The organism is Steroidobacter cummioxidans (genome assembly GCF_003104955.1).
This window is the reverse complement of the sequence record NZ_LSRW01000035.1, coordinates 1-57,671: the sequence shown is the minus strand read 5'-3', so window position 1 is coordinate 57,671 and position 57,671 is coordinate 1. Positions and strand designations below refer to the sequence as shown.

At 61.2% G+C, this 57,671-nt stretch carries 42 protein-coding genes (1 of these 42 running past the window's edge); 16 read left to right on the top strand and 26 right to left on the bottom strand.

The window, feature by feature from the left end; translation table 11 throughout:
• On the bottom strand, positions 1 to 134 hold the 5' portion of the coding sequence (locus tag D0550_RS17810; protein WP_116810539.1) for an autotransporter outer membrane beta-barrel domain-containing protein. 8,788 nt of this gene lie to the left of the window's left edge; only the first 134 of its 8,922 coding nucleotides appear in the window; its start codon is at positions 132 to 134; the stop codon falls past the left edge of the window.
• Positions 135 to 298: 164 nt separating this feature from the next.
• Here D0550_RS17810 and D0550_RS17805 point away from each other — a divergent pair, with 164 nt between their 5' ends.
• Positions 299 to 931 (top strand): response regulator, encoded by a 633-nt coding sequence (locus tag D0550_RS17805; protein WP_116810605.1) that lies wholly within the window; start codon positions 299 to 301, stop codon positions 929 to 931.
• Here the strand turns inward: D0550_RS17805 and D0550_RS17800 are convergent.
• The 3 genes from D0550_RS17800 to D0550_RS17790 form a co-directional block, all read right to left on the bottom strand.
• Positions 928 to 2,682, bottom strand: a complete 1,755-nt coding sequence (locus tag D0550_RS17800) for an ATP-binding response regulator (protein WP_116810538.1) — start codon at positions 2,680 to 2,682, stop codon at positions 928 to 930. The genes D0550_RS17805 and D0550_RS17800 overlap by 4 nt on opposite strands.
• A 104-nt stretch (positions 2,683 to 2,786) precedes the next feature.
• On the bottom strand, positions 2,787 to 5,858 hold the full coding sequence (locus tag D0550_RS17795) for a DUF748 domain-containing protein (RefSeq protein ID WP_161965901.1): 3,072 nt from the start codon (positions 5,856 to 5,858) through the stop codon (positions 2,787 to 2,789).
• 107 nt (positions 5,859 to 5,965) lie between these two features.
• On the bottom strand, positions 5,966 to 7,276 hold the full coding sequence (locus D0550_RS17790; RefSeq protein WP_116810536.1) for a gluconate:H+ symporter: 1,311 nt from the start codon (positions 7,274 to 7,276) through the stop codon (positions 5,966 to 5,968).
• 219 nt (positions 7,277 to 7,495) lie between these two features.
• On the opposite strand from D0550_RS17790, the gene D0550_RS17785 reads away from it, so the two are divergent.
• Both D0550_RS17785 and D0550_RS17780 read left to right on the top strand, forming a co-directional pair.
• Positions 7,496 to 9,376, top strand: coding sequence for an endo-1,4-beta-xylanase (locus tag D0550_RS17785; protein ID WP_161965900.1), 1,881 nt, complete (start codon positions 7,496 to 7,498; stop codon positions 9,374 to 9,376).
• A gap of 58 nt (positions 9,377 to 9,434) precedes the next feature.
• On the top strand, positions 9,435 to 9,875 hold the full coding sequence (locus D0550_RS17780; RefSeq protein WP_206606372.1) for a cupin domain-containing protein: 441 nt from the start codon (positions 9,435 to 9,437) through the stop codon (positions 9,873 to 9,875).
• Positions 9,876 to 9,879: 4 nt separating this feature from the next.
• Here D0550_RS17780 and D0550_RS17775 read toward each other — a convergent pair whose 3' ends face one another.
• Positions 9,880 to 10,350, bottom strand: coding sequence for a nuclear transport factor 2 family protein (locus D0550_RS17775; protein WP_116810533.1), 471 nt, complete (start codon positions 10,348 to 10,350; stop codon positions 9,880 to 9,882).
• A gap of 196 nt (positions 10,351 to 10,546) precedes the next feature.
• On the opposite strand from D0550_RS17775, the gene D0550_RS17770 reads away from it, so the two are divergent.
• The 3 genes from D0550_RS17770 to D0550_RS17760 are packed head-to-tail and all read left to right on the top strand — an operon-like array spanning position 10,547 to position 13,856.
• A complete protein-coding gene (locus D0550_RS17770) occupies positions 10,547 to 11,707 on the top strand; it encodes a glycoside hydrolase family 88/105 protein (RefSeq protein ID WP_206606371.1) in 1,161 nt (386 codons plus the stop codon).
• Positions 11,704 to 12,966, top strand: a complete 1,263-nt coding sequence (locus tag D0550_RS35285; RefSeq protein ID WP_116810532.1) for a DUF4861 family protein — start codon at positions 11,704 to 11,706, stop codon at positions 12,964 to 12,966. Before D0550_RS17770 ends, D0550_RS35285 begins: the two co-directional genes overlap by 4 nt.
• Positions 12,963 to 13,856, top strand: coding sequence for an endonuclease/exonuclease/phosphatase family protein (locus D0550_RS17760; protein ID WP_174842501.1), 894 nt, complete (start codon positions 12,963 to 12,965; stop codon positions 13,854 to 13,856). Before D0550_RS35285 ends, D0550_RS17760 begins: the two co-directional genes overlap by 4 nt.
• Here D0550_RS17760 and D0550_RS17755 read toward each other — a convergent pair.
• Entirely contained in the window at positions 13,741 to 14,370 is a 630-nt protein-coding gene (locus D0550_RS17755; protein ID WP_161965899.1) for a FecR domain-containing protein, read from the bottom strand. The two genes, D0550_RS17760 and D0550_RS17755, sit on opposite strands and share 116 nt — an antisense overlap.
• 195 nt (positions 14,371 to 14,565) lie before the next feature.
• On the opposite strand from D0550_RS17755, the gene D0550_RS34930 reads away from it, so the two are divergent.
• Positions 14,566 to 14,739 carry a hypothetical protein gene (locus D0550_RS34930; RefSeq protein ID WP_161965898.1) on the top strand — a complete coding sequence of 58 codons (174 nt, stop codon included), beginning with the start codon at positions 14,566 to 14,568 and terminating at the stop codon, positions 14,737 to 14,739.
• On the opposite strand, the gene D0550_RS17750 is transcribed toward D0550_RS34930, so the two are convergent.
• Positions 14,695 to 17,520, bottom strand: coding sequence for a TonB-dependent receptor domain-containing protein (locus D0550_RS17750; protein WP_116810529.1), 2,826 nt, complete (start codon positions 17,518 to 17,520; stop codon positions 14,695 to 14,697). The genes D0550_RS34930 and D0550_RS17750 overlap by 45 nt on opposite strands.
• 238 nt (positions 17,521 to 17,758) lie before the next feature.
• On the opposite strand from D0550_RS17750, the gene D0550_RS17745 reads away from it, so the two are divergent.
• The gene (locus D0550_RS17745) at positions 17,759 to 18,409 is read left to right on the top strand and encodes a GntR family transcriptional regulator (protein WP_116810528.1); all 651 of its coding nucleotides are present in this window, start codon (positions 17,759 to 17,761) and stop codon (positions 18,407 to 18,409) included.
• Positions 18,410 to 18,418: 9 nt separating this feature from the next.
• Here D0550_RS17745 and D0550_RS17740 read toward each other — a convergent pair whose 3' ends face one another.
• The gene (locus tag D0550_RS17740; RefSeq protein WP_206606370.1) at positions 18,419 to 21,397 is read right to left on the bottom strand and encodes a TonB-dependent receptor domain-containing protein; all 2,979 of its coding nucleotides are present in this window, start codon (positions 21,395 to 21,397) and stop codon (positions 18,419 to 18,421) included.
• 417 nt (positions 21,398 to 21,814) lie between these two features.
• On the bottom strand, positions 21,815 to 22,714 hold the full coding sequence (locus D0550_RS17735) for a dihydrodipicolinate synthase family protein (protein ID WP_116810527.1): 900 nt from the start codon (positions 22,712 to 22,714) through the stop codon (positions 21,815 to 21,817).
• 175 nt (positions 22,715 to 22,889) lie between these two features.
• Here D0550_RS17735 and D0550_RS17730 point away from each other — a divergent pair, with 175 nt between their 5' ends.
• The gene (locus D0550_RS17730; RefSeq protein WP_116810526.1) at positions 22,890 to 25,298 is read left to right on the top strand and encodes a glycoside hydrolase family 127 protein; all 2,409 of its coding nucleotides are present in this window, start codon (positions 22,890 to 22,892) and stop codon (positions 25,296 to 25,298) included.
• On the opposite strand, the gene D0550_RS17725 is transcribed toward D0550_RS17730, so the two are convergent.
• The 6 genes from D0550_RS17725 to D0550_RS17700 form a co-directional block, all read right to left on the bottom strand.
• Positions 25,261 to 27,957, bottom strand: a complete 2,697-nt coding sequence (locus D0550_RS17725) for a DUF5695 domain-containing protein (RefSeq protein WP_206606369.1) — start codon at positions 27,955 to 27,957, stop codon at positions 25,261 to 25,263. The two genes, D0550_RS17730 and D0550_RS17725, sit on opposite strands and share 38 nt — an antisense overlap.
• 15 nt (positions 27,958 to 27,972) lie before the next feature.
• A complete protein-coding gene (locus tag D0550_RS17720) occupies positions 27,973 to 28,926 on the bottom strand; it encodes a proline racemase family protein (protein WP_241520833.1) in 954 nt (317 codons plus the stop codon).
• A gap of 78 nt (positions 28,927 to 29,004) precedes the next feature.
• Positions 29,005 to 29,994, bottom strand: a complete 990-nt coding sequence (gene bla / locus D0550_RS17715) for a class A beta-lactamase (RefSeq protein WP_116810523.1) — start codon at positions 29,992 to 29,994, stop codon at positions 29,005 to 29,007.
• Between the two features lie 12 nt (positions 29,995 to 30,006).
• On the bottom strand, positions 30,007 to 31,728 hold the full coding sequence (locus D0550_RS17710) for a serine hydrolase domain-containing protein (RefSeq protein WP_161965897.1): 1,722 nt from the start codon (positions 31,726 to 31,728) through the stop codon (positions 30,007 to 30,009).
• Positions 31,729 to 31,738: 10 nt separating this feature from the next.
• Positions 31,739 to 33,889 (bottom strand): S9 family peptidase, encoded by a 2,151-nt coding sequence (locus tag D0550_RS17705; protein ID WP_116810521.1) that lies wholly within the window; start codon positions 33,887 to 33,889, stop codon positions 31,739 to 31,741.
• A 160-nt stretch (positions 33,890 to 34,049) separates the two neighbouring features.
• Positions 34,050 to 34,790, bottom strand: coding sequence for a helix-turn-helix domain-containing protein (locus D0550_RS17700; protein WP_116810602.1), 741 nt, complete (start codon positions 34,788 to 34,790; stop codon positions 34,050 to 34,052).
• Between the two features lie 65 nt (positions 34,791 to 34,855).
• Between D0550_RS17700 and D0550_RS17695 the strand changes: the two genes are divergently transcribed.
• Positions 34,856 to 35,929: a branched-chain amino acid aminotransferase gene (locus D0550_RS17695; RefSeq protein ID WP_116810520.1), complete on the top strand. Its 1,074-nt coding sequence runs from the start codon at positions 34,856 to 34,858 to the stop codon at positions 35,927 to 35,929.
• Here D0550_RS17695 and D0550_RS17690 read toward each other — a convergent pair.
• Together D0550_RS17690 and D0550_RS17685 are read right to left on the bottom strand one after the other, a co-directional pair.
• Complete coding sequence (locus D0550_RS17690; protein WP_116810519.1) at positions 35,903 to 36,697, bottom strand: hypothetical protein; 795 nt, start codon at positions 36,695 to 36,697, stop codon at positions 35,903 to 35,905. The genes D0550_RS17695 and D0550_RS17690 overlap by 27 nt on opposite strands.
• A gap of 42 nt (positions 36,698 to 36,739) precedes the next feature.
• Entirely contained in the window at positions 36,740 to 37,783 is a 1,044-nt protein-coding gene (locus tag D0550_RS17685; protein ID WP_116810518.1) for an MBL fold metallo-hydrolase, read from the bottom strand.
• Between the two features lie 188 nt (positions 37,784 to 37,971).
• Here D0550_RS17685 and D0550_RS17680 point away from each other — a divergent pair, with 188 nt between their 5' ends.
• From D0550_RS17680 to D0550_RS17670, 3 genes are all read left to right on the top strand, one after another.
• On the top strand, positions 37,972 to 40,338 hold the full coding sequence (locus tag D0550_RS17680) for an arylsulfatase (protein WP_116810517.1): 2,367 nt from the start codon (positions 37,972 to 37,974) through the stop codon (positions 40,336 to 40,338).
• Positions 40,339 to 40,355: 17 nt separating this feature from the next.
• On the top strand, positions 40,356 to 42,758 hold the full coding sequence (locus D0550_RS17675) for an arylsulfatase (RefSeq protein ID WP_116810516.1): 2,403 nt from the start codon (positions 40,356 to 40,358) through the stop codon (positions 42,756 to 42,758).
• A 74-nt stretch (positions 42,759 to 42,832) separates the two neighbouring features.
• Positions 42,833 to 43,081 (top strand): hypothetical protein, encoded by a 249-nt coding sequence (locus tag D0550_RS17670; protein ID WP_116810515.1) that lies wholly within the window; start codon positions 42,833 to 42,835, stop codon positions 43,079 to 43,081.
• A 24-nt stretch (positions 43,082 to 43,105) separates the two neighbouring features.
• Here D0550_RS17670 and D0550_RS17665 read toward each other — a convergent pair whose 3' ends face one another.
• Positions 43,106 to 43,633, bottom strand: a complete 528-nt coding sequence (locus tag D0550_RS17665; protein ID WP_116810514.1) for a GNAT family N-acetyltransferase — start codon at positions 43,631 to 43,633, stop codon at positions 43,106 to 43,108.
• A 473-nt stretch (positions 43,634 to 44,106) separates the two neighbouring features.
• Here D0550_RS17665 and D0550_RS17660 point away from each other — a divergent pair, with 473 nt between their 5' ends.
• The 3 genes from D0550_RS17660 (at position 44,107) to D0550_RS17650 (ending at position 46,445) form a co-directional block, all read left to right on the top strand.
• A complete protein-coding gene (locus D0550_RS17660) occupies positions 44,107 to 44,844 on the top strand; it encodes an alpha/beta fold hydrolase (protein WP_161965896.1) in 738 nt (245 codons plus the stop codon).
• 408 nt (positions 44,845 to 45,252) lie between these two features.
• Positions 45,253 to 45,792 (top strand): DUF2939 domain-containing protein, encoded by a 540-nt coding sequence (locus D0550_RS17655; protein WP_116810512.1) that lies wholly within the window; start codon positions 45,253 to 45,255, stop codon positions 45,790 to 45,792.
• Between the two features lie 275 nt (positions 45,793 to 46,067).
• On the top strand, positions 46,068 to 46,445 hold the full coding sequence (locus tag D0550_RS17650) for a hypothetical protein (RefSeq protein ID WP_153067216.1): 378 nt from the start codon (positions 46,068 to 46,070) through the stop codon (positions 46,443 to 46,445).
• 390 nt (positions 46,446 to 46,835) lie between these two features.
• Here the strand turns inward: D0550_RS17650 and D0550_RS17640 are convergent, their stop codons facing one another.
• The 8 genes from D0550_RS17640 to D0550_RS36885 all read right to left on the bottom strand — a co-directional run bounded on the left by D0550_RS17640 (position 46,836) and on the right by D0550_RS36885 (position 57,607).
• Entirely contained in the window at positions 46,836 to 49,397 is a 2,562-nt protein-coding gene (locus D0550_RS17640; RefSeq protein WP_161965895.1) for a CHAT domain-containing protein, read from the bottom strand.
• A gap of 15 nt (positions 49,398 to 49,412) precedes the next feature.
• Positions 49,413 to 50,801 (bottom strand): alpha/beta hydrolase, encoded by a 1,389-nt coding sequence (locus D0550_RS17635; RefSeq protein WP_161965894.1) that lies wholly within the window; start codon positions 50,799 to 50,801, stop codon positions 49,413 to 49,415.
• 1,214 nt (positions 50,802 to 52,015) lie between these two features.
• Positions 52,016 to 52,903, bottom strand: coding sequence for a DUF1028 domain-containing protein (locus D0550_RS17625; protein WP_161965893.1), 888 nt, complete (start codon positions 52,901 to 52,903; stop codon positions 52,016 to 52,018).
• A 107-nt stretch (positions 52,904 to 53,010) separates the two neighbouring features.
• Positions 53,011 to 53,514, bottom strand: coding sequence for a GlcG/HbpS family heme-binding protein (locus D0550_RS17620; RefSeq protein ID WP_153067215.1), 504 nt, complete (start codon positions 53,512 to 53,514; stop codon positions 53,011 to 53,013).
• A complete protein-coding gene (locus D0550_RS17615) occupies positions 53,504 to 54,985 on the bottom strand; it encodes a PQQ-dependent sugar dehydrogenase (RefSeq protein ID WP_206606368.1) in 1,482 nt (493 codons plus the stop codon). Before D0550_RS17615 ends, D0550_RS17620 begins: the two co-directional genes overlap by 11 nt.
• A 94-nt stretch (positions 54,986 to 55,079) precedes the next feature.
• Complete coding sequence (locus D0550_RS17610; RefSeq protein ID WP_116810504.1) at positions 55,080 to 55,988, bottom strand: helix-turn-helix domain-containing protein; 909 nt, start codon at positions 55,986 to 55,988, stop codon at positions 55,080 to 55,082.
• A 285-nt stretch (positions 55,989 to 56,273) separates the two neighbouring features.
• Positions 56,274 to 56,993, bottom strand: coding sequence for an HNH endonuclease signature motif containing protein (locus tag D0550_RS17605; protein ID WP_153067214.1), 720 nt, complete (start codon positions 56,991 to 56,993; stop codon positions 56,274 to 56,276).
• 281 nt (positions 56,994 to 57,274) lie between these two features.
• Entirely contained in the window at positions 57,275 to 57,607 is a 333-nt protein-coding gene (locus tag D0550_RS36885) for a transposase (protein ID WP_349770723.1), read from the bottom strand.
• Between the last annotated feature and the right edge of the window lie 64 nt (positions 57,608 to 57,671).

Genomic DNA, 57,671 nt, shown 5'->3' with positions numbered 1-57,671 from the left:
GCAGCAGGCTTCGGCACGCTCACCAGCGCACTCGTCATCAAGATGGCGTGGACGGAGTTGCGTAACAAGTGTGACGCACGCACGGTGCGCTCGTTCGGTGCATTCACAATCGCTGCCATCTGATTGACGCGCATCCTTATGTCCCCTTGCCAGCCCGCGATGAAACAAATGTGCGCTATTCCAGCGGCCACCCTGAACGAGGTAAATTGACCGCAGTCCCTACGACTGGTCGTAGGTCCATAGGCCTAGCACCAACGCCGACTTCGGCAGGAATCGACGTATGTGGCAGAGTCGTGCGATGAAACTTCTCGTCGTCGACGATCACCCGTTGTTCCGCGATGGCCTGGCCGCCCTGTTGCGGCAGGCGAATCCGGACACGCAGGTGTTTCAGGCGAGCGATAGCGAAGCCGGTATGGAGATGGCACAGGCGACCGGTGACCTCGACGCGGTGTTCGTCGATCTGATGATGCCGGGGCTCGCCGGCGAAGCTGCGGTGAAAGAGTTCGCTCGGCGCCGGCCGGAGCTGCCAGTCATCGTGCTATCGAGCTCGGAGAATCCGAGCGATGTGAAACGAGTGTTGAATGCCGGCGCGCTCGGCTACATTCCAAAGTCCGCCAGCCCGCAGACGGTCCTGTCCGCCTTGCAACTGGTTCTGACAGGAAACATCTACGTCCCGCCGCTGCTCGCGCGCGCCGTCGACGCCGCTGCGGTCGAGCAGAACTCGGCTGCACCTGTGCCGCTGCCGGCATTGACCGAGCGTCAGATCGAAGTCCTGAAACAAGTGCGCGACGGGCATTCCAACAAGGAAATCAGCAACCGGCTGGGCATCGCCGAGAAAACCGTCAAGGCGCACGTCGCCGCCATCTTCAAAGCGCTCAATGTGGTGAATCGAACGCAGGCCGCAAACGCGGCGAGGGATCTGCAGATTTAAGCAGGCGCCAGCGACGTGAGATGCGCGATAGCCGCGCGCAGCTTGCCGTTCGGCACCGGTTTGTGAAGTAACAACAAGCCGCTCGCTTCGGCTTCGCGGATTCGATCCGGCGCGGTATCGCCGGTGATCAACATCGCCGGAATGTCGTCATTGAACTCCGAACGCAGGCGCTCGACCACCGCCGTCCCTGTTTCGTTATCTCGCAATCGATAGTCGCAGATGATCAAGCGCGGTGCTTCGTCTGCGGTGGCGATGGCTTCGAGCATTTCGTCCCCACTCCCCGCGGCGAGCACTCGGTATCCCCAGCTCTCCAACAACGTCTTCATTCCGATCTGAATCGTCAGCTCATCGTCCAACACCAGGATCAGCCCCGAGCCCAGCTGCACCGGAGCGAGTGATTCGGCTGGTATCGTTACCGGATGCGCAGCACTGGTCGCGGCGAGCGGCACTTCCAGCGCGAAACAACTGCCCCGGCACGGCTTCGAGCGCAACTCGATACGATGCCCGAGCAGCGTCGTCAGGCGCTTCACGATCGCGAGCCCCAGACCGACCCCCTTGGTGCGATCCCGTTCCGGATTACCGACCTGATAGAACTCCTCGAACACCTGTTCCCGGTGCGCCGGCGCGATGCCCCAGCCGGTATCCCAAACTTCGATACGCAACGCTCCTGTACGCTGACGGCAGCCGATCAGTACGCCGCCGTTGGTCGTGTAAGCCACCGCATTCGCCACGACGTTGCGGACGATGCGCTCGAACAGCAAGGGATCGCTGTGCACTGCCACGTCGGGAACCCGCATGCGCAGTTGCAGACCTTTCTCTTCGGCCTGCGCTGCAAACTCTCGAAACACATTGTGGATGACCGGACGCACGGCGAACGACAGCCGATTCACTTCGACCACGCCGGCGTCCAGGCGTGAAATATCCAGCAGTCCGCCAAACAGCCGACCCAGTGAACGCACCGAGTCGTCGATATGATCGAGCAGTGAGCGCGTTTCCGAATTGATCGGCTGGATCTGCGCCGCAGCCACGAACAAACTCAGCGCATGCACCGGCTGCCGCAAGTCGTGGCTGGCAGCGGCGAGAAATCGCGACTTCGCCGCGTTCGCTTCCTCAGCTGCGGCCTTTTCACGACGCAAGTCACTGACCAGATCGAAGTTCTCGAAGCGCAGCTGCAGCGTCTCGAGAAACCCTCGCCCGGAGCGACGCGCCAGCTCGGCAACCGTGAAGAACCACATGACGTAGAGCACGCCCATGGTCACATGCAACGCATCGCCGCGACTGAACAGCCACAGGATCGGCGCCCAAGAGACGGCGGCAAAGAACACGAAGAATGCCGGCGGGAACGCGGAGAACGCACCGACTGCGCCACTCGTGACCGCGAAGATCACGGGCAACGCGATCAACTCCAGCTGGGTATTGCCCGTCGGCAGCAGCAGAATCGTTCCCACGCCGATGGTCGTCCCACCCACGAACGTACCAGCGCTGAACCACCTGGCCCAACGCCGCCAATCCGTGTCCGGCCGCGGTACGCGCGCGAATGTTCTTTGTAACAACAAGCGCGCCACCGTCTGGGCAATCATCACCAGAATGAAAACGATCGCGCCGTCACGTAACGACGGCTCGATGTAAACAAACGCGCCCGTCATTACTGCCACCGCCACCAGGGTCATCAGCAAGCCCGGCGGGGTGTTTCGATAGATCGTCCTGATCTGCTCGGCTCGAATTCGATCGATGTCAGCGGTCGCGGACATGACTGCTCCTGCGGATGCCGCTTTGGGCTTGTGAATTCGACAGCGGCGGCGCGATCGTGCCACGGCATTCCGGCGGCAGACAAGCCGCCGGGCCGAGCGGGAGCTTATTCGAGCTTCAGCTCCATTCTGACCTGGTGGTCTTCTGCCTTTCCTTCACTGCGCTGGGTAGTGATGAACACGCGTTCGGGGTTCAGCTCGGTGTTGGCGAGCAGCGTGTCCTGTACGGCACGAGCCCGTTGTTGAGCGAGCGCGGTCAGCGCGGCATCGTCGGGCTTCAAGCGATCGATCAGGGACTGCTCGAGGAATTTCAGCCGCGCGTCGTAGTCGATGCCCTTATCCGTTTGCGTCTCGGGTGGGTAGTTGGGTGCGGACTTGGTAATTTCCTTGTAGACCTTCTCCAGCACGGCAATTCGCTGGCGCTTCGCCGCGTCGTCCTTCGGCGGCTCAGTGGATGTATCGGGCGGCAACTTGTCCTGCAACGCGGCGCGAGCGATCGCTTCACTGTCTTGCGCCGAAACGACCGTCAGCGGCACGCTCAGCTTCAACTGCGGCCGCTCGATCAACGCCTTGGCGAGTGTATTCAACTTCTCCGCCTGCGACGCGGGTAACTCGGACGATCCCGCAGGAAAATCCACGAAGGCCAGCTCCTCGCCGCCACCAAACAACGCGCCGAGCGCGGCGAACGGCGCCGTGACCACTTTGGTCAGCAGATTCAGCAGGGCTTTCCAGATGATCGGGCCGAGCCGGAATTTCGGATCGTCGAGCGTGCCGCTCACCGGCAGATTCAGATCGATGATGCCGTGGCGATCCTTGAGCAACGCCACCGCCAGCTTCAGGGGAATGGGCGCGGCGTCCTTGGAATCGGTTTTGTCGCCGAACTCCAGATTGTCGATGACGATGTGATGCGACGCGTCGAGCTTGCGATCCTCGACGTGATATTTCAGCTCGGTCGACAGCTTGCCCTTGCTGATGTTGTAGCCGGCGAACTTGCCCGAGTAAGGATTGAACGTGGTCAGCTCCATGTTGCGGAAGTTCATCGACACATCGGTGAACACCGCCGCGGACAACAGGTTCACTTCGCCGCCGATGTCGACGGGCGCGTATTTATCGACCTTGCCATCGAGCTTCACTTTGGCGCGCGATTTCGGGTCGCTCGACAGGCCCGTGACCGTGCCGTTGAGCTCGAGAATGCCGGTAGCGAACGATGGCTCGATGGAGTAGTCGGCGAAGTTCGCGGAGCCGTCGATGAACTGCACCGTCTTGATACGGACGGGGAACATGGGCCCGGACGTGGCGCCGCTGGAAGCAGGCTTGGCCTGGGCTTTCGCTTGCTTGCTATCACTGTCGTCTGGCTTCTTGGCCGACGCCTGCTTGGCATCGGGATGCTCATCGTTATTTTCAGCCGTGTCTTCCTGCTCCGCCGCCGGCGTCGGCGTCGGCGCGCCCTCCGGACTCAGCACCTTCGTCACATTGAGCGTCCGATCCTTCGAGATCACGACTTTGCCGTACGGCTGGCGGGCAACGATGCGGTTGATGTCGAGCTTGTCCGGATTGTGGGAGAAATCGATGCCGGTCACGGCGAGGGTGCGCCACTTGATGAAGTCTTCGTTCACCAACTGATCGGTCGTGCGCAGATCCGCCACTCGGACCTCGCCTTTGAACCTGAGCGGCTGCGCCGTCTCGGGTTGCGCCGCAAACGACACATCGCCTTTGACGCCGAGCCGGCCCGAATGCAGCGTCATCGAGGTCATCTCGTTGAGATACGACTGAATCGCCGGCAGAGGGAATTCTGTCAGCTCCACTGCAAGCTGCGCGCTGAGCGGCTCGAGCTGCACGTCGCCTTTGCTGACCAATTTGCCTTTCTGGTTGATCGTGACCTCGGTATCGACTTGCACCTTCGCCGACGGGTCCGTGCTCCAGCCGTTGACGGTGAGCGCGATGGGCGCGAGAGCGAACTTCGCGGTCGGCTTCACGGTGCGATCCTCAACCAGCACCGTCGCCTCGCTAAACTGAATCGTGTCGGCGTGAATGCGCCACTCAGCCGATTCGCTCGGCGCTTTCTCTGGCGCCGTGCCTGTCGGTGCAGGCGGTGACGGCGCCTGCGCCGAAGTCGCCGCCTGCTTGGCCTCACTGGAGTGGCCGCCCAACAAGCGTATCCAGCTGATCGTCCCATCGGCCTCGCGAGCCCCCTCGATGTGCGCATCCTTCACATCGATTCGCTGCATGCCGATTTCGCGCTTCTCATAAGAAAGCGCGATCTCATGCACATCCACCACCGGCAGCTTCACCGGCGCGGTCGTCGCCTTACGCTCCTTGATGGCAAGATCGCGGACCTGCAGCAACGGCAAGGTCGCCTCCAGCCCCAGCGTCGGCGTCATGGCGAAGCGATAGTTACCTTCGAACGTCGTGTGACCGGAAGCCAATTGAAACGGCAACATGTCCTCGGCGTAGGAATCGATCGTCGCCGCCTTCAAGTCCTGCACTTTAAAGCGCCCGGTCGACCCCAGCGGCTGGACCGTGAACGCACCGACCCACTCCAGGTGCTCGCCGGCCAGGGTCGTGCCCGAGAAGTCATAGGCATTTTGGTAGTCGGCGTCGGTGTTGAAGTCGATGAGCGTGAATTTGATCGGCTCGACGACCGCGGTGAATGGCTGCGCGCGCGTGTTGTCAGTGAAGCCGATGCGACCGTCGCGAATGTCCAGCCGCTCGATCCGCACTTTTGGCAGCGCTGTCGGCTGCTCGCTGGTCGGCTTTTCCGACTCGGGCGCCAGCTTCGCGAGATTCACCGTGCCGTCCTTGGCGACGATTACGTCGATGTCGGGCGCGGACAGGTCCACTTCCTTGAGCACGATTGCCCGTTGCCAGATCGACGCCAGCTGCGCATTGACATAAAGATGCCGAAAGCCGACCACCGGCGAGCCATCGGCCTCGCGCACCACCAGCCCGCCGATGCTGGCGTCCAGGACAAAAGGATTGAAGCGGATCTCGCCGACCGAGACTTGCCGATGCATCTTCTCGGTGACGAAGCTCTCCAACTGGGCACGGGCAATCTGCGGGACGGCGAAGAAGCCGATCACCGTGTACAGCAACACCAGCACCGCGACGACGATGAGCGCGACGAGGTGTAGCCGGAACAATGCGATCAGGGGAGCGAAGAACCGCTTGACTGTGCTCATGGCCGGCATTTTCGCCGACACCGCCCTGCACCCGCCACCCCAACCCGCGTGCCAGGGAATTGACGCGCTAAGTCAATACGTCGCAGGTGTTAAATGCCGTGCCCGCACTACAGCGCCGCATTCAGCAGCAGCACGAAAATCAGCCCGAGACTGCCGACCAATGTTTCCATCAGGGTCCAGGAGCGGAAGGTGTCCCGCAGGCTGACCTGAAAATACTCCTTGAACATCCAGAACGCCGAGTCGTTGACGTGTGAACACATCAAGCTGCCCGCTCCAACCGCCAGCACCATCAGATTCGGGTCGACGCCGCTGATCTCGATCAGTGGCGCAACGATGCCCGCCGCTGTCAGGCCCGCGACGGTGGCCGAGCCCAGCGCGATTCGGATGGCGAAGGCCACCAGCCAGCCGAGCACCAGCGGATGGATGGGCACGTTGCTGAGCAAACTTCCCAACTCTGTGTTGACGCCACTGTCGACGAACACCTGCTTCAGCGCGCCGGCACCGCCGATGATGAGCAGGATGCCGGCGATGTCACGAATGGCGTGGCCGTAGCCTTCCATCAGTTGACCGAGCTTGCGTCCTCGCGCCACGCCGAGCGTGAACGATCCCACCAACAGCGACACCAACATCACGAGCATGGGATTGCCGAGGAAATCGATGAGGGTGCGCGTCGACGCAGTGAAGTTCCCGTAGCTGAGCACCGTCGCACCGCTGATCAAAACCACCGGCAGCAACGCGCAAGCGAAACTGTTGAGTGTGCCAGGCAATTGGTCTTCGGCCAGCGTCGTCGGCTTGAACAGCTCGGAGGGACCGGACGCGATGCCCTTCAGTGTGCGCGCAAACAACGGACCGGCGATGAGCAGCGTCGGGATGCTGATCAAACAACCATAGAGCAAAGTCATTCCCATATCGGCGCCGAACTGCGCGACCAGCGCGGTCGGCGAGGGATGCGGCGGCAGGAAGCCATGCGCGATCGAAAGTCCGGACAGCATCGGAATGCCCACCAGCATCGGCGGCAATTTGGCCCGGTAGACCACCGAGAACACCAGCGGGACCATCAGCACGAAGCCGACGTTGTAGAACAACGGAATGCCGACGATGAAGCCGGTGAGCGCCATCGCCAGCGGTACGCGCGCCGGCCCGAACAAATGCATCAGGGACTCGGAGATCCGCTGCGCGGCGCCGCTGTCCGCGATCAACTTGCCGAACATCGCGCCCAGACAGATCACGATCGCCAGCGAGCCGAGCATGTCGCCGATGCCCCGCTCGATGGTCCTGGGAATTTTTTCCAGCGGCAGTCCCAGCACCAGCGCTGCGACCAGCGAGGTGACGATGAACGCCACGAAAGGCTGAACGCGCAGGACCGCGATCAACGCGATCAGCAGCACGACTGCGAACACAACCCCGAGAATAGTCATGCGCGCGCGGCGCCCGTTTGGATCATGCGCAATGAGCCCCCTCCGCTGGCGCCTGCATGCGACCTGCGAATCGATGTTTCTTGCATTGGTTGGCCAGCTCGGCTGGCCGCTTGTACGAACATGATGATACCGCTACCAGTCGCCGTCAATCGGTGCTAGCGTTGGCCCGCCGAAAGAGCCCGATCAACGCTACAAAACAACTTGGGGGATACCATGTGCATGGATTTGCGTGCGTTCCTGAGTGCGTGTGTAATTTTGAGTGTGCCACTCGCCGCGGCGGCACAGACCGAGCCCGTAATCGTCGAAGCGGAATCAGCCAGCGTCAGTCCTCTCTATAGCGTCGGCACCACCGAAGGCGCCACCTACGTCACCATCGTCAACGATTCGCCCGGCTTCGGTCCACCCGCGACCGCTGACGGCGCGCTCACCTATTCGGTCACGTTTCCAGCGGCGGGGAATTATGACCTGTATGCGCGCTTTCGGGTGGGCCCCGGCGGCGGTAACGACGACAGCTTTTATGTCGGCAACGGCTTTGGCAACAAGGTCGGCACCGGCGAATGGGTCCTGATCAATCAAGTCGACGGCGGCGGCTACACTGCACCGGCCGATACGGTCCGCAATGGCGGCCCGGCGACCATCAATGCGTTCAAGTGGTTCAGGATCACCGGCTTCGCCGGCCCCGCGACCTGGACCGTGCCCGCCGGCAATCTCACACAAACGTTCTCCGTCGCCGGGCGTGAGACCGGCAATTTCATCGATAAGTTTGCATTTGGCCGGCAAGGCTCGTGGTACACGGTGAACAATCTGGACACGGGATCCGCCGCGACAGGGACTCCACCACCCCCGCCGCCGCCGCCCTACACACCGCCCGGTCCGCCCATCGCGACTGGCAAGGCGAAATATCTGGGAAGCGCGCACAGCCCCGCGCAGACAGCCAACTTTGCAGCGTATTGGAATCAGGTCACACCCGAGAACGGCGGCAAGTGGGCCACCGTCGAAGGCACTCGCAATGTGATGAACTGGACGCAGGCGGATGCGGCCTATCAACTCGCGCGCGCCAATGGATTCACATTCAAGTGGCACGTACTGGTCTGGGGAAATCAGCAACCGGAATGGCTGCAGAATCTGCCACCGGCCGAGCAACTCGCAGAGCTGCGTGAATGGATGGCCACCATCGCCGAACGCTATCCGGATCTCGAACAGATCGAAGTCGTGAACGAGCCGCTGCACGATCCGCCGCTCGCTCCCGCGAATACGCCTCCGGGCCAGTCTTGCGGCGGCTGTGGCAACTATTACGAGGCACTCGGCGGCGCAGGACAAACCGGCTGGGACTGGATCATCAATGCATTCACGCTGGCGCGCGAATATTTCCCGAACGCCAAGCTGATGATCAATGACTACAGCATCACCAACGACCGCAACGCCACCGAAACCTACATCGGCATCGTCAAGCTGCTGAAGGCCCGCGGGCTGATCGATCTGGTCGGCATCCAGGGACACGCGTTCTCGACCACCGAGCCGGCACCGATGCCGAACTTCCGCGCCAATCTCGACTACCTGGCGAACAAGACCCAGCTGCCCATCTACGTGACCGAGCTGGACATCGATGGCAACGACGATCCGGTACAACTGGCGGGCTATCAGAAAATCTTCCCGGTGTTCTGGGAGCACGAAGCCGTCCACGGCATTACGTTGTGGGGCTATCGCCCGGGCCACTGGCGAACGGCGCAAGGCGCGTGGCTGACTTATGAGAATGGCGCCGAGCGTCCGGCGATGCAGTGGCTACAACGATACGTTCGCAACAGCCTCGCCGAAATTCCCTATCAGTGGCTCTCTGTCGCAGCAAACGCAGCGGTGGGAACGGTCGTCGGTACAGCGCAAGCAACCGACGCCGACTCGGACACCACGTTCTCGCAGTGGCAAACGGAATATTCCAGTGGCGGAGTATTTGCGATCGATGCGAACACCGGCGCGATCACCGTAGCCGATGCCGCCGCGTTACGAGCGACTCCAAAGGGAACGACGCTGAAGCTGTATGTGTCCGTGTGGGACGGCTATCAGCGCAGCAAGCCCAACAAAGTCTTCATCGAAGTTCGCTGACCGTTGGCGGGGCCGGCTTCGGCCGGCCCCGCTGTGAATGCATGCACAGGAGCTCATTGTGATAACTCTTCGCGATCTGACTATTGCCGCTTTCTCCGTGACGGCAACGCTCGGCGTGACCGCGTTCGCCGCATCGAATGCCAAGAACCTGGGCTCGGTAGCCATCGATTGGACCGACGTTCCGGTCACGCAAGAGGAAGTCCGCGCCGTCCGTCAGTTCCTCCGCGCCCCGACCGCCACGTTGAATGAGCTCGAGCTGCACGTGACGACACTGCCTGCCGGCGCCACCTCGCATGCGCCTCACAAACATCCCAACGAAGAGCTGGTTATCATCAAGGAAGGCACGGTCGAAGTGTTGGTCGATGGACAATTGAAACGCGTCGGCCCGGGCGCGGTCGTCTTCAACGCCTCGAACCAGATGCATTCGCTACGCAACGTCGGTGACGGCCCGACCACCTATCACGTCATCAACTGGACGACGGCGGCGACGCCCCGCTAATCAATCACAATCCGAGATCGCTCAACCCCGGGTGATCGTCGGGCCGCCGTCCTTGCGGCCAACGGTACTTGCGCTCCGACTCGGCGATCGGCAGATCGTTGATGCTGGCGTAGCGCCTTTGCATGAGCCCGTTGTTATCGAACTCCCAGTTCTCGTTGCCATACGAGCGATACCAGTTGCCCGAATCGTCGTGCCACTCGTAGGCGAAGCGCACGGCGATGCGGTCATCGGCAAAGGTCCAGAGCTCTTTGATGAGTCGATACTCGAGCTCGCGACGCCACTTGCGCGTCAGGAACTCGATGATCTGCTCGCGCCCCGTTGGAAACTCGGCACGGTTTCGCCACTTGCTATCGATAGTGTACGCAAGCGCGACGCGTGCCGGATCGCGACTGTTCCACGCGTCCTCGGCGAGACGAATCTTTTGAATCGCGGTCTCGCGAGTGAAAGGCGGCAAAGGTGGACGTGCTTCGCTCATGGGACTGCCCTCCGTTGTTACAAAGCATCTGCGCACTCGAACGCGCGCAAGTATCGATCCAATTCACGCATCGAGCGATGCGTGACCGCACTGAATAACGCCTGTTTGTAGGGTTGTCACCGGCATCCGCGTTCAATAGGCTAATCGCGACAGTGCGTTTAGTTATAAAACGCCTCGCCACCCCAGGGGAATCCGCATGATCGCCACACGTAGCGCAGGAGTTTTCGCAACGTTCATCTCCAGCGTCGCGATGCTGGCCGGATGCTCCACCACCTCGGATGCGCCACAACTCGCGCCCGAGCCAGGTGCCAGCCACTTCACCAATTGGCCGGAGGGTGCGGATCCAGCGACCATCGGCCGCCGCATCGCCAACAACTTTGTCGCGCGCGGATTTGATTTCGAGGTGAACTCGTTGCACCGCTGGATCATTTATCCAGAAGTCTGCGCCTGGTACGGCGCGTTGCTGGTGGCGCAAATCACCGAAGACGACAGCTTGCAACGACAGCTCATCGGCAAGTTCGATCAGTTCCGCACGCCCGAGGGCGCAGCTCGGCTCAGCCCGCGCTCGCATGTCGATTACCGCATCACCGGCGTCGTGCCGTTGGAGATCTATATGATCAACGGCGACCCGTCGTATCTCACGCTGGGCCGCGACTTCGCCGATAAACAGTGGGAGACCACGACGCCCGACGGCATCACCACCGAGGCACGCTATTGGTCCGACGATCTTTATATGTTGCCCGTGCTGCAGGTTCAGGCGTATCGCGCCACCAAGGATCCGAAGTATCTGGATCGCGTTGCCCTGACCATGGTGGCGTACCTGAATCGGCTGCAACAGCCGAACGGCTTGTTCCTGCACAGTCCCGACTCTCCTTTCTATTGGGGCCGCGGCAATGGGTGGGTCGCAGCCGGCCTGGCCGAAGTGCTGTCGGTGCTGCCACCGGAGCACCGGCACTACCAGCGCATCATGCAAGGCTATCGATCGATGATGGCCGGCCTGCTGAAGTATCAAGGCGCCGATGGCCTGTGGCTGCAACTCGTCGATCAGCCCGACTTCTGGCCCGAGACCTCCGGCAGTGCCATGTTTACATTCGCGCTCGTCGAAGGGGTGAAGCGCGGCTGGCTCGACGCATCCCGCTATGGCCCCGCCGCTCGCAAGGCCTGGCTCGGCCTGGTCCCTTACGTCGATGCAGAGGCCAACGTTCGTGAGACCGTCGTGGGCACCAACAAGGCTGCGCGCGAAGTCGGCGAGGACCTCGTCGTGCAGAAGAAATATTACTTCGATCGTCCCCGGAAAACCGGTGACCTGCATGGGCAGTCGCCAATGATGTGGACGGCTGCGGCGTTACTGCGATGAGCAGGCATGCCGCCCTTGCGATGGCCGTCTCAGCTGCGCTGGGCTTGCACGCGCAGAGCGCGCTCGCTGCGAAAGCCACCATCGTTCTTCACAACGACGCCAGGCTCGCCCGACCGGCGGAGACCATCGTCATCCCATTCGCGGAAATCAAAAAGGCCCTGCCCGATCTGACGTTCGATCAGGTCATCGTGCGCGATGCCAAGGGCACGGTGATTCCCTCGCAGGTCACCGCGATGAAGCACATTCATCACGGCCCCGCCGAGTATGACGACTTGATCTTCCAGCGTGACTTTCGCGCCAGCGAACCGCGGGTGACGGTCACCATCGAATCCACCACCCAGCCCCAGCCACCTTTGCAAAGCAAAGTCTGGGCCGGTCACGTTCCAGAACGCTGGGACGACTTCGCTTGGGAAAACGACGAGGTCGCGCATCGCGCCTACGGGCCCGCGCTGGCGCGGCCCGAAGCTGGAAAAGATCAGATGACCAGCAGCGGCATCGATCTGTGGACCAAGAGGGTGCCGTACCTCGTAACGGATCGCTGGTATCGCAAGGGTCACGATGGCTTGCACACAGATACAGGTGAAGGCCTGGATTTCTACGAAGTCGGCCGCGCGCGCGGCGTCGGCGGCATCGGCATCTGGGATGGCCAGCAACTCGCGGTGTCCGCGAATTGGCGCAGCTATCACGTCTATGCCAACGGACCGCTACGCGCGATCTTCGATCTCACGTACGAGCCCTGGGACGCCGGCAACGGCGTAAAGGTCACCGAGCGCAAGCGCTTCATCGTCGATGCCGGCCAACAGCTCGATCAAGTACAGAGCACGTTCGACTTCACTCCCGCTCCGGGGTCGGACGGCATGCTGACGGTGGCGATTGGTCTCACTGAGCATCCCGCCGCCGCAGATGTTCAAGTGAGTCCCGATGAGCGAGGCCGGCTCCTTGCGATCTGGGAGAAATACGCAGACCACCCGTCGCACGATGAGCTCGGCACTGGCATCGTGCTGGCAGCCGAGGCAAAGTTTGCCGGCTTCGCGCGCACAACGCCTGCCGCGAAAGGCCGGCCTGACAGTTTGCTACTGGTCAAAGTGCACCCGGGCGAGACCGTTCGCTACTTCGTAGGGGGCGCATGGAAGCCCGCCGGCAAGATCAAGTCAGCCGCAGAGTGGAGTGCCTATCTCGCATCGAAAGCTGCGCGGCTCGCGGCACCGATTCGAGCGGACATCAATGGCGTGCCCGTGAGGACTGGAACCGTACCGTGACTTCGACAATCAGCCGACGACTCCAATTCCTGCTGTGGCTGGTCGGCTGCCTGCTGGTCGCGCTTCCGGTTCACGCACAACCACTGCGCGTCATGACATTCAATGTCCGTTTCCTTACCCAGAACGACGGCGCGAACAACTGGGACGCCAGACGTGACCTCGTTGCCGAGATGCTGCGCGCCGAAGATCCCGACGTCATCGGCACGCAAGAGCTCTTCAAACGCCAGGGCGATGACATCGTCGAGCGCCTGCCGCAGTTTGTATGGTTCGGCGAAGGCCGGGGCGGCGGCGATGGTGACGAACACATGGGCGTGTTCTATCGCAAAGATCGGCTGCGCGTGCTCGAGTCCGGCAATTTCTGGCTCTCCGATACGCCCGACATTCCGGGTAGCCGCACGTGGGGGAACATCTATCCTCGCATGGTGACGTGGGCTCGCTTCGAGCGCATCGCCGACGGCGCGACGTTTACGCTCTACAACACTCACCTGCCCTATCGCGACATCGATGAGCCTGCGCGGATTCGCAGCGCCGAGCTGATTCGCGCTCGGTTGGAGAAACTGCCTCTGAGCGAGCGCCTCATTCTTATCGGCGACTTCAACACCACATCAGCAAGTCGCGTCCACTCGATCCTCACCGATTCGCTGACGGACGCCTGGACGGCCACGGCCCAACGCACCGGACCGGAGGGCACGTTTCATGACTTTACGGGAAAGCCCGAACGGCGCATCGACTGGATCTTGTTTCGCGGGCTACGGGCGAATCGAGTGCATACGATCACAATGCACCGTGACGGACGGTATCCGTCGGATCATTTCCCGGTGGTGGCGGAGTTTGATTTTCCAACTTCGGGGAGGCCTCTGCGAGTCGTCGTGACCCGGAGCAGTTTGTAGGCCAGTCCAGAGATTCATCTGCTCCCAAAATTCTCGTAAATGGATCGCCGTGCCCACTGCGAACATCCACCCGGACGACGCCTTCATCAACTTTCACTACAGAGCACGCCCCGGCAGAAACCGAAAAGCTCGTCCCGAGGACCGTGACGTCCACCAGCGGAGTCTGCACCTTGAACGGCTTCGCGTCCTTTTTGACAATGAAGTGCGCCGTGCCGCGCGGCATGACAACGAGGCGGTTCGGGCCTGCAAGATCCACCTGCATGCGTGTGCCTGGAGAGGTGGCGACCAGACTGCCGTCAGACAGGCGTTCGTTCCTGATCTCGTTGTCCGCCGAGGCGATGTCCCCGTTACGCACGTCGTCGAGCTTGATTTCCTGAATCTCGACCACGGGTTCCGGCTCCGCATCCATCACACGAGTCGCTGCGAGATACCAAACGACACCAATGGTGGCCAGCACGAACGTCTGTACTACGTACCGCAACGCCTTTGCCAGCTTCTGTATCAGGCGATTCATTGAAGTCCCCGATCTCATCGGATCGTTGTTATGAATTTCTCTACGTTGGATCGGCCGACAGGTTGTTGCGGCCCACATCGCGCCAAGCGCGCGTTTGTGCAAGAGGCAGGCGGGCCAAACCGAAGCCCGTATTGACTGGACAACTACGGCTGGACAGTGTATCGCGCGCGATCTTCTATCTAAGGGGGCTTACACATGAACGCACAGCGAACCGATGCGGTCGAGCTGCAAGACTTCGGGGATGCCATGGTGGAGACCCGGCAGTTTTATCCGTCGATGGAGTTTCCGGACTATTATTTCGGGCGCGGCTTCTATCCCGGCTGGTCAGAAGGTCCCGGCGATGGTGCCATAGATCTGTCGCCCCTCTAACTGAGCCTGCGACGGGTCGAAGCCCAGGGAACCGCCGACCCGAGCGAACGGCGGTTCCCGGTCCAGCACGTTGACCGCACCCAACGTCAGCCGCAGATTGCCCGCGATGTTTCTCGAAACACTGAAATCCCAGACCTCGCCGCCCGGCACTTTGTCCGGTAACCGTTGGCCGGTGATGTCGCTGCGATCGCGATAGGAAGAAATGAGGTGGGCGTGGACCGAGGCACGCCAGTAATCGTTTTCGTAGGTCAGCGACGCCACTGCTCTGCGTCTGGGAATGGTGCCGAGCTGCGACGCCACCCCCAGTCGGCTCTCCATCTGGATTCGCTCGCTCGGTTGATCGCTGTATTGGAATTCGTCTGTCAATGTGACCAGCAGACGAGGCATGAACAAGCCCAGCCTCGTCTCGATCTGCGTCTGCGCTTCGAGATCGACGCCCTCGGTTGCCGCCGCTCCGGCGTTCGCTCGCGTGAGATCCAGCGACACCAGGCGCCCTTGTGAATCTCGAACGATGCGGCCTGACGCCGTCGAGTCTTGCTGGGACAGCAGTGACGATGCTGTCACCGTGGAAATATGGTCTCGAACTTTGACGCGCCAGAATTCGGCGGATAACCGCAGGCCAGCCTCCGCCTGATACAGAACACCGATGCTGGTGGAAAGCCCGGTGCTGGGCTGCAGCTGCGGATTGCCGCCCATGATCACCTGAACCGGCGTGACCTGCTCCAGCTTGGGATCGTAGATCTGAGTCAGCAGCTCGACCCGCGGCTGATTCATGTCGACCAGCGAAGGCGGCCGGAACGACTCGCTGGTTGCGGCATGAAATCTGAGCGAATCGCTGACGTTCCACACCATGCCGAGCTGTCGTCTGCTGATGGAACGAATGTCGGCATAGTCGTCGGTGCGCATGCCCAGTATCAGTGCCATATCCCTCACAGCCGGAATGTTCATTCCGGGCCCCAGCACCGGGACACGCAGGTGCGCGAAGCGCGAAGTGATATTGCGGTGAGCACTGTCGATGCGCGGATCGAAATCCATGCTCTCGCGACGTCCCTCGATGCCCAGATTGGCCATCAGTTGGCCTGCAGGCAGACGCGCCAGCGCGCCTTGCGCCGACGCATGCACCTGAGTCGCGCCGGCGTGGTACCGATTCGCTGGAGTGTCGATGAGGAGATCCGCGGGAACCGCGGTCCTTCTTACGGTACTGTAAATACTCAACGTCCGACTCGGATCGTCGCCCTGCAGTCCGCGCTCGATGGCGCTCGCATTCACTTCGCTGGGTAGATTGACGTCGACCTTTTCATCCGAGCGAACCACGAATGCGGAATACTTCCAAGGGCCGATCGGCCCCTCAGCAGCGGCGACGGCACGCGTCGAATTGGTTTCGTACCGGAAGCCCTGCGCCGGCACGCCGGCGAGCACTGCATCGACAATCACAGGAACGCCAAACGGATTTTCCGGATGGTTGGCTGCCAACGTCTCCCCCGCAAGGACCACGGGCCTGAGCTGAAAGTCAGTGGCACGTTTGAAGCCCAGCAACTCCATGGAGACGGTCGACGCACCGAACTGCACAGACCCGGTCGCCAGCATCGACACCCGTGAGCTGGCCGGAACGATGGCCTGATACGCTCGCCAGCTACTCAGATTGTGCTGTCCGGCGATGAAATCGAACATTCCGGTGTCGGGGTTGACTCGAGCCGCGGCGAACGGCGCATCCAGACCCGGCAGATTCTGACCGTCGCTGGAACGCACGTTCAATGGAGAGGACAGTGGGGAGCGGTAATCCAGCGCGCCATAGCGCCTGAAATCCTGGTCGTTCCAGCGCTCCCGCTCGCTGCCAAGCAGTTCGCCCCAGCGCTGCACGTCCAGAAAAACAGCGACGCGGCCACGATCGCTACTCATGCCGCCACTGATGGATGCGACATTCTGCGAGGCGCCCCCTTGCGCCGAGCCATGCCTGATATAGAGCACCGGGTCGACACTGTCACGCAGGACGATGTTCACGGTGCCGCCGACCGCGTCCATGCCATGCACCAGCGAGTTGGCATCCATGCTGATCTCGACGCGCTCCACCGCACTGATTGGAATGGTGGAAAGATCGAATGCGTTGTTCGCCAGATCGGCTGCCGTTCCGAAGGTTCGACGACCGTTCAGGAGCACCAGCGTGTACGACGCGCCCAGCCCGCGAAGCTCGGCGTACTGGGCGCCAGAGGCGCGATAGCCCTGGCTGCGATGGAAAGCGGTCTGTGAGATATAACGCAGCAGGTCGGGAATGCTGGCCGCACCCGTATCGTGGATGCGTTTGCGATTGATCTCGAGCACCGCCGCTGGAATGTACTTGGCAAGCTCCGGCAAGGAAGAGCTGGTGACCAGCATCTTGTTCTGTTGCAAGTGCGCGAACCGTTGCAATCCGAAGCTGCACTGGCAGTCGCTCACATCCGCAAACACCTCCGTGCGTCCCGAGACGCCGTCCGGGCGCTTCAGCAAATGACACGCCGTCTCGACGAGCTTCAGCCAGGCCTCTTTGCCGGTGTATTCGCCTGGCGGCAGCGGCCCGAGCATCACATCGCCGCATTCGCCTGGATCGGCCTCGTAGCCGGTCAGTATGCGCAGCGCGTTCGCCTGTGCGCGAGCCGAGTTGACGCCGGCCTGCAGGGTGTACCGTTCCTCATGCTCGTTGGCATTCGCTGGCCTGTCACCAGGCGAAGCAGCGAGGCCAATGCAGCCGCATGCAGTCAGACTCGCGGCAAGCAGCAGTGAGCACGAAGTACTCTTCCATGACATGACGACCCTGAATCGTTGTTAGCGGAGTTACCACGAATAGTGCATAGACTGCTCCATTCGGGCCGCTGCACTCTCGCCGCCGGGTCAGGCTGCGAGGCGCCGCCACCGCTCGATTATGTAGCCCGCCACCACAGTTTCCGCTGTTCCCGAACCCAAACCCGCCACTGCGCCCCGAATTTGTCCTCGGTTCGGGTATGATCGTCTACGGTATTCCATCTGGAGCCGTGTCCCCCTCGCCATGAGCATTCTCGTCCGCACGCTTTCCGACCGCGTGTTCGAAGTCGTCCGTGAGCAGATCCTCAAGGGCCTGCTGCCCAACGGCGAGCCCATTCGGCAGGATGCTCTGGCCACCGAACTCGGCATCAGCAAAATCCCACTGCGTGAGGCGCTGGCGCGGCTGGAGCAGGAAGGCCTGCTGATCAACCACCCGAACCGTGGCTATTACGTGCAGCCGATGTCGCGCGAGCAGGTGGATGAGATCTATGCGCTGCGGCTTTCCATCGAGCCGCCAGCGGCGGCCTACGCGGCCAGCGTCGCGACGGACGACGATCGTTCGCATGCGATGCGAGCGTTTACGGCGCTCGACACGGCCGCTCACAGCAACCTCGCCGACGTGGCCGTTCGCAATCGCGAATTTCACATCGCGCTGGTCGAGCCCGGTCGCCGCAGCCTCACGACGCAATTGGTCGAGCGCCTGACAGTGCTGGCCGAGCGCTACGTCATCGCGCATCTCGAGCCGGCCGGCCGTGACGCCCGCGCGCATGTCGAACATCAGGCGCTGTTCAACGCCTGGCTCGAACGCGACAAGCGCAAGGTCGAGAAGCTCCTGAAAGAGCATATCCAGGGCACGTTGAAGGATCTTCGAGCGGAGCTCAAAGACGCCGACTGAGCGCAGCGCTCAGAACTCCACCGTCATGCCGAAGTACAACAAGCGCCCCATTGGATCGTAAACGCCCGGATAGGTGTTGCCGTTGCCGAACGCGCTGAGCAGGCCCGCGGCGATCACCGGCGGGTCCCGATCGAACACGTTGTTGATGCCGGCACGGAACTCGACCGAATCCACGAATTTCCAGGTCGCGGCGAGATCGAAGTAGCTGTAGGCGGCAATGCGACGATTGATCGCGATGTAATCTTCGCCCTGCAGGAACTCGTTGCTCGAGTTCGAAGACAGCGACGCCGAGCCAAAATACCGCCAGTTCCCCGACACCGTGGCGCCACGCTGCGGTGAGGTCCAGGTCATGCGAACGTTATGACGCCAGTTCGGTGTCGGCTGACCGCAGGTCGGACCGAACAGACCGACACAGTTGTAGCTGCCCAGGCCCGGCAACTGCTCGACGCGGCGGCTGTTCAACCAGGTGCCGACGAAAGAAACATCGAACGAGCCCACGTCCGGCGTGCCTGGCAGGAGGTTGCCGAGGTCGAAGGCATAGCTGGACGTGAAATCCATGCCGGAGGTCTGCAGGTAACCGGTGTTCTGATTGTTCGCCGTGATGTAACCGTTGGTTCCGAACAGCACGCCCGACGCCGGGTCGCGATGGAACAGATCGCAGAAGTACTGCGAGCCCGTCTGGATACATTGATTGATGACCGTCGGTGCGTCGACCGCGCCGATGTAACCCTCCACGAAGATGTCGAAGTAGTCCGCCGAGAACGTGAAGCTCGGGATGCTGCCCGGTGTGAACACGAAGCCGTATGTGTAGATGTCAGCGATCTCCGGCTGCAAAGCGAGGTTGCCGCCAGCGAGCGTCACGCAAGTGTCAGCGGGGCACTCAGGGATGAAGCCGTACTGAGCCTGCGTCACGCCGCTACGCATGCAGTTTTCCAGGCTCGCAGTAGGATCCGATCCGGAGCACGGGTCCTGGGCTGCGACATTGCCCAGCGCCTGAGCGGCGAACAGCTCTGAGATGTTGGGAGCACGCACCGCCCGGTTGTAACTGCCTCGCAGCTTGAACGACGACACCGGCGCGTAGCGAAGCTCGAATTTGTAGGTGTCCGCCGTGAAACCCGTGCCGCCCTGGATCGAGTAGTCGGAGTAACGGTAGCCGAGGTTCACGGCCAGCTCCCTGACAAACGTTTTGTTCGAGATCAGCGGCGCATCCGCTTCGATGAACAGCTCTTTGACGTTGAACTCGCCCGCGTTCTCCTTGGTGCCTTTCAACTGCGCGAGCGCATCGGCCTCGAACGTCAGCTCTTCAGTGCGATACTCCGCGCCAGTTGCAATCGCGACACCAGCCGACGCGAACGGGCTGCGCAGGCCGTACTGATCCAGATCGCCGTTGATGGACAGATTGGCGACCCTCTGGGTCTGCACGCCGTGCGTAAACGTCGGCGTGAGCAGGTAGCCATAAGCTTCGTCGCTGATGCCGAACGCGGAGAACACATTTGCAGGCACACAGCTAGGATCGGTGCCATCGACCACCGATCGACAGGTGGGCACGCCGTCCACGTTTACGACCTGCAGTGCGCGGGCGCCCTTGGCCAGATCGAGATCGTTCTTGTAGCTCTCATCGAAGATGACGCGGGAGAACAGATAACTCACGTCATACGTCCAGCCGCCGACGATGTCGCCCCGGGAACCGAAGTTCAGGCGATAGTCGGTGTGGCGCAGGTCATCGACACGAGCGCCGCCCGCGCCGGCGAAACGATAGCCGATGAACGTGTTGATGTTGGTCGGCGTCCCTGCGGCTGCTCCGCACAGGATCGACGCCTGCTGCGCCGACATCAACGGATTGTCGCAGTTGATCTGATAGGTATTGCCCTGGAAATAAGCGCTGGGCGCGGCCTGCGAGAATGTATGGTCGTCCATGAACATCACGCCGCCATACAGCTTCACGCGCTCGCTGTAGTCGTAGTGCGCGAATCCGCCGGCGGTGATGCGCTTGTCCTGGCGCTGGATGTAGTTGGTGGGCGCGTAGTTGTACAGAAACGAGCTGTTGTACGGCACCCAGACCTGCTCGCCATCCTTGGTGTTGTTGAACGTGCGGCCGTTGTTCGGGCCGCCGAGCATCACGAAGCTGCCCCATTGATTGTTGCTCGATCCGCCGCACACCAGTCGATCGTTGGCATCGCCGCCGAGGTTCAGGCCGCAAGCCGAGTAGTCGCGAGTATCCTGAGTCACCGGCTCGAGCTTGCGATAGCCGAGATAGAACGTGGCATTGCCCTTGCCGTCGGCGCTGTTCATGCCCATGGCCACGTTGACGTCGGTGCGGCCGCCATCCCAAACCGAGCCCTTGGCCAGCTCGTAGTTCGCGTCCCTCACGACGGAGCGCGCATACGAGTTGTCGTTCTTGTGCCAGGCGGAGCCGTATTGCGCGGAGATCCGCACGCCTTCCAGATTCTTGTCCAGCACGAAGTTCACGACGCCCGCGACTGCATCTGAGCCGTAGACAGCCGATGCACCGCCAGTGACAACGTCGACGCGCTCGACCAGCGCGCTGGGAATGAAATTCACATCGGCCGTTTCCACCGGCAGCATGCGCTGGCCATCGATGAGCACCAGCACGCGCGACGAGCCGAGATTGCGCAGGTTCACACGCGCGGTGCCGTCCGAACCGTTGGAGCCGTTCTCGTTCGAATCTGCGGTGAACTGCGGCATGCGGTTCAACACTGCTTCGACCGCCGATGTGCCCTGATACTTGAACTCTTCCTGCGGCAACGCCGTGATCGGGCTCGCCGTCTCCAGATTGGCTCGTTTGATCCGCGAGCCGGTGATGACGCCTTCCTCGAGCAGCGCCCCTTCGGCGCCCTGCGCCTGCGCGTGTCCGCCGATCGGAGCAAACATTCCGATCGCGCACGCCGCCATCACGACACTGCCACTCAACGATGCATGTTTCGATCGGCCTGCCGGCGTTGGCAGTCCTGCTTTTTTGTTGTGCATGTCAGCCCCCAATGGTGTTTTGAGCCAGCCGAAGCTTGCTGACATTTAAGACATGTCTGAGTTAATAAATCAAATATGTTATACGGTATAAATGAGCCATCTTCGTAAGCTATTGTTTTTTATTGTGGTTGAAAGAATGGGGGCGCGATCCGAGACACCGGAACGGGGTGTGGCCATGGACCTTTGTATCAGCGCTGCCTGAACGGCAACGTCACGCGACCGAGACGACTGGGACCCGCAATCACCGTTGAGTCGTCAACCTAAGGCAACGTCGCGCTCTCGCGCGTGCCGGCGATCGCAATGCCGGCAATGATGGATTACTGCGGGTCCGGTGCGGTCGGCGCCGGCACCGGTGAGTGGTTGGATGTCGGCGCCAACGATGACACCGACACCGAGTGCAATCAGGTGCGACCAGTTCTAGGCGCGTGTGGGCCGGGTGGCGGCCGCTCGCTCGACCATCTCTGTGACTTGCCGACGTCGCTCACCGGAGAGCGGCAGTCGCGGTGGACGCACTCGTTCCGAGCCGCGTCCCATGATCTGCTCGGCGAGCTTGATCGACTGCACCAGATCATGCGCGGCATCCAGATGTAACAACGGCATGAACCAACGATAGATAGCTCGTGCCCGATCCAGATCGCCACTATTGACCGCCTCGATCAGCTGAGTCGATTCCTGCGGGAAAGCGCTCGTGAGGCCGGAAACCCAACCCGTCGCGCCAAGCAGTAATCCTTCCAGCGCGACGTCATCGAGACCGGCCATCAGAATGTAACGATCGCCGAATGCATTGATGAGGTCGGTAAAGCGCCGCGGATCCGGCGCCGACTCCTTGACTGCCACGATGTTCGGCACATCCTTCAGTGCTTCGAGCACCGCGACGCTGATGTTCACTCGATACGCCGGCGGATTGTTGTACAACATCACCGGCAGATCGGTCGCCTGCGCCACGGTGCGGAAGTGCATGATCAGCTCCTCTTCCGTGGGCACATAAACCATCGCCGGCAGCACCATCAAGCCATCGGCGCCCGCCTTCTTTGCATCTTTCGCAAAGGCGACCGCGCGACGAGTGTCGAACTCAGACACACCGGTGACGACCGGCACACGGCCCGCGACTACTTCGGTTACCGCGCGCAACAGCGTTTGTTTCTCGGCAGGATCGAGCGAGTTGTTCTCGCCGCACGTGCCCATCGCGATGATGCCGTGGACACCGTCTTTGACCAGGTTGTCGATCACCTGCTGGCTGCTGCCCAGATCGATCGACAAATCCTCCTTGAACTGTGTGGTCGCCGCCGGATAAACGCCCTGCCAGGTCGGTGTCATGGTAGCCTCGTCTAAGGAACTTCAGGTATATCGTATACTATTCACAGCTGAGCAGTGTAACCTGTGACATGGAGCCCTGATCGTCACGCGGTTCGAGCCCGGCCTGCGCCGCACGCTTTGTGGAATTCAGCAACGCCGATGGGCCGATCTGCAACGTTTCATCCAAGGAGTACCGATGACTCGATTCCTGCTGATCACCGATCGTCGCGCACTGTTGCAGGGTGCAGCAGCCGGTGCGCTCTGTGCCAGCCTCCCCTGGACCGGCGCCTGGGCGAGTGCCGGAGCGCTACCGGGAACTGCCAGGTCCCTGCCCCTCGGCGATATTCGTTTGTTGCCGTCTCCATTTGCCGATGCAGTGGCAGCGAATCGCAAGTATCTGTTGACGCTGGAGCCCGATCGTCTGCTCCACAACTTCCGCAAGTTCGCAGCACTGACGCCCAAAGCTGAAGTGTATGGCGGCTGGGAAGCGGATACGATCGCCGGCCACAGCCTCGGTCATTATCTGTCCGCATTGGCGTTGATCCATGCGCAGACCGGCGAACCCGAAGCACGACGACGCGCCGAATATATCGTCGCGGAGCTGGCCGAAGTACAAGCCAGGCAAGGCGACGGCTACGTCGCGGGATTCACCCGCAAACGCAAGGACGGCACGATCGTCGACGGCAAGGAAATCTTCCCCGAGATCGTGCGCGGCGAGATCCGCTCGGCCGGCTTCGATCTCAACGGCTGCTGGGTGCCGTTCTATAACTGGCACAAGCTGTTCGCTGGCTTGATGGATGTAGACACCTACTGCGGCGGCAACAAGCGCGCGATCGACGTCGCCGTTGGGCTTGGCGGTTACATCGAGAAGGTCTTCAATGCGCTCAATGACGAACAAGTACAGACAGTGCTCGATTGCGAGCACGGCGGCATCAACGAGAGTTTCGCCGAGCTCTACACTCGCACGGGTGATCGGCGCTGGCTCGCGCTCGCCGAGCGCATCTATCACAAGCGCATTCTCGATCCGCTGACCGCGCAACGCGATGAGCTCGCCCAGCGCCACGCCAACACGCAGATCCCCAAACTGATCGGCCTGGCTCGTTTGCACGAGATCACCGGCAAGAGCGATCAAGCCGTTGCGCCGCGCTTCTTCTGGAAGACAGTCACGACGGAACACAGCTACGTGATCGGCGGCAACTCCGATCGCGAGTACTTCTCCGAGCCGCGCACTGTCTCAGGGCACATCACCGAGCAGACCTGTGAGGCCTGCAACACCTACAACATGCTCAAGCTGACGCGCCACCTGTTCGCGTGGCAGCCGTCGGGTGCGCTGTTCGATTATTACGAGCGCGCACACCTGAATCACATCCTTGCGCACCAAGATCCCGCGACCGGCATGTTCACTTACATGACCCCGCTGATGTCGGGCATCAAGCGCGAGTTCTCTTCGCCCACCGACAGCTTCTGGTGCTGCGTCGGCTCCGGCATGGAGAGTCATGCCAAGCATGGCGAGTCGATCTGGTGGGAGAACGACGACACGCTGCTGGTCAACTTGTTCATCCCGTCGCGCGCAACCTGGAGAGCGCGTGGCGCGCAGTTGGAAATGTCGACTCGCTATCCCTACGACGGCACCGTGAACATCAAGGTGGCGTCATTGCGAAAGCCGCAGCAGTTCGCCGTCGCGCTCCGCGTTCCAGGCTGGGCGAAAGATGCGCAACTGACCGTCAATGGCAAGCCGGCCGAAACCACGAAGGACGCGGGCTATCTGATCGTTCGCCGTCGCTGGCGCGAAGGCGATGCACTGGCGTTCACTTTGCCGCTGGAACTGCGGATCGAATCGACGCCGGGCGATGACAACACGATCGCGGTGTTGCGCGGACCGATGGTGCTCGCCGCCGATCTGGGCTCTGCCGATCAACCGTTCGAAGCAGCTGCACCTGCATTGGTCGGCACGGATCTGCTAGCCGATTTCAAGCCTGTCGACCCCGAGCAAGCCGTCTATCGAGCCAGCACGATTGCCCGGCCGAGCGCGCTCACGTTCTCCCCGTTCTACAAGAACTATCACCGGCGCAGCGCGGTTTACTTCCGTCGCTTCACCGATGCCGAGTGGGCCAACGAGGAACGCACGTTCAGCGCCGAGCAGGCGCGCCTGAAGGAGCTCGCGGCCCGTTCGGTCGACGTGATGCATCTGGGTGAGATGCAGCCGGAGCGCGATCACGAGCTGACCTCGGAGATTTCCTATCCCGTGGTCTATCGCGGCCGCCAGGGACGCGACGCGCGCACCGGCGGCTTTTTCGCGTTCCGCATGAAGGTCAGGCCCGGCCCGCTGATTCTGCAGGCGACCTACTGGGCCGACGAACGCGCCCGTAAATTCCATGTCCTGGTCGAAGGCCAGCGGATCGCGACACAGGCGTTGCGTCCGGACAAGCCAGTATTCTTCGATGTGGATTACGAGATTCCGGAGGCGCTCACTCGCGGCAAAGAGAGCGTGTTGGTGCGCTTCGAGCCCGAGCCCGGCAACACCGCCGGCCCGGTGTTCGGCTGCCGCATCTACACCAAGGCCAACCTCACGGCTGCAACTGTAACGACACTTCGTCTTTACTGAGCGGAATCACGTAGCGTCCGCGCTGCTTGCTCAGCGCGGCGCTTGGCTGATAGCCAGCGCCGGATCTCGTGCTCTCGACTCGAAGATGCGCCTTCGATGTGAACTCGTCGGCAGGATCGAGACGCACAGTCACCTTCCCGCTGCTTCGATCGTAGTCCACGCGCGCGAACTTGCCCGCATCCAGCGTCAGCCACAAACCCGCTTCCGCAAGAAACACTCGAGTGCGGAAGCCATCGCGCGGCACGAAGCTCACGACGGATCCTTGCTCCTGACTCGATCCGCCAAAGCCGACGTTACCGAACACCGGATGGCGCGCCAGATAGCTGCCAATGCCGTAGGCGTAACCGTAGAACGCCGTGCCGTAGTCGCCGTTGTACCCGTCGAACCGGAGCAGGTCCGGATTGGCATGGAACGCCGCCGAACCGAATCCCTCTTGATCGATATTTGTCAGCGTGCCCATCAAGCCGCCGTATGCCACTCGTAGCAAATGAATGTCGTGCGGATCGCGGCGGAACGAATCGAGCAGCGGCAACGCATTGTTCGCCGAGCCGTAATGATGCAACTGGCGCTCGAGCTGCGCGGTCTTGCCCGCGTACATGAAATCCCAATAGCGACGCGCATTGCCGTTGTAGCCCCAGCTGGGAAGAGTCGGGTCGTAGCCAAGGATCACTTCGCGAGTCAGATCGGCCTTTGCGGCGTTGCCAAAGTACCGCATCCACGCGTACACCTCGGGCTGACCGGTCGAGTCCCAAGGCATCTCGCTGCCGAACGGATATTCCTCCGCGGCCCAATGCTCGGCGCGCTGGCGCATGGCCTGCTCGAGCTGCGACGCTTCGGCCTTCATTCCCTCGTCCTGCAGATCACGCAGGATCTCGATGAAGACCTCGCCTTCCATCTGTCCGAACTTCGCATACTCGGGCGCGAGCCGCGGCATCGCCAGCGCAGTCTGATAGGCGCGATCCAGATACCACCGCCAGTCATGCGCCTTGACCAACCCGTCGTGATAGCGAGCGAGCCGATACAACACCCAATGCGCGGCGGCAACGTGCACATAGTTGAATGAGCGAACGACCGAGTCTGCTTGTGACTTCCGCCATGCCGACCATTTCGTCCAGTCGATCGCGGCGTCATAGCGCACGCCTTGCGGAGGCTGCGGCTCGTAGTAGAACAGGCCCTTGCGGACACCGAACTTGTCGGGCCCTTGATTGACCTGCAATCGACCATCGAGCGTCTGCGTGACGAAGCGCTCGAACTTCTCGATCTCCGATGCGCTCGGCGCGCCAAGTTGCTTCATGATGAGCGCAAGCCAGGCGCCGGCGCCGCCTTCATCGCTCAGCCCCGCCATCCACACTCGCTGATCCTGCAATACGACGGCATTGCGCTCACGATCGAACGTCATGAACGACGAACCGCGCTTGAACGGATCCGACGGATCGTCGTACCAATGCTTCGTGGAAATGAATCGACCCAGGTCTTCGAGCACCGCGGCACTGGGCTTGGTAACGAAGTAATGAATCGCCTGCCGCGTGCCGTCCGCGTACGTGATAGAAAGACGCGATCGCCCCCATTGCCGCCCGGTCACGCGATATCTCGACCAGCCTTGCACACCTTCGGCAGTTGCAATCTCCAATGCCCCCGCCGGCTGCGCGTCGATTGATCGGATGGGTTGCCGCGACGAAACCCAAAGATCGCCCGCCAGATCCGTCGGCAGCACGTAGCCTGGAATGCCTACAGCCACCGGACGCGAATTCGCGGCCAGCGTGTTCTCGATCTCTCGAATCGATTTGGAGATCAGGAATTGCACGCCAAAGAGACGCGTCTCACCCCGCCGAAGCGTGACGACCATCGGCTCATTCCACTGCTGAGCGCCCTTCCATTCCCGCTCGGCAAAGCCGCGGCTTGCGGCCATCCAGCTGTAAAAGCCTTCAAACGTTTGCCCGCGCTGAGTCGCGTCGTTGAGCAGCAGCGCCTTGCCGCTCTCATCCTTCTGATCGGCGATCGGGCGATAGGCCTCGAACGGCGTTCCGCTTTCGCCCGTGACAAGCAATGCCGGGCCTTGGCCGTTGAGTCGGGTGACCTGCAGATAGCCGGCATCGAGGCCGATGTACGGATCTGCGAAGCTCGCCTCGGTGTGTGCCTCCGCCAGCGAGCGTTTCGACAGCACATTGTCGAACACCATCGCGAGCCCAACGCCGCCCAGCTCGATATCTCGTGGGCCAGCATTGGTCAGCTCGAAGCGTAGCGACAGATGGCCGCTGTCGCCGATCTGCCAACGACGCACAACGCGCAAGCCCAGCGCGGCCGGCAATCGCAACGAGACTTCGGCGGCCGCCAATGTCTTCGCATCGCGCGGCAGCTCACGTGCCGGCTCGCGGCGAAAGGCGGTCGAGTAATCCTGCCACTGCGACTCACCTACCGATCGCAGACGCAGATCGAGATCGCCCAATTGGTAGTAACCATCACCGCTACGTGTACTGCGCAGCTTCGACGGTGCGAAGTCGAATCCGCCGCCCTGCTTCGGCTTCAGCGACACCAGCGTCTGCGACGAGTTGTCGAGCACGATGTCGAAGTCGCGACTCTGCACATCGAGCGTCGTGCTCGCCATCGACAGCGGCTGGACGAACAGCATCACTGCACTGACACGCAGCGCGGCGCTCACGACATTCCTCATCGCTCAGCCTCGCATTGCATCCATGTTCTTGTCGTCGCGGATACCCCAGCAGAATGGATCGTTCGGATCGAGCAGCAACTTCGCATCGGCGGTCACATGCGCCGTGCCCATGATGATCGGCGCGATCGTTCCCTTGGCGCGATCGAGCCATCGATAGCGCGCTCTGAAAACGCTCCCGAGCACGCTCTCCTGAGTCCACTCCTCGTCTTCCGCAAGCTTGCCGTCGGCGGCCAGACACGCGAGCTTCGCGCTCGTGCCGGTGCCGCAAGGAGAACGGTCATACGCTTTGCCCGGACAGAGCACGAAATTTCGACTGCGCGCCGTCGGTGTCGCACCGAGCAGCTCGACATGATCGACCTCGGGATAGCCCTGCGCATTCACCGCCTGACGAATGCGCCACGAAAGATCGGTGAGCGACTCGACGTTCGTCAGCCGTATCGGAATGCGTTCCTGTTCGACCAGGAAAAACCAGTTGCCGCCCCAGGCCACATCGCCAGTCACCTGACCAACACCGGGAACATCGACGGTCACGCCGTGCGCCTTGCGATAGCTGGGAACATTCGCCACAGCGACCGATCCGTCAGGCAGCAATTGCGCCTCGACCACGCCAACCGGTGTATCGATCTTCACCGTCCCTGGCTTCAGCATCCGCAGATGCGCCAGGGACACGATCACACCGATGGTGCCGTGACCGCACATGCCGAGATAGCCGACGTTGTTGAAGAAGATCACGCCGATGTCGCATTCCTCGCGGTGCGGCTTGCACAACAGTGCGCCGACGACGGTGTCGTTGCCGCGAGGCTCGTTGACGATGGCAGAACGGAACGCGTCGAAGCGTTCACGAAAGCGCCTCAGGCGCAGGTCGAGCGGCCCTTCACCGAGATCCGGCCCACCTTCGAGCACCAGACGCGTCGGCTCTCCGCCGGTGTGAGAATCCAGAATTCGGATGCTGTCCACGTCGCTTCCTTCTGGCATTTAGTATACGAAATACTATCCAGACAGAAGCAGCCTGGCAAGCCGGGGCAGTCGCCGGCGTTAGCTGGTCTCGGCAAACAGGAAGTGATCGCGCACCGAGCGGGCAATCTCGGCGATGACGCGCTCGCGCTCTTCCATCGGTTGATCGCTTGCCTTGATGAAGACAGCGATGACGATCTGACTCTTGCCATCAGGCAAGGTCATGACGCCGACATCGTTCACTGTGCCACCGACGGTGCCGGTTTTGTGAGCGATGACGGTGCCGGCGGGCATCCGGCCCGGCAACCGGCCGGTGCCAGTGCGACAACGTTGCATGATGTCGATCAGCACTTTGGTGCTCGACACACTCAGCGCCTGCTGATTGAAGATCTTCGTCAGCAGTTGTGCCATCGCCGTCGGCGTCGACGTATCGCGGACATCATTGTCGAACGCGGCGTTCGGATGGTTGCCGCGCTCCTCGAGGTTCGGATCCTGCTTGAGCGCCTCTTCGAGGATCTGATTGAACGGCCCCGGCGGTAAGTTGAAGAAGTCACGCAACAAAGTCGCCGTATCGCGATCGATGCGTTGATCTTCGATGCCCTGCTTGCGCACCCACGCCGTCGCTGCCTGCGGACCGCCAGCGAGCCTGGTGAGTACGTCGGTCGCTGTGTTGTCGCTCAACGTGAGCATCAGCTCCAACAAGTTCTGCACCGACAGGCTGATGCCAGGATGGATCGCGAGACTGGCGACGCCGTCGGACGGCACGATGTCGGTGGGCTGAACTGCGACCAGTTGCTCGAGCTGCAACTTGCCAGCATCCACGTTGGCGAGAATCGCACCCGCGACGGCGATCTTGAATGTGCTCGCCATCGGAAAGCGTTCGCCCGCATTCACCAGGATGCGCTCGCCTTTGCCATCGAGCTGCCACGCGGCGACGCCCACCTTGCCGCCGATCGGCGCGGAAAGTCTTGCGATCTCTGCCTCGAGGACCGGCGCGGCGACGGTCGTTTCAAGCGATGACATGACACAGAAGAATAAAGCGACTGGCCAGCGACGCAATCCTTGTTTCATCTGAGTCGTCCTCTACGCAGTCGCCACCCGCCACAGGTCCTCGCCCGAAAACTTCAGGCGCATGCACCGGCCGTTGACGACCTCGCCGAACTGAATCCATTCGGGACTATGGGGCTCGTCACGTAGATTGAAGCGGTCGCCCGCCGCTTCCAGCGGCATCATTCCGTTGATCCATAGCCGGCCCTTGCACAGCACGATGCGCATGCTGCCGAGCCACGGACTCTCGTTTCGATAGTGCCCGACGTAGCTGTGCCATTCCTTGGGCACATTGAATTGTTGCTCGCCGCGATATTTGGAGTTCGTGTACCAATCCGAGCCCCAGGCCACCTCGACCACCGCGCTTTTCGGATCTTTCTCATCGGCGCGACCGAACATCAGCGGGAAATGACTCTTGCCGCCGTCAGCAACGACAAATGCGCCCGGCGCCCCTGCCGGTTGCAGCGGCACTTTGCCGTCGGCGCGCACCAGGAACAGTTTGTCGCCATCGTGCTGGATAACCAGCTTGCCGCCGCCGCTCTGCTGATACGAACCGGCATAGTCCGGCGCGTCCGGCACGCGCAGCGCGGGGTTGGCAGCCGGAATGTTCGGTAATGGCTTCGACGCCTGCTGCTCACGCATGAGCTGCACGGCATACTGAGTCACCGCCGTCGGCCGATAGCCTTGCTGTGCGTTGATCGATGCAAACGCGCCGACACCATTGTCGATATCGACCAGCAACGACGACATGAACGACACCATGCCGCCGGTGTGACGCACGACGGTATGCCCATCGAGCTTGTCGACGGCAAGGCCATAGCCGTAGCTCGCGGTCGGGCCAAACGCCGGCGCCACGATGTGCGCCTTCGTAAACAGCGCAAACGAGTCCTTCGACATCAATCTGCGGCCATTCGGACCTTCACCGCCGTTCGCGATCATGCGCAGATAGGCGCCCATATCCTTCGCGGTCGCAGCGACACAACCCGCGCCGGTGGTGAGGATGAGTCCCGCTGCTTCGGCGAGTCGCGCATCGCGCGTTCCCGGCCGATCGTTTTGGAACGCCGAGTAGTTCTTCACCAGGCGATCGCGGACATCCAGCGTAATCACCGGCTCCGACTGCGTCATGCCGAGCGGCTCGAGAATGCGCTTGCGGATGACTTCGGGCAGCTCGCGACCATCGAGCGTCCATGCAAGATAGCCCAACGCCTCGTAAGCCATGTTGCAGTAGTGGAAGTGCGCACCAGGCGCATACGCCGCGCGATGTCGCAGCGATGGATCCGACGGCAGCATCGGCACGTCGCCGGGCAAACCCGCGCCGTGCGTGAGCAAGTGATGTGTGGTGATAGGCGCAAATGCCGAGTCGATCCGGAACCACGGCAGGTACTCCACGATCGGCTTGTGCAGATTGAGCTTGCCCTCGTCATGCAGCTGCAACAGGCAGACCGCGACAAACGACTTGCTGATCGAGCCGATCTCGAACAGCTCGTCCTCTCCTACCGGAGCACGACGTTCGACATCGCCAAGTCCATAGTGCACGACCCGTCGCACGCCCTTGCGATCGCCGAGCACCAGCGTCATCCCTGGCGCGTGCATTTCTTCCATGTACTGACGGACGAATTCATCCAGACGCGCGAACAGATTGGCATCCGCGCCGGACTGCGGCGTCCCTGTCGAATCGGCCACCGCGAATCGTCCCATCGCGGTCACGCCAGCAAGCAATCCCGTATGCAACAACATCTCACGACGGCTGATCGGCATTGTGTTCTCCTCAGGTGCCGGACTGTTGCAGATACCGCTCGATGAATTCATGCGTCGCTTCGAACACGCGACGCCAGCTTCGATGCAGGATGAAATCATGCACCTCGTTGGGAATGACCAGTAGCTCGGGTTCCACGCTCGTTTCCTTCCGCAGACCGCGGACCAGCTCGACCGTCTGTGAGAAGACGACCGCACGATCATCGTCGCCATGAATGAGCAGCACCGGTGTCCGCCAGTTCTTGATCGAGCCCATGGCCGACGATTGCAACGCCACTTCGGCCACCGCCGCGCTTGCGCCTGGCGCCGTCAACTCCGGAAGGAACGACTTCCAGTTGTGCACGCCTGCCATGTCGACACCGACTGCAAAATCTTGCGGATACCGCGCCAGTGCCAGCGACGTCATGACGCCGCCGTAACTCATTCCATAGACGCCGATGCGAGCAGCATCGATGTCACCTCGGCTCTTCAAGTACGCAACTGCGCCCGCAATATCGCGCGCTTCGCTGCCACCGCCGGCGGCAAATTCATCAGGCTCGCGGAAGTTCAGACCATAGCCCGTGCCGCCTCGGAAGTTGACGGAAAGCACCACGTATCCCTGTGCGGCCAGGAACTGATTCATCGCGTACATATGAGTGTAGGCGCCCATCGGATGCCAGCCGAGCAGCATCTGCCGCTGCGGCCCACCGTGGAAGAACAGCACTGCGGGTTGTTTCGAGTTCTTCTTGCCGGTGGGCTGGAACAACTGACCGTGCACCGACAACCCATCCGGGCTCTCGAACACGACCCGCTGAGGAACGACCAGACGGTCGTTGGGGAATGTCACAGACGCGCCCGTCGCCGGCATCGTCTGCAGCGCTCCGTCTGCTCGAACCAGCGCGGGCGCCATCGGATTGCGGGCAGTGCTATGCATCGCGAACAGCGCCCCCTTCTCGGTCAGCACCGGAAAATCTTCGATGCCTTCGCCCTTGCTCGCCCGCTGCGGCTTGCCGCCCTTCACTGGGACGCGCCAGAGATGACGTCGATCATCATCCTCGGCATTGGACGAATAAATCACGTCACGGCCGCTCCGATCCAAAGTCATTGCAAAGACTTCAGCGCCGTCCTGCGACAACGCCACCGGACGCGAGCCCTTCTGGCTCAGATCCAACGAGTAGATGCGCAGCCAGCCCGTCGACTCCCAAGGAAACAACAGACGATTGTCCGCACTCCACAACAGGCTGGTGCTGCCTTCGATGGGCTGAAACAGGCTGCCGGGCCCCGCATCGGCGGCCCATACTTTGGTGCCAACGCCGGTCGCGACCTCGCCTACCCACACAGAAAAAGACTCGCCCTCACGCTTCGCAAAAAACGCATCGGTGAGAAACGATTCCGCCATCGACGGCATGCGAATCCACGCCAGCCGTTTGCCATCACGCGACCAGCGCAGACTGTAGTCGACATCGACGCCCGGGCTCATCCATTGAATGTTTCGTGAGGCAATGTCGACGACACCGACGACCGAGTAGTCCTTGCGATTGCTGATGAACGCGAGACGCTTGCCATCCGGCGACCACGACAGTTCGCTGGCGCCGCCGGCATCCTGGATCAACTGAGTCGCCTCATCGGTTCGCGCCAGATTGGCAATCCAAATCTGCCCGCCTCGCACGAACACCACATCGTCGTTGGCTGGCGAAGGCACGGCGCCATTGCCCGGACCGAAAGAGCGAATCTCACCCGTATCGAGCCGCACCGAGGCGATTTCCATCGCAATCGGTCCAGCCGCCGCGCTCAATGGATTGACGGGTCCGCCGCCTTCGAGACTGCCGCCACGAGCAAATACGAGCATCGAAGCGTCGTGCGACCATTGCAGATCGGAAAGCTCGATGCCGGTGTCGCCTTCCTGACGCGTGAGTGCGCGAACGGTGAGTTTTGCGTCGCTGCCCGCCTGACCTAAATAGATATTGCGGGCGCCGAGATGATTCGCGATCCAGGCAACCTGTTCGCCCTTAGGCGCCGCCATTAGCCCATACGGAAACGGCGCACTCAGCAGATTCTCGATGGTGACCGAGCGGTCCGCCGCCTCGACGGGAGCACCGCCAACGAACGTGCCAACCAACAGGCACAGCGACAGGAAAGCCGCGCCAGAGCTACGAGCGCGGGCAAGCGAGTGGGATTGCGTCATCACGACTCCCGATTGTTGTATCCCCCAGGCCAGTCTAGGGTGGCCCTTCTTGCTGTCAAGATAATTTTCTCCATACAGGATAAAATGCTCCGAATGGAGACAATGGGCACGAGCTCGAACCGCCGGCGAATCCGGCCCGTACAGCTGCGAGCGGAAGCAGTCAGGCCGCGCCGTTGCGGCGCTTGGCCTTTGCGGCGGCTTTCTTGTGCGTAGGGGATTTCGCCGCTTTGGTCTTTTCGACGTTGCCGGCCACGTCGGTCTTGGTAGGCTTGTGCGCCTCACCGCGCGCCTGAGAAATCAATTCCTGCTGGAGGTTGGCCGCGGCCGAGGCACATACGGCGAGGATCGTCGCTTCCTCGACACCGTCGGCGACGAGGTAGCCGTGACCCATTTCGCTGTCCAGATAGACGTACTCACCCGCGCGCAGCGTAATGGGATCGTAAAACTCCGAATGCACCTCGATGGCACCTTCGAGCACGTACACGAATTCCTCGCCGGCATGACGCAGCAGCTCCCCGAACTCCTGCAGGGTCCGGGAGCGCACGCGGCTGATGATCGGGATCATGATCTTGCCGCGCAGCTCGGTGCACAGATAGCGATAATCGTAGTTCTTGGTCTCTACGCTCAGTGCGTCGGCGTCGCCTCTGCCAACGCTCCGGCGCGCCATGCCCTTGGGCTGCGCGCTAGCCGCCGAAGAATTGAGAAAGTCCGACAGCCCCATGCCGAGCTTGTCGCTCAGATCCACCAGCTTGTCGTAGGTCAGCGTCAGGTGGCCCTTCTCCACCTTGGCGAGCGTGGACAGCGGAATCGCCACGCGTTGACTCATCTCGGCGAGGGTCCAGCCGTTGCTGGTGCGCAGGTGTCTGACGATATTTCCGAGGCTGGGCTTGGCCTTTACCATACAATGCAAATCATAGCGGCAGCGCTGCTCCGGTGCAGCCTGCTTCGCGTCCCCGAGGATCACACATGAGTTTTACGATCACACCGCACGCTTCGCCTGTCAGCACCCAGACCCGAGAGAAGACCCTCGAAGATCCCGGCTTCGGCCGCGTCTTCACCGATCACATGGTAACGATGCGCTGGAGCACGGGTCAGGGCTGGCACGATGGCAAGGTCACGGCACGCGCGCCGCTGGCGATCGATCCCGCCTGCGCCGTCCTGCACTACGCGCAGGAAGTGTTCGAAGGCATGAAAGCCTATCGCACGGCCAAAGGCGAAATCGTGCTATTTCGCCCCGACATGAATGCGACCCGCTTTGCCCGTTCGGCGGAGCGCCTGGCGATGCCGGTGATGCCCGAGCCGCTGTTCATCCAGGCGGTCGAAGAGCTGGTGAGAATCGACAAGGATTGGGTGCCGAGCGGCGCCGGCAGCTTGTACCTGCGCCCCTTCATGTTCGCCAGCGAGGCCTTCCTCGGCGTGCGCCCGGCGCAGGAGTACATCTTCTGCGTGATCGCCTGCCCCGTCGGCCCGTATTTCAAAGGCGGCGACAAGCCGCTGAAGCTGTGGGTGTCGGATAAGTACACCCGCGCCGCCCCCGGCGGCACCGGCGCAGCCAAGTGCGGCGGCAACTATGCCGCGAGCCTGATCGCTCAAGCCGAAGCGGCCGAGCACGGTTGCGACCAGGTCGTGTTCCTCGACGCCGCCGAACATCGCTGGATCGAAGAGCTGGGCGGTATGAACCTGTTCTTCGTCATGAACGACGGCTCCATCGTCACGCCGCCGCTCACCGGCACGATCCTGCCAGGCATCACTCGCACCAGCCTCATCGAGATCGCGCGCGGCTTCGGAATGAAAGTCTCGGAAGCGCCGTATACGCTGGATCAATGGCGCGCCGATGCAGAGAGCGGCAAGCTCAGCGAAGCCTTCGCCTGCGGCACAGCTGCGGTCGTTGCAAGCATTGGCGAGATCGTCAGCTCGTCCGGCTCGTTCCGCGTGAAGAACGCACAGGGCGCCACCGTCGCCAGCAAGCTCAAAGAGCAGCTGGTTGGCATTCAGCGCGGCAGCATCGCCGACTCACACGGGTGGGTTCGCAAGATCTGATCCGACTTGCAGGGCATTCGAATCGACGGCGCGAGCCGTCGATTCGCTCGAACGCTGCGACAGCGAGTCGGCCACGATCCACGCCGCACTCGCCAACGCAACGGTAATGGCAGTGCCGGCCCAGGTGAAATGCTCGGGCTGGCGCAGCAGCAACGGTCCCCACGCCAACACGGCGAAACCCAGCATCATCACTGTGACCAACCGGACGGCCAATGCGGCTTTGAACCTCACCGCCAGGGCCGCCGCGGCAAGCAGATAAAACACGCCGGTCGCCACTGCCCAGAACATTTGCCCCGGCGGCAGCCACTTCGGAACCATGCCCGCCGTCTGGGTGAGCGCAGTAAAGTGCCCCACTGCAAACGACAGCAAACATGCCGCGTACAGGTAGTGGCCTGTTTGCAGAGTTTGTTTTCTCCATGCGGAGCTCGGCGGCGCCAGCACGGCGTAAGCAATCGCGCCGGCAACGACCAGTGAGAACAACTCGAAGAATCCATTCCACGTGCCGTAGATCCGCCAGTATCCGACTATGCGAGGAACCCATCCCAATGTGGCCAGGAAGTGCAGCCCGGTCAGCATCGCAAGCCCGGTTTGCGCCGACTTCCGCCACAGCGTGGCACCTCCTGCGACGAGCAGCGCGGCCGCATAAAGCACCGCGATGAGCTTGCGATCCGCAGCGCCGATCAAGTTCTCGATGGGTTGCCAGACGGCGGCGAAATCGCGCGATATCAATCCCAGGACGCCGAGGGCGATCGCCGCGATGCCGTACACATACCTGCCAAGTCCATTCGCACCCGGTTGCGTCGGCGGGCGTCATTTTGGGCTCACTCCCGTTGTGATTGGATACCCTGCTTCGCGCCAGGCCTTCATGCCGCCGTCCAAAGCCACCGCGCCATTGAAGCCCATCTGTCGTAACGTCGCTGTCGCCAGCGTCGACACTCTGCCGAACTCGCAATAAACCAGGATTCTGCGCGTGGGGTCTGGCAACTCCTGATTCACGCGCAACTCCAATTGCCCGCGAGGCAGATGTTGCGCGCCTCGAATGCGACCTTCATTGAAGGCGTCACGCTCGCGCACATCGAGCACGAGGAAATCGCAGCGGTCGGATTCGATGCACGCTTTCAATTCGGCGAGCGACATGAAGGGCACGGTTGCCGCCGCCTCGGCCAACATCTGCGCGACCGTCTTGCCGCCCGTCATATTCGTGCGCAACGCTTCGGTGATGTGCGTGGGCATCGTGAGATTGAGGTTCTGCATCATCTCGATGAACGCAGCTCGATCGCGCTGTTGCAGCCGCGGATTCTCGGCCAGCTCCTGACCGATGGTGGTGTGCGTACGACCTTTGTATTCGTGCGCCGGAAACACTTTGGTCGCCGGGTCCAGCTTCAACAAGTTATCGAACAGACTGTCGTAGAGCGCGCTGGCGTCGCCACTGGGCAAGTCAGTGCGACCGGTCCCGCCGATGAGCAATGTGTCGCCGGTGAAGACGCGGTCCTCCACCGTCAGGCACATGGAATCGCGCGTATGCCCCGGTGTGTGCATCGCCTGCAGCCGCAGCTTGCCGACCACCAGCAACTCACCACTCTGCAAGCGCAGATCGACGAATGGCGCCGGACTCGCCACGTGCATCACCACCGGCACATTGAACTGCTTCGCCAACTGTTGCGTGGCGGAGAAATGATCCGCGTGGGTGTGGGTATCGACGAGGTATTTGATCCGCAGCCCATGGCGCGCCGCCAGCGCGACATAGCGATCGACCTGGCTCAGCTCGGGATCGATCAACGCCGCGGCGCAGGTCTCTTCGCAGCCAATGAGATAAGAGCGACAACCACCGGAAATGACAGTCTCGAACAACATGGCACGCTCCAGCCTTGAGAGGCTCGGACGGTCATCGTAGTAGCAAGCCGGCGGGACCCGCAACTATCTGGAAAGCCGCCTGCGGATTCGTCGTGACAACGGGCAGCGGCTTGCCCCCGGGGCACGGATCGACCCCCATCCGCACCCTTCGCATATTCCAACGGCTCACCCCCCAGTCGGAGTTTTCCATGCGAAAAGGTGCTGCCCAACCGAACGCAACCGCGCGCCCCACCAATGGTCGTGGCACGCCCGAGGTGCTACCGCGTCCAGACTTTCACTTCACGGGCGAGATCGGTCGCACCTATCTCGATTCGGATCCCGCGAGATTTCCGCAACCGGTGCGGGCGCCCGCCAGCGCGCCCAACATTCTGTTGATCTTGATCGACGACTGCGGCTTCGGTCAGTACAGCACTTTCGGCGGTGGCATCCCGTCACCAACGATGGACAAGCTTGCCGGAGAAGGCCTGCGCTACAACCGCTTCCACACCACCGCGCTGTGCAGCCCGACGCGCGCCGCATTGATCACCGGCCGCAATCATCATTCGACATCGTTCGCCGGCATCACCGAGCTTGCGACCGGTTACGACGGCTACACCTGCATCCTGCCCCGGAGCTGCGGGACCATCGGCGAGGTACTGCGACAGAACGGTTACATGACGGCATGGATCGGCAAGAACCACAACACGCCGCCCTGGGAGACCAGCGCGGTCGGGCCATTCGACCGGTGGGCCAACGGCCTGGGCTTCGACTACTTCTACGGCTTCAACGCCGGCGACATGAATCACTGGAATCCGGTGCTGTTCGAGAACCGCAATCTGGTGCCGGCCTCGCGCGATCCGAACTATCACCTGACCACCGATCTTGCCGACAAATCGATCGCCTGGCTGCAACAGGCCAAGGCCATCGCGCCCGACAAGCCGTTCTTTTTGTATGTGGCCACGGGCGCAACGCACGCGCCCCACCAGACGCCCCGCGAGTGGATCGACAAATTCAAAGGTAAGTTCGACGAGGGCTGGGATGCCTATCGGCAACAGACCATCGAGCGACAAAAGAAACTCGGTGTGATTCCCGAGCAGACTCAGCTGACGGAACGCTCAAAAGGCCTGCCCGCCTGGGACTCGCTCAATGCCGATCAGAAGCGCTTGTATGCGCGAATGATGGAAGTGTTCGCCGGGTACGCCGCGCAATGCGACTACGAGCTCGGGCGCATCGTCGACGCCGCCAAGCAGCTGCCCGATGCCGACAACACGCTCATCATCTATATCGCCGGCGACAACGGCGCGAGCGCCGAAGGCGGCCTCGAAGGCTCGCTGTGCGAGAACATGTTCTTCAACGGCTTCCTGGAGAAATGGCAGGACAACCTCCAGGCCATCGATGAGCTCGGCGGGCCGAAACACTTCAATCATTTTCCCTCCGCCTGGGCGCACGCCATGAACACGCCGTTTCAGTGGACCAAGCAGGTCGCGAGTCATTTCGGCGGCACGCGCAATCCGATGATCATTTCCTGGCCGGCGCGCATCAAGGATAAAGGCGGCTTGCGCGATCAGTTCGTTCACACCGTCGACATCGTGCCGACGCTTTACGAGCTGTGCGGTGTCACGCCGCCGACCGATCTGAACGGCGTCAAACAAAAGCCCATCGAGGGCCTGAGCTTCGCGGCAACGCTCGAAGATGCCCAGGCCAAGAGCGCCCGCAAGACGCAGTATTTCGAGCTCGCCTGCAATCGCGGCCTGTATCACGAGGGCTGGATGGCTTCCTCGCCGTCGTTCGTGCCCTGGGATCCAAATCGGCAGGAATGGGATCCGGACAAGGCGCCCTGGGAGCTGTACAACATCGAAGAGGATTTCTCGCAGGCTCGCGACCTCGCCCAGCAATATCCCGAGAAGCTCCGTCAGCTGCAGGATATGTGGTGGGTTGAAGCTGCGAAGTACAACGTGCTGCCACTTGATTGGCGGGGCACGGTTCGCATGAACGCGGAGCTGATGGGACGACCGAGCCTGATCCGCGGCCGCAATTCCATCACCTACTATCCGGGCATCATCGGACTGCCTGACGCGGCCTCACCGCCGATGTGTAACAAGTCATGGAAGATCACGGCGGAGATCGAGATCGCGGACAGCAACGCCGAGGGCATGATTATCACCCACGGCGGCCTCGAGGGCGGCTACGGCCTGTATCTGAAACAAGGCAAACCGACGTTCGTCTATAACTTCCTGAGCGTCGAACGCTTCACCTTCACGGCGCAACAGCCTTTGGCGCCTGGCAAGACCCAACTCGTCGTCGAGTTCAAATACGATGGCGGCGGCTTCGGCAAAGGCGGTCAGATCACCATGAGCGCGAACGGCAAGCCCATCGCCAGCGGTCGACTGACCCACACCATTCCGATTCAATTTTCGCTCGGCGAAGGCATCGACGTCGGCATGGACACCGGCTCACCCATCGACTTCACGTACCCATTGCCGTTCACCTTCACCGGCAAGATCTCGCGCGTGAACATCGATCTGGGGCCGCTGGATGTCGGTCAGACAGCGGCGGTAGCCGAGACCGCCGGCTGAACCTCAGAGACATCACCATGAACGAATCATCGACGCCCACGGATACATCACTCGCCGCCAGCTATGCGGAACACAACGCGAAGTTGCCGCGCACTGTGCTGCCGATTCCCGAAGCACAGCACGTCGGGTTGACGACTTACGATGCCAAGGATCCAGACACGAAGTATCCACCGATCGTGCCGCTGCGGCCGCCGGCTGGAGCACCCAACGTGTTGATCGTGCTGCTCGATGACGTCGGCTTCGGGGCGTCCTCGGCATTCGGCGGCCCGTGTCACACGCCCACCGCCGAACGGCTTGCGCAGCAGGGACTGAAATTCAATCGCTTTCACACCACGGCGTTGTGTTCACCCACTCGCCAGGCACTGCTCACCGGCCGCAATCACCATTCGGTTGGCATGGGCGCGATCACCGAGATGGCCACCTCCGCGCCGGGCAACAACAGCATTCGCCCGAGGAGCAAAGCGCCACTGGCCGAAGTATTGAATCTCAACGGCTATTCGACGGCTCAGTTCGGCAAGTGTCACGAGGTCCCGGTGTGGGAGGTCTCGCCGGCGGGCCCGTTCCACCAGTGGCCGACGGGCTCGGGCTTCGAACATTTCTATGGCTTCGTCGGCGGTGAAGCGAATCAGTATTACCCCGGGCTGTATGAAGGCACGACCGCCGTCGAGCCGCCGAAATCGCCCGAGGAGGGTTACACGCTCACGGAGGATCTCGCCAATCGCGCCATCACTTGGGTGCGGCAACAGAAAGCGTTACTGCCGGACAAGCCCTTCTTCATGTACTTTGCGCCTGGTGCGACCCACGCACCTCATCATGTTCCGAAACAATGGTCGGACAAGTATCGCGGCCAGTTCGATGGTGGCTGGGATCGACTGCGCGAGGAAACGCTCGCTCGACAGAAGCAACTGGGTGTCGTACCGCAGGATGCAGCTCTGACCCAACGTCACGCGGAGATTCCTGCCTGGGAAGACATCCCGGCAAATCTGCAACCGGTGCTGGCCCGTCAGATGGAGATCTATGCCGGCTTTCTCGAGCAAGCCGATCATCACGTCGGCCGCCTGATCGACACACTCGCCGACCTCGGTGTGCTCGACGACACGCTGGTCTACTACATCATCGGCGACAACGGGGCCTCGGCCGAAGGCACGATCAACGGCTGCTTCAACGAGATGACGACCTTGAATGGCATGCCGGGCATCGAAACCGTCGACTTCCTGCTGAGCAAGATCGATCTCTTCGGCACGCCGCAGGCGTACAACCACTACGCCGTCGGCTGGGCGCACGCCTTGTGCACACCGTATCAATGGACCAAACAAGTCGCATCGCACTGGGGCGGCACGCGCAATGGCTGCATCGTACGCTGGCCGAAAGCAATCCAGGACGCCGGCGGCATTCGCAGTCAGTTCCATCACGTCATCGATGTCGCCAGGACAGTGCTCGAAGCAGCGCGCCTGCCGGAGCCGACGATGGTCAACAGCATTGCGCAAGCACCGTTGGAAGGCGTCAGCATGTTGCCAGCCATCCAGGATGCGAATGCGCCCGAGACGCACGATGTGCAGTACTTCGAGATGATGGGCAATCGCGGCATCTATTACAAAGGCTGGACGGCCTGCACCAAACATCGCACGCCGTGGTCCGCCGATCAGCCACCCCCGTTCGATGCGGACCACTGGGAGCTCTACGGTCCGGACGACTGGACCCAAGCGCACGATCTCGCCGCGCAGAATCCCAAGAAACTGGCCGAGCTGCAGCGGCTCTGGCTGATCGAGGCGGTGAAATACAACGTCGTGCCGCTCGACGATCGTGCCTTCGAACGCATCAACCCTGACATCGCCGGCCGACCGCAGTTGATCCGCGGCAACTCCCAGCTGTTGTTTCAGGGCATGCGCGTGGCCGAGTTTTGTGTGCTTACGCTGAAGAACAAGTCACATTCGGTCACCGCTCAGCTCGCGATCCCGGCCGGCGGAGCAAACGGCGTCATCATGACGCAGGGCGGCTCCGTCGGCGGCTGGGCGCTCTACGCGAAGGACGGCGTGCTCAAGTACTGCTACAACTTCTTCGGCATTGAACACTACATAGTGACGGCGACGGCCCCGATCCCCGCCGGCAAGCATCAAGTTCGCATGGAGTTCCACTATGACGGCGGCGGCCTCGCCAAGGGCGGCGACGTCACTCTGTACTACGATGGCAATGCCATTGGTAAAGGCCGCGTCGAGCAGACCCAACCCATGGCCTTTTCCGCCGACGAAGCCGCCGATGTCGGTTGCGACAGCGGCTCACCCGCCTCTCCCGATTACGGCCCGACCGGCAATCGCTTCACAGGCGACATCGAGTGGGTGCAAATCGATATCGGCAACGACGATCACAACCATCTCATCCGACCTGAGGACCGGTTGAACCTTGCGATGGCGAGGCAGTGATCTCTGTATCCGCCCTTGTAAATCGCCGACACGCCCTCATACCCCGGGCTTCGTCTCAACAACAGAAGCTCGGCATGGACTCGCTCATTCGCTTCATTGTAGTAACGATCGCGCTCGCGGCCGTCATCATCGGCGCCGCCGTCGCCGGCACCCTCGCGGTCAAATGGGCTCGCAAGGGATCTCCGATGGCAAGCTTCGCCAGCTGGGCGATGTTACTGCCCACGGCCGGCATGAATCCCAAGCCGCCCCCGCAGGAACAAGTCGAGGACGCCAATCGGGAACGAACGATCAAGAAAGAAAACGAATCGGGCGCCGACGTGTGAAGCCGAGGTGCATTCGGCTGGCGCTCAACGTTTCAGGATGAACTCCTCATCCACCGTGTTGCCCACCGGAAAGCCGTACTCGCCGACCTTGCTGAATCCATAGCGCCCATAGAAGCGCTGCGCGCCGTGGTTCTGCGACCAGACGCCGATATACAGCGGCGCGCGGCCCTGCGAATTCAGCCATTCCAGCCCCAAGTCCATCAAGCGCCGGCCGAGACGAAGATTGTGGAACTCGGCGAGCACATAGAGCTGCTGGATCTCGCCCGCCTGCGCTTCCAGGTTCTCGACCGGCAGCTTGCACGCGCCGACTGCAATGAACCCGATCTTGCGCCCGCTCTCGTGCTCGACGACGAACACGCCACGGGTCGGATCGGTCAGCGCCCGCGTCCAGCTTTCCAGCGTGTGGCTCTTCGCGAGAAACGCCTGCAGATCCTCGGGTGGGTACAAATACCCGAACGTTTCAGTGAACGTCGCGGCGCCCAATTCGGCCATGGTGGCGGCGTCAGCGGGGGTGGCTTTGCGGATGGAAGGCGTATCGGAAGAGGTGGACATGGTCGTGAACGGGAACGGGAGGTGCGCTAACTATGCCACGGCGCTCGGCTCGGTTCACGTGCCTCCCGTCATCAAGATAGCGTCCGTTTGCGCCGTTCGGCCTCGTGAGCATCTTGCGAGATCATCATCGTGTGCTCTCCGCGAAACTCTCTGGTCTGATCCTAGCTTGGCGCGGCCTCTCTGTATATAACAACAGGCCGCGATTTCTGCTTTGTTTCTATTGGGTGAGTGCTCGGCAATGGATCTGTGGACGCCATATCCAGTAGGCTTGTGCCCGCTGATTGGTAACCGCAGGGAATGAAATGGGTCGACCAATAACGCTCCTGGTGACGCTTCTCGCACCTCTGGCTCTGGCTCAGCAACCGACACCCCGCGCGAGCATCCCGCCAGCAACGCCGACTGTCGGGTTTCGCAGTGCCGAGGTCGAGGGCCAAACGATTCGCTACCTTTGCCAGGGCACCGGTAGTCCCACGGTGATCATTGAACAAGGCGGCGGCATTTCGGTCGAGACCGTGTTCTCCTGGGAACAGCCCGTTGGCTGGGCGGCGCTCGCGCCGAAAATTGCATCGCTGACTCGCGTTTGCGTTTACGACCGGATCGGGCTGGGCCGCAGCAGCAAAGCTGAGCGACCTCGAACGAGCTTCGATGTGGCTGCCGATCTGCACGCGCTGCTCGCCATCGAGAGAATCACACCTCCTTATGTGCTCGCCGGTCAGTCGCTGGGCGGCATGAACGCATTTGCCTTTGCGAACCGCTACCGCGATGAAGTAGCGGGTCTCGTGCTCGTCGACTCTTCTCATCCGCAGCAGCTAGCGCGAATCAATAGCGTGTTGCCTCCTCGACAGGACAACGAACCCGCCGTGTTGCGAGGCTTTCGCGACGGGCCAGATCGAACCGCGATGGGCGGAGAATGGTTTGACTTCGCCAGGAACAGTGAGCAGTTCGCCAACAACATGAGCATCGGCAACATTCCACTCATCGTACTCACAGCCGCGCCGCAGCCACCCAGTGACCAGAACCCGCTGCCCCGAGAGTGGCAGCTCGCGATCGAGCCATTGCATCAGGAACTGCAGCGGGAGCTCGCCACGATCTCTTCACAGAGCAAGCACATCGTCGCACGCAAAGCCGGCCACAACATTCAGCTCGATGAGCCGCAGCTGGTACTCGACGCGATCACGAACCTGGTGAGGCGATCTCGGGCAAATCCTTGACCGAGTCAGGCAACCCGACCTGCACATGGTGCGGGCCACCGAATCCGACAACAACGTGCTAGCACGCTTAGAGGAGATGCCCACCTCCCTCTCGCCTGACAAATCCAATTGCATACGCATGGCGTATCGGTCGCGGGTCGGCACTGGAATGTTCTCTTGGAATCGCAGGCAGTCTGCAGCTCATTCGCATGCTCGTAATTACATCTCGATCCGATAGACGGCGCGTCTATCGCATCGCGGCACTCGCCGCAGAAGTGCGCACGCGTGAGTTGCTCCATCTCGCAAAACGGACACGAAGAACTCTCCACTGCGCCTGATTTCGCGATCGTTTGTGACGCACTTCACCGATCCCGACTGTACGCCTCCGCCATCTTTGACGAGTCATATCGATGCGGGGAGAGCGAGGTGATGACGGAAGCTCGGCGCTCAGACAAGTTGAAGTCAGGATTGCTCATCTCTCTAGCGATGATGGCCTTGATTGCATGGCTCTCCCCATATTGGTCGATTGCAGGCCTGATTCGCTCAGCCACCCTGGGCAATTCCTACGAATTTAGTGAGCACATCGATGTGGTAAGTCTGCGCGAGAGCATAAAGGGACAGGCTACCGCTCAACTCACAAGGAATATCTCAAGCAAGAGCGCGAGTGGCTTCGAGGCATTTGGCAGCGCACTCGGCATCATGATGGTCGATAAGATCGTCGACCAGTTTGTCACTCCAGCAGCCTTGTCGAGCGCCATAAAAAAATCGATTGGAAAGAGCGGGGCCGAACAACTGCCCACTCGGATTGCGCTCACCGTCCGCCTTCTACAGCGTGGAGACGTGAGATGGTCGAGTGCAAATATCGTGTATGTTGGCAGCCAGGACCTCGGACGCTTCGTTTTTCGTAGATCATTTTTGTCATGGACGCTGGTCGCTATCGAGCTCCCGCCGGATGCGTTTGAGTCATAGAGCCCGAAGCGGCGCTGCGAACTTTCGGCCACAAGCGCCGGCCTAAGACGCGCAAATGACCCGAAACATCGCACCGGATGCCGTTCCTCATGAGAAAGACACCAGATTCTCTTATCGCTCGCGCAATATGCAGGACTGTTCAACCCGCGGTCCAGGAAATTGCGACCCGGCTATTCTATTTAACAACATATCGACCCGGATCACGTAGACACAAGCCGACGGTCTTCAGCTTGTATGAGACGACATTCGCCCAAGCAGTCTTCGAGCATCTACTGATGGACCCAACGATCGGGCACCTTGATGTCCGCCACGAAATGAAGTGCGAAAAGGAAAGAGTTGATCTCTGGCTGCGTCATGCCAAAGGCGGTATCGCTCACTTTGTCGAAGTTGGATTCTTCTCAAAGAAGAAGGTCGAGGACGATTTATTGAAGCTCAAGAGACTGAAACCCAATGACGCCCGCTGGTTCCTGGCCTTTTTCCGGGGAGAAATGGCAAAGAGCTGCGGCAACACAGTGAGCCGCTCAATCGCCAGAGCAAATGGACTCGATGCGGACTTAATGACGTTCAACCCTGAGCACGCCGACCATTTTGAAGTGTATCGCCCCGGGAAGCCGGGAGAGTGCTTCGGCTACGCGCTGATCAAAGGGAAGTAGCTGCGAGGCAAATGTTCTCTGGTCGCGAGGCATCACCTCCGGCCAGAAGCCGGCGTCGCGATCCCTGCGTTCGTGCTGTTGGGCCAATCGTCACGAAGAGACGATGCCCGCGGTCCAGCACATCGTTCAGATACAAGATCGCTACATCACGACCAGCAGGCGCAATAGAAAGCATCATCACCTGGTCGTGGGCTGGCCTGACTCACGCGTCGACAAAGAATTCGGTGTCTCCGCAGAGGTCTACCATCAGTACGACACGACGCGCTGTGCACAGGTAACGTGGCATCACGGATCCTTGAACGATCCGTTTCTGTCCGGAATGCAGCCCGTCCCGTGCGAGGCTCCCTTTGCGGTCGAATAGAAAGAGAGCCTGGAACGGCGGCGCGACCTTCAACGACTCAACAGAGAAAACGGCGCCCAGCTATCCTCGGCCGCGACCGCTCGGATTGCACGCTTTGCGTGCGTTAGCGCTTCATCTGCGGCGGCTCCGCCCTTCATCCCCTTCAGCAGTTGATCCACAAGCGAGACTGTCGCGCCATCGTCGTTGACCTCCCACAGGGTCAATACCGCGCCCGATGCGCCCGCGGCGAAGAAAGCGTACGGCAGCCCCAACACGCCCTCCCCAGACGCTATCCGGCCGCTCGCGCTATCGCAGCTCGAGACGATCACAAGGTTGGTATTCAACTTTAGCCGTGCGATGTCGCGCGCCCGCAGGTATCGATCGGCCTCGGTGCCCTTCTCCGGCCGTCCAAGAACTATCGCACTCAATTCCGGTCGCGCGCGATCGAGATATCCGTGCGCCGACAACAGCAGCACGTCTGTCTGCGACAAGGCACCGCTTTCGTTCAATGCGAGGACCGTCGATCGCAGCGCCTGCGGTCCGCGGAACAGCGTTTTGCCGGCCACGAGGCTGTATAGACGTTCCGCTCGATCCAATTCGTCCTTCGAGAAAGCAAGGTCAGACCAGCCGTTCTCGGGTTGTGCCGCACCATCTTCAGGGGAGGCGATCACATCCGAGTACTTCGCATCCCCTATCGCTATGAGCGGCGTGCGCGTGGTGTTGATGATCGGCTTCGTGGTCTGATTCAAAACCGTGAACATGGTCCAGGAGTGAACGTACCGCACGATTCGGGTATCGAGCACCAGCCCTTCGGCATCGTTCAGCGCTTCGAACGGCACGCTCCAGAGCATCCCACCGGGCGAAATGATCCAGCGTTGGTACTTCGAGGTAATGGCTCGAACTTCTGGCGGCATCAGCTTATTCGACAGCACCTCACGCACCGGCGCGCTGCTGAAGATCTTCTTTGCGCCTTGGTGAGATTCCTCTGCGCCGTCGAAGAAGAAGGCCTCGCCAACCTGAAAGAGTTCGACTTGGCCGCGGGCCGCAACCGCGGCCAGGCCGCCCCGTGTCGACAGGATGCGAGTCCAGCTCGCAATCGTTTGCTCCAATCCAGGTGCCGCAACAGGGCCGGCGAGCGTCAGTTGCCCGTCCGGCTCGAGTACCGCAATAAGAATCTCAAAGACTGGACCATCCACGCGGCGCACGAGATAGTTGATGAACACCTCGTCGGACTTCAGCAGGGCCTTGGCATTCCCGGGTGGCTCGATCTGGGCCTGCGCAGCGATCCGTATCCGTGGGTTGCGCGCTTGTGCGGCCTGAAGCTTTGATTCGTAGTCCTGAGTCGCCTGGAGCAAGGCGCGCTCCGCTGCCTGACGGCGATCGACCGGCAGATTCGTTTCGTCCAGAAAGCCCTGCAACTGAACCATCCGCGATTGGACGCCATCGAGAGCAGCTCGCTCCTCAGGCGTCAGGAGCGAATCGCGTATGGCCGATTTCAATGCAAGGTCATCGCGAAGCGCCCTGCTCTTCGACCACTCGATGCCGTAGAAAGCCTCCTCCGCGCGCTTTGCATCGTGTGCAGCAAAGGCAAAGCGCAGATACGCGTTCGCCCGCCCCTCTAGCAAAACCTGCCGTTCGTTGGGCAGGGCAGCCTGCTGCCGTGTGCCTTCGACGATTGCAACGTAGTCTCCGAGAATAGCGACAGCTAGTGCGGGGTCCACATCCGCAACCGCAAAGCCCAAGTTCGCGAGTGCGGGAAGAGTGCGCCGATGCGTCTCTCCTAGACGCTCGCGCATTGATAGATAACTCTCCTTTAGTCCCACAATTGCGCGCTTCTGCGCATCTACATTGCCTGCCCGAAACGCCACGCGGTCAATCACATACCATGCTGTATTAGTCAGCTCATACCGTTCGATGTCAGCGGGTGGCAGAGTGGCTGCCAGGGATACCGTGCGTTCAGCTCCTGCTTTCGCTGCTTCGAACTGACGAGTGCGATACTGAAGTGCCGCCAAGTTCCACTGCGCGACGAGCAGCTTCTTGCGCTCTTCCTCCGTGGACTTCTCTGCTTCCGGGAGGCTCTCAAAACGCGCCCGCGATCGGCGCAAGAGTTCTTCCGAGGCCGCCAGCGATTCAACGGCTTGCCCCATTCGCTCCTGTAACTGCGCGATCATCGACAGCGCTTCCAGGGTGAAGCCGTCGTTGGCACCGAGGCAAGATTCGCGGATCCTCAATACGGCCTGCATGTCCTGCAGCGCCTGCTCGTACTGCCTCAGCTGCGAGCGCATAGAAGCGATACGCAGGCGTGCATCCAACGCGACGTGATGTGTCGGCGCGAGAATCTGCGCGATAGACTGCTGATACAGCAGCAGTTGCTCCAGCGCCTCCCGTGTCCTTCCGGCGGCTCCGAGCTCTTCGCTTTTACGATAGGGCCCATCGAGCTCAATCATCTTCGCCGCCAAATCCGCCTTCGACGCAGTGGCGAGCCCGCGATCCACGATCGTATTGCACGGATGGTCGTACAGCGGGTCAATCATGCCCGCGGGCTGGGCCATGCACGCAAGCGAGAACCCATACAGAAGCAGGGACGTCAATGCGATGGTTCGCCCTGACATTGCCATCACTCCTCACTACTTCTCGAAGGCTAGCTCCGGAATAACCCAGAACACAGCAGGGGGCCGCTGACCGGGTTGCAAGCCTCGATTCTTGGCGGGAGCGCCTTCGAGGATCCAGCGACGAAGGTCCAGTTGCAACAGCGGATTGTCGATCACATACGAATGACCGTAGCCCTTCAACGCGGGTGCCACAGTGCTGGCATCGATGGTCTCGGCGGGTGGCAGCGTAAATACCCGCTGCCGAGAGTCTCCGACAGGGGGGCGCGCGTGGACAATTTGGGAAGCCCGCAGCGCGAAGTCGTTGCGTGACGTATAGAAGTTCCAACCGCTCGCAGGGAGCGACCCGATGCGCCCCCAGAGTTCCTGAATTTCCGCATCGTGGAGGTCGGCCGCGGCAAATGCGACTCGGGTCAGCTTGGGCAAGGACGCCTTTTGCAGCTCAAGCTGCGATAGCACTCGAGTTGCAATACGAGTACCCATACTGTGGGCGACCAGAATTACTTCGTCGACGTTCGGATTCGCAAAGATACCGCCGAGAATCGGTCGCAATCTCTCGATTGACGGCTCGACCGTCTGCTCGTCCTGCCAGTACCGAAGAGTCATTCCTTGCGATGGCCAGCTCACAGCGATCGGCGCCACGGTCAAGGGTCGAAGCCCCCACGTGAGCCGCGCTGCGGCCTTCATGCTGTCTGCATAAGTAACGTTGTAGCCATGGATGAACAGCAGCACACGCAACTTGTCGCCGGGCTGCAACGCTTTTCTAAACTCGCTCAGACTCGCCTGAAAGTCCGTCTCGCCAAGCTCGGTAGGCCTGCGCACGGTGATGCCCTGTTTTGAGTTCTTCTCCGTGTCGACCGTGATGCCCGGCGGCAAGGGTTTACCAGGGGTGTAGTTTTCTGCGGGCATGCGAACGATGGCCCGACCGTAGGTGACGCCATTGACCTTGCGATCACCTCCGAAGAACGAGTCCGCCGGAGAATCCACCTGCTTTCGATCGGTGATGAAGAGGATAGGGACCGACGCAAAGGCCGTCGCGACGTTAAAGCCGCGTTTGACGGTCTCCGCGGGCGCCTGTGATTCGGCCTTACACTGCAGTGCTTCAAGCTGCCGAAGCGCACGCTCCTGAAGTGCCCGATATTCGCTCTTGTGCCGCTCGCTCTCCGGCGTCTGCTCCAGCTGCCGTTCTGTCTGCGCCAACTGGGATTCGAGTGTCTCAACAGATTCGCCTGGAATGGACTCGCACTCGGCTCGCACATCATTGCAAATCGCCAAAGCGACAACGATCAGCAGCCGCCTTGAAGCATCGCGTACGCTTATCATGAGAGCCCCTTTCCCTAATGCCGCTTTGACCCTTGGTTCTTGTAGCAGTGGCCAGATTGTGTCCAGAACACGATGTAAAGTCACCAGGCCGCTTAGCCGTGGCATCCGATGCGAGGCCGACCCCCACCGCAGATCCCATTTCTAGTACTCTTCACCGCGTCATCGGCGCCACAGGCGGACGACCGCAGATGCGACAAATTGGCATCGAATTCCACGAGCGGCTCTTCTATGAGGGCGAATCTGCTCACGGACGAGGCCTATGGCCGAGCCCCACCGTCCTTCTCGCGACCGTCCTCCAGAATCCACCCGTCACTGATGATATTCCGGAATCGGAGGACCTTGGCTACGCGCGAATGGTATTTAGGGAAGATTCATTTGAGCCAGTCACGCGCATCCGGCGCGGACGCTTGTATTCGAAGATCGCCGCGGCACAACCCCATCAATGGCAAGTCCAACCGCATCCTGCATGCCCAGAAGAGCACAGCCGCGGAGGCATCGGAGGCGGATGGTCGCCAAAACTGTTATATGGCTTTGCCGCTTGGAACACTGCCCAGGGATTGGGGAGATCATTGCAGTCTCCGCTTATCGCTCTGGGCACTCGCGCTGCATACACAGTGTGGCGAGTCATCAGCGTTGAACGAATTGTGACGGGGGAGGATCTCGTCACATTGAGGTCCCGGACCTCTCTCGGACTACTCCCAGAACTTAACGTCGAGGCTGTTCCTCAAGAATCGCTAGCGAAAATCTCGGAGGTGTTGGACACCCTCGTGCAGGCGGCCCACACCAGCGGGCCCGAGTCTGTTATCGATCGCGCGCGGGACGCGAGCCAATGGTGCTTGGGCGTATGGCTGTCCGTCACAGAGAGGGATCCAAGATGGATGCGCCAGGACCTCGGCTCACTAGCCAAAAAGCTCGAGAGCACTCGGCTACTTGCAAGTTCGGCAGCGAAGGCTATCGCCCGCCTGCACTCACGAGCTAAACCCAATGAGCGTGAACGTTACGCCTCGCGGGCCGTCATGGAAGGTGATGCCGAGTTCGCGCTCGCAGCCGTCGGACTGGTGCTTCGAGAGCTTGGATGGGCCATGTAGCCACGAATACACGTCAGAGCAATGGGTCAGCTGATCCGGGTAGAAACTTGCATACAAACGAGCAAGCTTCGCGCTCTCTACTGCTCGCATTCCCCCGCCGGCCGAGCCCGAGCAAAAACAAAGTAGCACCCATCTACGGGGTCATCAGGTGCGCTTCTGTCGGCGCACCATCGCCACGGCCACGAAGCTGACGAGCGCGTGCTCCGCCCCTCAAGTCTTCGGCTGATACAACGTCTTCGGCGGCGGAGCCAGGCGCGGCGAGCCGGACTTCACCCACGCGTCATAGCGCATGCGAAGCGTGCGCACCGGATTGGCGCTTTCGCCGCGCTTGATGTCGTTGTCCATCACGCTGATGTACGCAAAGTATTTGCCATCATTGTGAGTGATGCCCTGCTGGTCGTTCTTCTCGGCAATGGCGATGTAGGAAACGTGTGCCGTCTTGTTGTCGCAGGGGACGTGTTCCATCGGGTTCGATCCGCAATTGCAGCGGTGATCTCCGCCGTTGACGTCCGCCGCTTCCATCGCGGCCATCACGCGATCGGCCAGCGTGCCAGTGGCGCGGGTGAATGCCAGCGCGGCCAGATGCACCACCTGATCGCCAAGCAGCGTGTTGCCCTGTACCTGATAGTAAATGTCGGGCCCCACCTGGCCGCCGAAGTACAACGACGAGCGCGAGTTGCCGGTACCGTTGAATCCGGCGCGGTTGTTGCTCGCAGTGATGTCCTTGCCGTTGGGCATGGACAGGATGCCGAACTGCCGCCGCTCGATGTTCGGATCCTGCTTGAGCATTTCGATGATGTCGGCGGGCGCTGTGCCTTTCTTCAGCTCCCGGTAGACCAGCATCTGGTTCTCGTGCGTGTTGTCAGCCCCCGCCTGGCAAGCCGCCACACCCACGCCGGGCACGATCACCGCCTGCAGGTCCATCAAGTCACGCGCAGCGCTGGGCTCGCGCTTCGGAAATGCCTCTTGTCGAACGCAGGTCGCCGACGCGATCACCACCTGGCCGCTACGGGCATCCAGCGCGATCACCGACCATGTCGCCCACGCCGGCGTCGAGCCCGCGAACAGAACGAATGCCAAAGCAAGGTATTTCATCATCGAGCCATCCCCCTTTGTTTGGCCGAGCATACCAAGAATCAAAGGAAGAGATTTTGCGCAGCAGCCCTCCTACCCGCCGATCTTTATGCCCTGCGGGAACGCCTCGATCACTCCTGCAGCTCTGCAGAAACAGCATCGATGCCTGCCTGGGCGCATTTCTCATCCACATCGGCTGGCGCGCCGCTCACGCCGATGCCGCCCAGTGGCTTGCCACTGGAGGTGAAGATGGGCAGTCCGCCGCGAACGCCCAACAGGCCCGGCACGTGGCCGACCGCGGGATTCCCTTTCACCCAACCACCAATTTCCGCGGAAGGGAAGCGGAATCGAGCGGCGCTTTCTGCCTTGGCCATGGCGGTGGGACCGGTGCCGCTCGAGGTACCGTCCATGCCCACGAAGTAGATCAGTTTCGCGCCATCGTCGTAGATGGCGATATCAACGGGCGGGCCATTGTTGTCGCGCTGATGATTCACGCAGGCCATGGCCATCTTTTGCGCTAGCGCCATGCTCAACGTTGGCTTCGACGGAAGCTTCGACGGCGGCGCCGCGACAGCAATGGACACCATCGCGCCAGCACTCAGCAGCATCACAAGGGTACGGATCTTACTTTGCACGTTTGTCTTCCTTCTTCAGCGATGCGCGCTCGGGTGCGGGCACCAGACGATAGATGCCGCTGGCAGCGGGCTCTGGATTGTTGAGAAGCACATACAGATATCCGTCGGGGCCGCTCGCCACATCGCGCACACGCCCCTGTCCGGACATGACCGTTTCATCCGAGGTCACAGTGGTTCCGTCGAGCGTCAGCCGATGCAGCTCACGCGCACCCTGGCCGCCGACGAACAGGTTGCCCTTCCAATTGGGGAATTTATCTCCCATGTAGAACGCGATACCGCCGGGAGAAATCGAGGGCGTCCAGTAACGAGCGGGCTCTTCCACGCCCGGCATGCTCGGCGTCGCAGTCATCGCAGTACCGTCGTAGTTCATGCCGTACGTGGCGATCGGCCACCCGTAGTTTCTTCCGCGTTGTATGTGATTGACCTCGTCGCCACCGCGCGGTCCGTGCTCCGAGGACCAGATCGTGCCTGTTACGGGATGCGCATCCATTCCTTGCGGATTGCGATGTCCGTAACTCCACACCGATGCATATTCGCCTTCGCCACGAAACGGATTGTCTTCCGGCACGGAGCCATCGAGGCGCAGTCGATGAATCTTCCCGTTGGGGCGACTCAGATCCTGCGCCATCTCCTGTCGTCCCCGATCGCCCACGCTAAAGAACAGATAGTCGCCTGCGATCGCCAGGCGCGAGCCGTAGTGATAGGCAGTATTGATATGCTGCTCTACAGGCACGCGGAAAATATTCTGTTGCTCGATCCACCGGTCATCCTTGATCTTGCCTCGAACCACGGCCGTCATTGCACCCTGGCCGCTTTTTTCACTGTACGTCAGATAGACCCAATCGCCGTCGCCCGGCCGCGAATGCACTTTGACATCCAGCAAGCCGCCTTGAGATTTGAAGAGCACGTCCGGTGTGCCCGAGATTGCAGTCCGTTTGCCGTTGACGACGCGCCAAAGCGTGCCGTCCAGCTGCGTGCTGAGGAGCGAGCCGTCGGGAAGAAAATCCATGCCCCACAGAATTCCCGTCATTTCAGCCACGGGCTCCAGAGTGAATGCATGCAATTCGCTCTTGAAAACAGCGCCTGCTTGCACGCTGTTGGCTTGCTCCAGCGCCTTGAGTCGATCCGACTCACGCTGCTCGCGGATCAGGATGACCAACGAGCGAATCTGCTCCGCACTGAGAGCCTGCCACGCGGGCATCGCTGTACCGGACACACCGTCTCGAATCGACCGTGTGATGGCCTCGTCGCTACCGCCATTGATCCATTTGTCGTCTATGAGCGAGCTGGCGCTGCCGCCGCTGAGTGAGGGACCATGGCAGCCGGCGCACGACTCCTGGTACAGCGTCATGGCACCGCCCGTGCCGATGTTGTACTGAGCGAGAGCGTCGCTGCTGCTGGCACCGAGGAGCAGCAGCAAAAGCAGCGCTTGCGGGCTGCTCCCTAAGATCGATTCGACACGTTCACCCACTGGATCTCTCGCTCGTCGCCGCTAAAACGGGAGCGAAATCTAGTCGATCGAATCGGGGCGGTATTGTAAAAAATGGGCCGGTAGCGCGGTCGCGCTAGAGCACGAACTCAGCAGCCGATGGCGAGCCATTCAAGGCTTGCAGATCGAGCGCCAGGCAGAATTTGGCCACATCCACCGACAGCCGCTCGCGGAAGAATCCCGTTGGCGTTCTGCCCGTGAAGAACTTGAACTCTTTGCAGAAGTGCGATTGATCGTAGTAGCCGCATTCCAAAGCACCGAGGCGGCCTGCCTCCGCCTTATCGGAAAGGCCGTTGAATGCGTGTTTGAACCTCAGCACCTTGGCAAGTGTCTTGGGCGGAACACCGACGCGCTCTCTGAACGCTTTCTCCAAGGTTCGATAGTGAACTCCGCACCGAGCGATGAGCTCATCGATTGCTAGCGTGCCTCGGGACTCGAACAGTTCGCGAATCGAGAAACTGAGCATGTCATTGAAGTCCCCGGACAGCGCGCGCTGCAGCCCTTGATCCAGGATTTCCTTGATTGCGCGCTCCGAGTCAGCGTCGAACAACCGATTCTCGAGGTCCGAAAGGATTGGCGCCTTCATGTCCCTGAGGTGCAGTGGCTGGCCCGAGAGATCGTGCAGCGGGCTGCGCAAGAACGAATGCAGGACTTGCGGCCACAGCTTGACCCCGATCATGGCAAGCCGGCCGATACGCGAGCACGCCACGCCACTGGCCTTCGTGCCCACAATGTAGCTCTCTCGCACGATATGACGCTGAGTCTCGGTCCCGCAGATTTCCTCGCGCCTGAATCCATCGGCGTACGAGAAGATGATCTCCTCGAAGCCATCCGGCGCGAGGTACTCGTCGATTTGGGGTGAGCGAGAGTCGTCCTTGAGGATCCAGTAGTAGCGGACCCAGCGCCGGAGTGACGCCGCGGGCGGCAGCACTTTGAAGTAAAGCGCTCCGGCTCGTGTCGATGTACTCGAGGTGATCCAGCTCATTGGTTCTGTTGAGGATGCGCTGAGATTGCTTCGCTTGGCCGCGGTCCGGACGAAAGCCTAGCTGACGCCATAGGCATCGCCAAGCGGCCGAACGTCCGTTTGGGGTCGAGAGCCACCGTTCTCGCCTGAACGTCAGGCGCGCCGGATACGCTTTTGAACCAGCAACGGTATGTTTGAGAGCCCTGCCGGCGTGCATCAACCCTCCGATTCGCCGCTTTGGTGCACTCCTTGCCATTGGAGCGCGGGTTGGAGCCGGCGAGACCGGCGAGCCCTCTAGCCTTCGCATCAAGATAGCGTCCGTTTGCGCCACCGGTTCAACAGCGCGTCAACCGCCATCGAGTAATCGCAGGGATCGCCATCCCAGCGTGTCGCTGCCGTGCGCCGGTCGATGTGGAGCCCCTGCTCTTCGTGCTCGTCGATCAGTTGTTGCCAGTTCGCGAGCGGTCGCGTGTGGTCGGGCAGTGTGCTGTCGAAAGACTTGCCGTTAGGCGTGACGAACCGAATCGCGCCATCGTCGAGCACACGGACGACGACGTTGCCTTCGTGCACCTGTCGATGGTGGAAGCGGCAGAGGCTCACGAGATTGGACAGCTTCGTCTCGCCGCCGTGCGCCCAGTGCTTTATATGATGGCCGTCGAGGTAGCGCGTGTTCGGACAGCCCGGAAAGCGGCAGCAGCCCTTGTCCCGCGAGCTCAGCGCGCGATGAAGCGCGGGAGGAATGCTGCGGGTTTTGCGGCCGACGTTGAGGGGTTCGCCGTCTTCGTTCTCGATAATCGGGACGATGCTGCAATCACAAGAGAGGCGTCGGGACGTTTCCGCGGAAACGCTTGGACCGTGCTCGAAGTTACAGCGCCCGGCAGTGCTGTCGCGCAGCGTTTCGGCATCCACGTGGAGGACGATTTGGTGGCGGTCGCCGCCTTTGAGCGCAGCGGGCCCTTGGGCGAGGAAGCTTTCTGCGATGCTGGCCAGCGCGTCGGCCTTTCTTGCCGAGGGTTCGGGTCGCAATTTTACATTCGACGTATATGGACTCCCCCTGCAAGTAGAGACTGATCGAGTTCGACTCACGAGGATTCGCTTGCAGGCGTATATCCGGCATCTGAGGTGGGATGTGTTACGTCCCGTGCCGACATGGAGATCTGCAACACTGCGGTGCCACGCGTTTCCCCGGCGGCGGGAGCGCCAAAGAATGTACCGGCATCAAGCAGCGCGGACGCGGTCCAGTGAGCCATGATGAGCGATGAGCCTCTGAAGCAAGCGTGTGGTTGGACGCCGATGTGTTGCGAGCACTAATGCGCCAATACGAAGCTGGTACGCGCAAGTTTATAGGGTAACCGGGGAGCGACTGCATACGGTTCGTGATCGCGCATCACTGCGTAGCAAATCCGGGCCAGCTTGTTAGCGAGAGCGCAGGTAGCTTTGTTTTGATTTCTTCGTTGCCGCACGCTCAACGCCCAGCGTCGTAACGCATCGACGCTTTGACCGTTCTGCACGGCCCGCTGCGCGTGAGCGATTACAGCTCGAGCGCCGTGAACGAGCAACGTACGCAAGTAGTGATCGCCGCGTTTGGAGATTCGGCCGATTCGTCGAGTCTGCCCGGACGAGTATTCTTTGGGCGCCAGCCCGAACCAGGATGCAAAGTGGCGAGCATCTTTGAAGTGACTGACCTCGCCGCTGGTGGCGGCC

Excerpts from the sequence above, each read along its gene's own strand:
- D0550_RS17700 (WP_116810602.1), bottom strand. The coding sequence starts at position 34,790 with ATGGTAAAGGCCAAGCCCAGCCTCGGAAATATCGTCAGACACCTGCGC.
- D0550_RS17650 (WP_153067216.1), top strand. The coding sequence starts at position 46,068 with ATGGACCCAACGATCGGGCACCTTGATGTCCGCCACGAAATGAAGTGC.
- D0550_RS17755 (WP_161965899.1), bottom strand. The coding sequence starts at position 14,370 with ATGAATCGCCTGATACAGAAGCTGGCAAAGGCGTTGCGGTACGTAGTA.
- D0550_RS17675 (WP_116810516.1), top strand. The coding sequence starts at position 40,356 with ATGAACGAATCATCGACGCCCACGGATACATCACTCGCCGCCAGCTAT.
- D0550_RS17790 (WP_116810536.1), bottom strand. The coding sequence starts at position 7,276 with ATGACTATTCTCGGGGTTGTGTTCGCAGTCGTGCTGCTGATCGCGTTG.
- D0550_RS17730 (WP_116810526.1), top strand. The coding sequence starts at position 22,890 with ATGACTCGATTCCTGCTGATCACCGATCGTCGCGCACTGTTGCAGGGT.
- D0550_RS35285 (WP_116810532.1), top strand. The coding sequence starts at position 11,704 with ATGAGCAGGCATGCCGCCCTTGCGATGGCCGTCTCAGCTGCGCTGGGC.
- D0550_RS17695 (WP_116810520.1), top strand. The coding sequence starts at position 34,856 with ATGAGTTTTACGATCACACCGCACGCTTCGCCTGTCAGCACCCAGACC.
- D0550_RS17735 (WP_116810527.1), bottom strand. The coding sequence starts at position 22,714 with ATGACACCGACCTGGCAGGGCGTTTATCCGGCGGCGACCACACAGTTC.
- D0550_RS17775 (WP_116810533.1), bottom strand. The coding sequence starts at position 10,350 with ATGAGCGAAGCACGTCCACCTTTGCCGCCTTTCACTCGCGAGACCGCG.
- D0550_RS17785 (WP_161965900.1), top strand. The coding sequence starts at position 7,496 with ATGGATTTGCGTGCGTTCCTGAGTGCGTGTGTAATTTTGAGTGTGCCA.
- D0550_RS17680 (WP_116810517.1), top strand. The coding sequence starts at position 37,972 with ATGCGAAAAGGTGCTGCCCAACCGAACGCAACCGCGCGCCCCACCAAT.
- D0550_RS17610 (WP_116810504.1), bottom strand. The coding sequence starts at position 55,988 with ATGAGCTGGATCACCTCGAGTACATCGACACGAGCCGGAGCGCTTTAC.
- D0550_RS17665 (WP_116810514.1), bottom strand. The coding sequence starts at position 43,633 with ATGTCCACCTCTTCCGATACGCCTTCCATCCGCAAAGCCACCCCCGCT.
- D0550_RS17625 (WP_161965893.1), bottom strand. The coding sequence starts at position 52,903 with ATGATGAAATACCTTGCTTTGGCATTCGTTCTGTTCGCGGGCTCGACG.
- D0550_RS17705 (WP_116810521.1), bottom strand. The coding sequence starts at position 33,889 with ATGACGCAATCCCACTCGCTTGCCCGCGCTCGTAGCTCTGGCGCGGCT.
- D0550_RS17640 (WP_161965895.1), bottom strand. The coding sequence starts at position 49,397 with ATGTCAGGGCGAACCATCGCATTGACGTCCCTGCTTCTGTATGGGTTC.
- D0550_RS17740 (WP_206606370.1), bottom strand. The coding sequence starts at position 21,397 with ATGCACAACAAAAAAGCAGGACTGCCAACGCCGGCAGGCCGATCGAAA.
- bla (WP_116810523.1), bottom strand. The coding sequence starts at position 29,994 with ATGAAACAAGGATTGCGTCGCTGGCCAGTCGCTTTATTCTTCTGTGTC.
- D0550_RS17805 (WP_116810605.1), top strand. The coding sequence starts at position 299 with ATGAAACTTCTCGTCGTCGACGATCACCCGTTGTTCCGCGATGGCCTG.
- D0550_RS17670 (WP_116810515.1), top strand. The coding sequence starts at position 42,833 with ATGGACTCGCTCATTCGCTTCATTGTAGTAACGATCGCGCTCGCGGCC.
- D0550_RS17655 (WP_116810512.1), top strand. The coding sequence starts at position 45,253 with ATGACGGAAGCTCGGCGCTCAGACAAGTTGAAGTCAGGATTGCTCATC.
- D0550_RS17750 (WP_116810529.1), bottom strand. The coding sequence starts at position 17,520 with ATGTCATGGAAGAGTACTTCGTGCTCACTGCTGCTTGCCGCGAGTCTG.
- D0550_RS17685 (WP_116810518.1), bottom strand. The coding sequence starts at position 37,783 with ATGTTGTTCGAGACTGTCATTTCCGGTGGTTGTCGCTCTTATCTCATT.
- D0550_RS17800 (WP_116810538.1), bottom strand. The coding sequence starts at position 2,682 with ATGTCCGCGACCGCTGACATCGATCGAATTCGAGCCGAGCAGATCAGG.
- D0550_RS17770 (WP_206606371.1), top strand. The coding sequence starts at position 10,547 with ATGATCGCCACACGTAGCGCAGGAGTTTTCGCAACGTTCATCTCCAGC.
- D0550_RS17795 (WP_161965901.1), bottom strand. The coding sequence starts at position 5,858 with ATGAGCACAGTCAAGCGGTTCTTCGCTCCCCTGATCGCATTGTTCCGG.
- D0550_RS17710 (WP_161965897.1), bottom strand. The coding sequence starts at position 31,728 with ATGCCGATCAGCCGTCGTGAGATGTTGTTGCATACGGGATTGCTTGCT.
- D0550_RS34930 (WP_161965898.1), top strand. The coding sequence starts at position 14,566 with ATGAACGCACAGCGAACCGATGCGGTCGAGCTGCAAGACTTCGGGGAT.
- D0550_RS17745 (WP_116810528.1), top strand. The coding sequence starts at position 17,759 with ATGAGCATTCTCGTCCGCACGCTTTCCGACCGCGTGTTCGAAGTCGTC.